The sequence below is a fragment of the Arthrobacter sp. W4I7 genome, assembly GCF_030816215.1.
Taxonomy (GTDB): domain Bacteria; phylum Actinomycetota; class Actinomycetes; order Actinomycetales; family Micrococcaceae; genus Arthrobacter; species Arthrobacter siccitolerans_A.
The window spans coordinates 228636-285031 of record NZ_JAUSXU010000001.1 but is presented as its reverse complement, the minus strand read 5'-3'; the positions used below and the strand labels follow the sequence as shown (position 1 = coordinate 285031).

Here is a 56396-nt window from a genome sequence, read left to right as displayed (position 1 = left end):
GGGGCGAGTCCCGCGAGCCTGGCCAACTCGGACAGGCTCAGCGCCCGGCGTCGCTCGGTGAACTGTTCCAGCAGACTCAGCGCCCGCACCACCACGGGCTGGCCGGGGCCTTCCCGGAGCCCCCTTGCCCCGCCTGCTCCCGCCACGGTCCCTCCAGAACTTGCCTTATGGTCTTTCAAGCGTCCGCCGTGTGGTCCGTGCCACAAAGTGCATTTTCACTCAGTGAAAAGTACAGTCACCGGAGGGGAGCCAGGGAGCCAAGCTGATGGACGTCCCGCCGGCAAGTTTGCCTGCCGCCCTTTGATCCGATTGGAATCAACGATGAACTCCAATGCCCCTCGAAAATCCCTTGTCGGAATTTTTGTGTTGTGCTGGCTTGGCCTGCTCGCCGACGGTTATGACCTCTACGTTTACGGGGCCACCCTTCCCGGCCTGATCGGCCAGCCGCCGTTCAACGTCACACCCGCGGCCGCCGGCGCAGTGGGTTCGCTGGCGCTGGTGGGCATGCTGCTCGGTTCCCTCATTGTGGGCACCTTGACCGACCGCCTCGGCCGGCGCAGGATCTTTGTCAGCGCCCTGGCCCTGTTTTCGGTGGCCATGCTCGCCTGTTCGCTGGCCCCCACGTGGGAGTTGTTCGCGGCGTTCCGCTTTATCGCCTGCTTCGGCGTGGGGGGTTTGCTTCCGACGGCGGTGGCCCTCACCAACGAGTTCGCCCCGCCGGGCAGGAAGTCCCTGGTCCTGGGGGCAGTCCTTACCGGGCCGGCCACGGGCACTGTGGTTGCCTCGCTGACCTCATTGGCCCTGCTGGAATCGAGCGGCTTCCGCCCGGTTTACGCGATCGGGGCTGCCGGTCTTTTGCTGGTGCCGTTCGCCTGGTTCCTCATGCCTGAGTCGCCGTCGTTCCTGCGGACACAGCGCCGCGATGCCGAAGCAGACCGCATTGAAGCCAGCTACGCGCTCCCCCGCACAGCAGAAGCACCGTCCTCCGCCGTCCGTATCTCGCCCACCCGTGCCCTTTTCGCCAACGGCACCGGCCGCACCACAGTACTGCTGTGGGCCATTACCGTGCTGAGCCTGCTGACCATATTCGGCGTCAGCACCTGGCTGCCCCAGATCATGCGGACCGCGGGGTTCGGCGTCGGATCATCCGTGTCCTTCCTGCTGGCCTACTCCGTGGGCGCTGTAGTGGGCACGGTCCTCGCGTCGGTCGGCAGCCAAAAGTTCGGGCCCCGGCCGCTGGTCATCGTGGGCTTCATCAGCGCCGGGGCCGCCCTCCTGCTGATGTCCACCAACCCGCCGGCCGCACTCATGATGGTGCTCGCCGCTGTCGCGGGCTTCGGTGGCCTGGGCACTCAGAACATGATCAACGACTACATCGCGCAGTTCTACCCGGCAGCCACCCGCGCCACCGGCCTGGGATGGGCGCTGGCAGTGGGGCGCATCGGAGCGATTGCCGGCCCCACTTACGGCGCCTTGCTGGTCAGCTTCGGCGGCGGCGTCCCCGTAGCTGCCATGGCATTCGCGGCGCCTGCCCTTGTGGGCGCCGCCCTGATGCTGGCCCTGCGGAGCCGGGTGACCAAACGGTCCGCACCCCAGGAAGCGGAGCTGGTCGCCTGACCCGCCCCCCAGCACTGCCCTGTGTGGAATAATCCGAAAGAGTGGTCCTCGCCGGACCGCTCTACGGATCGAAGGGCCGACGTGCCAGCCACAGCACCATCCAGGAGCAGCGCTCCGACGGCGAGCGCGACCATCAACAACACCCAGGTCATGGCGGCGGCTCTCTGGAGGGCGACCTGATGGGCAAGGATCTGATACTTCGGGGGCGCATCGTGTCCGCGAGCATGGACATCGATGACGGGCTTGTCGCCCTGGCCGGCGGCCTGATCACATATGCCGGGCCGGCGTCGGAATACCCGGGAGACCGGGGTGATGCCGGCGGCTCCGGACGATACGGCGGCTCCGGCCGCATTCTGTTGCCGGGCCTGGTGGACCTCCACTGCCACGGTGCCCACGGCGCGGACTTCGCGGAGGGTTCCGAGGAAGGTGCCCGGGCTGCTGCCCGCTACCTGCACAGCCGCGGCACCACCACACTGCTGGCCAGCCTGGTCACGGGAACGCCCGCGGACCTCGTCCGGAACCTCAAGGTGCTGCGGGCGGTAGCGGAGGAGGGGCTGGTTGCCGGGTCACACCTGGAAGGCCCCTTCCTCTCCGGCCAACAGTGCGGCGCGCACGACCCCGCGCTGCTGCTGGAACCCGACGCCGGCCTGGTGGCCCAACTTTTCGAAGCGGCGGGGCCCACCCTGGCGTCCATGACCCTGGCTGCCGAACTGCCGGGTGCATCCGAACTGGCGGATCTGCTCACTCGCCGCGGCGTGCTGCCTTCGCTCGGGCACACTGCAGCGGATCACTCCGGCGCGGCCGCCTTCCTGGAGCGGGCCGCCGTCGGGCTTGCGGAAACGCCGCCTGGTGCGGATTCGAGTAAGGGGCGGAGGCCCACCGTCACTCACCTCTTCAATGCCATGCCCACCATGCATCATCGCGCCCCTGGTCCCGTCTCCGCCTGCCTGAGTGCCGCGCGCGCCGGGAATGCCGTGGTGGAATTGATTGCCGACGGCGTCCATCTGGCCCCGGAAACGGTCAAGACAGTCTTCGAACTGGTGGGCGCGGACAACATCGCACTGGTCACGGACTCCATGGCCGCGACGGGCTTGGAGGATGGCCAGTACAGGCTCGGAACACTGGCGGTAACGGTTGACGGAGGAGTGGCCCGGGTGGATAGCTCCGGTGCCATCGCCGGCGGAACGGCGACGCTGCTGGACGTTGTCCGGTCCGCTGTTGCAGCCGGCGTCCCCGTGCAGGACGCCGTCACGTCGGCGACTGCAGTACCGGCGGCGGTCCTGGGACTGTCGGCGCAGGCAGGTGACGTGCGCGAAGGGATGCCGGCCGACGTCGTTGTCGTTGACCCTGGACTGAACCTGGCGGGAGTCCTGCGGCGGGGCGAGTGGGTGACTTCGCCTTAACAGTCCTCCGATCAAAATGTCAGTGCCTCCGGGGACGATGTTGGTATGGGAACGGATCCGGCAGGCGACGCGGTAAGTGCGGCATCGCTGTTTCCTGCCGCGCCGGCTGCGCCGGTTCGTCCATCAGCAGCATCTCCACAAAATGTCAGTGCCTCGATGGATGATGCTTCTATGGGAAACGGCGCGGGCAGAGTGGCGGTGATGGAGGGCATTCATGCTTCCGTCGCTGGCCTTGATGCGCTGTTTGTTGAGGATGCCCGCTTGAGCGCGGGCGGCCCGGGCCCTGCTAATACTGACGGCGTTGACGTCGTGACCGATGTGCTGCAGCGGCAGTATGAGATCCGTCTGGAGCGGATGGCGGTAACGAAGCAGTTGGAAGCCCAGATCGCCGCCGTGAAGGCCCTGGATGCCGCCGAGGCCATCGAAATCCAGCACGCGATGACCCCGCCCGAAGCACCCGCACACGAACGCACTTACGCGGAGATGTCCGCGATCGAGGAAATCGCAGGCGTCCTGACCATCAGCTCCCCCGCCGCCGGGGCGCTCGTCACCCAGTCCCGGCAAGTCTGCTCCCTGCCGCCGGTCATGGACGCCCTCTCCAGCGGGACCATCTCGTGGCAGCATGCGAAAATCATTGGCGACGAAACCGATGGCCTCGGCCCCGCCGGCGCGGCCGCCCTCGCCGCGCATTTCCTGGACCCCACCGCACCCAATCCGGCACGGGGAGCCGCCGCCGGGGACCTGGTCCCCGGACGCTTCCGGGCCAAGGTCCGCGGCTGGCGTGAACGTCACCACCCCGAATCCCTCGAAAAACGCCACGCAAAATGCGCCGCGGACCGGCGGATGGAATACACCCCGGACCGCGACGGCATGGCCTGGCTCTCCCTGTACCTGCCCGCCGACACCGCATCCGCCATCTGGAACCGCAGCACCGCCCTCGCCCGCGGCCTCCAGGGCCCCGAAGAGCCCCGGTCAATGACACAACTCCGGCCCGACATCGCCGCCCGTTTGCTCCTGGCCGCAGGACCAGCCCTTAGCCCCGCCCCGGAAAGCACCGCAGAAGAATTCAACACCGAAGAGAACACCGACGCCCCCATCGGCGTGGCCTCCGTGTCCGTCAATGACCGGCCCGCTGCCGACACCGGCACCGGTGCCACCGACGACGGCACCTCTACGGGTTCCACCGGACAGGAAACTACAAACACCGACGCCGCCGACCTCGCCTCCGCCGGGCATGAGGAAACCGGCCGCAGCGGTTACACGGACCTCGCCAGTGTCCCGGTCCCGAACGCCCAGGTCCTCGTCACCGTCCCGGTGTTCGCGCTCCTCGGCCTCACCGACGAACCCGCAACCCTGGACGGCTACGGTCCCATCCCTGCCTCCATGGCCCGCAAGCTCGTCACCGACGGGGCCAGCTCCTTCTACCGCGTCCTCGTCGACCCCCGCGACGGCGCACCATTGGAAATCGGCCGCACCAGCTACCGGCTCACCAAAGCCATGAAAAAAGCACTGCAGCTCAGGGACGGCAAATGCACCTTCCCCGGCTGCAACAACCACTCCCTCGACAACGACACCGACCACCTCACCGCCTGGCACCACGGCGGAACCACCGGAATCAGCAACCTGGCCCAACTCTGCCCGAAACACCACAGCCTCAAACACAACAGCCATTGGGAACCCACACCAGCCACCAGAAACGAACCACCCGGCTGGACCTCACCAACCGGACGCCACTACAAACCCGAACAACCCGACCCGGAACCACCACAATGGCCACCCGGACTCCTGCCCATGGGCGGAACCAAGTTCCTGAACGCTGAAACGCCCAAGTTGCAGTCGACCGAAACACCGAGGTTCCGGCCCGCTGACTTATCCAACTTCCAGCCTGCCGATAAGAGCCTCTTGGAAAACGCCCTCATGGACTTGTTAAGCGGCTGAGGTCTCTGCACCGTCTTAACCGGCTGAGGGAACAGCAAGCGAAACGCTCAGTCAGCGCCGGGAAGGTTCACTTCCACGAGCCCGTCGGTGACCCGGGTTTCGAACATTGGCTGCCTGGATGTGGCCGGCCCGGCCTGCACCTCGCCTGACCGCAGTGAGAAGGTGCTGCCATGCCAAGGGCACACGACGCAGGGTTCGCCGCCACCGGCAGCCGAGCTATCCGTCAGGCTGCCGCCTTTGCGCTTGCCCTCGTGCAGCGGTCCCGACAGGTGGCTGCAAACGTCGGACAACACGCTCACTGTTTCCGCCTCCCGGAACACCAGCAGTGGAATCCCGGCGACTACCCGCTGGTGGAGCTTCCCGTCGGGCAGGTCCTCCAAGGGTGCGAGCGGTTGCCATCCACTTGGGAAGCGGTGCGGAATATCCTCGCTGTGGTTGACACCGGCGGCCTGCCGGTAGCTGAGGTGGCCACCCAGGAAGCCGCCAAAGCTGACTACCCCCAGACCCAGATAGGCGAGCACTTTGCCTGCACCCTGCTGCCCCTGTGCACGCGCCACGAGCGAGGCGGTGTAGAGGCTTACGGCCGTGATGTTAGCAGTCGCGTGGACCAGCCCCACTCTCTGCTGCTGGCTGTGCAACTGCGACCAATCCATAAAACCGGCCACCGCGGCCGGCACAGCGGAGGCGCTTCCCACACCGATGAGGACACTGGCCGCCCTGTCGTTGCCGGGGAGCGCATCCAGGACTGCCGCCGAAAGCCAGGAACCCAGCGGAACCTGGACAGCCAACGGATGAACCGGATGCCCGATGGGAACGCCGTGCAGGATATCCCGGGCCCACTGGGGCCGGACAGTGCGTTTGACGATCTTTCGTACCTTCTTGGCCACAGGATCCAGCCAATCGGCATCTTCCAGGCGGGCAACAAGCTCAAGTGCCGGCAGCGGTTTCATGTGTCTCCCTTACCCCGTTTGTCCGTATGCATTTGGGTACAGCGCAGTCGATGGGTTCAGTCGAAACTGTCCACGCGGGTGTACAGCCGATACCGTCCTGTCGATGCCGGTCAGCCTAGCCGCTGGCGGGCGGAAGGCACAGGGGTGGACAAGACACTAACGGAGTGGAAGAAGCGCAGGTCAGCGCAGCGGGGACCCCAGAACTGAGAACTGGTTGCCGCCCATCTCACCGGAAAGCAGGGGCATCGCCTCGGCGATCGCCGCCCGGACGCTGTCCAGCTGGAGCGACCCCCGGTGCGCCTCCGGTGACTCCCACAGTTCGAACACAAACACCGTGTCCGGCGCCTCGTCGTTGACGCCCACCTCGTACAGCAGGCACCCGGCCTCCTTGAGCCCCGGCATGGGCCGAAGAAGGATGGACACGACGGCGTCCCGCTGGCCGGGCCTGGTTCCGAGACTTCCCACATTCGCAAAGGTCATGGGGACAGTGTGCAGCACGGGGACGACAGAACCGGGACGGCGGCACCACCGCCTCCCTCCCCGGCCCCACCGACCAAAATGACGTGAAGGCCACCTACCGGGACGGCGTGCTCGAGGTCCGCGCCCCACTGCCGGAGCAGGGCACGCCCGAAGGCTGCAGGATCCCCATCATCAGGAGCTAGGCAAGGCAAGGTACGACGGCGGCGGCGGTCCTGCATCGCCGTCGCACCCCTGTCATATCCTCCAGTAAGAACGGGCGCCACTGTGGTTCGATGGTGTTCTCTTCTTCGAAATGGAGGCGGACTTGGAAGTCTGGACGGGGAGCCCCTATCCGCTGGGTGCCACGTACGACGGGAGCGGTACCAACTTTGCCGTGTTCAGTGAAGCCGCGAGCGCGGTGTACCTGTGCCTGTTCGATGAGGACGGCGTCGAGCAGCGGATCCGCCTTGAGGCGGTGGACGCCTTCGTCTGGCACTGCTACCTGCCTCACGTTTTGCCCGGCCAACTGTACGGCTACCGGATGGAGGGCCCCTACGAGCCTGCCCGTGGCCTCCGCTTCAATCCCAACAAACTGCTGCTGGATCCCTATGCCAAGGCACTCAGCGGCGACATCAGTTGGGGCCAGCCGATGTTCTCCTACAACTTCGGCGACCCCGCATCCTTCAACAGCGAGGACTCCGCCCCGCACACCGTGCGGTCGGTGGTGATCAGCCCGTTCTTCGACTGGCAGCACGACCGGCCGCCGCGGATCCCCTACAGCGACAGCCTGATCTATGAGGCCCACGTGAAGGGTCTCACCATGACCCACCCGGAGGTACCTTCCCGGGAGCGCGGCACCTACGCCGGCATTGCACACCCCGCCGTCATCGAACACCTGCAGAAGCTTGGCGTCACGGCGGTAGAGCTGATGCCGGTGCACCAGTTCGTCCAGGACAGCACCCTCAAAGACAAGGGGCTCAGCAATTACTGGGGCTACAACACCATCGGATTCTTCGCCCCGCATGAGAGCTACAGTTCCAGCACTAAACCGGGCCAGCAGGTGCAGGAATTCAAGGCGATGGTCCGCTCCCTGCACGCCGCGGGCATCGAGGTGATTCTCGACGTCGTTTATAACCACACAGCCGAGGGGAACCATCTGGGCCCCACCTTGTCGTTCAAGGGCATCGACAACCAGGCGTACTACCGGCTGGTGGAGCATGAAAAGCAGCATTACCTGGATTACACGGGCACGGGGAACACGATCAACGTCCGCCATCCGCACACCCTGCAGCTGATGATGGATTCCCTCCGGTACTGGGTGCTGGAGATGCACGTGGACGGGTTCCGCTTTGACCTCGCCTCCGCCCTGGCACGCGAGTTCTACGAGGTGGACCGGCTGTCCAGCTTCTTCGACCTCGTCCAGCAGGATCCCGTGGTGTCCCAGGTGAAGCTCATCGCTGAACCATGGGATGTGGGTCCCGGCGGGTACCAGGTGGGGAACTTCCCGCCGCTCTGGACCGAATGGAACGGGAAATACCGCGACGCCGTCCGCGACTTCTGGCGCGGCGCCCCCGCCACCCTTGGTGAATTCGCCTCCCGGCTCGCAGGCTCGGCTGATCTTTACGAAAGCTCAGGCCGCCTGCCCGTGGCCTCGATCAACTTCGTCACCGCCCACGACGGGTTCACCCTGCGCGACGTGGTCTCCTACAACGCCAAGCACAACGAGGCCAATGGGGAAAACAACAACGACGGCGAGTCCCACAACCGCTCGTGGAACTGCGGCACAGAGGGGCCTACTTCAGACCGCGGCATCCTTGCCCTGCGGGCGCGCCAGCAACGCAATCTTCTCGCCACGCTCCTCCTTTCGCAGGGCGTCCCCATGGTCCTGCACGGTGACGAACTGGGGCGCAGCCAGGAGGGAAACAACAACGGCTACTGCCAGGACTCACCGCTCTCGTGGATCGACTGGGAGACTGCGGACCAGCCCCTCACGGAGTTCCTTGCCGCCGTCAGCCAGCTGCGCAGGGAACATCCCACGTTTCGGCGCAACAGATTTTTTCAAGGCCGTCCCGTCAGACGAGCGGTCGGCCAGCCCCTGCCCGATATTGTCTGGCTCGACAGAGATGCCACAGCCATGGTGCCGGAAGACTGGGACAACCCCCTCGCCCGCGCCATCGGGGTGTTCTACAACGGGACAGCGGTGGGCAAAGACCACCGGGGCCGGGTCATCAACGACCACAACTTCCTGCTGTATTGCAACTCGGGAGACGAACCCGTGGTGTTCACCCTGCCCAGCATCGAGTACTCGCCCAGCTGGGAACAGCTCATCGATACTGCCGGGAAACACGCGGACACCGGCCTCCTGCATGCTGGCGGAACCGTGGAGCTGGCCGGGAAATCCCTCCTGGTTCTTCGGGCCTACACCGCGCCGCCGGAGAAGCCCGACCACTCGGTATCTGCATCCCTCGCTCTGGTCTGGACTCCTGACGCGCCGCGTCCGCCAGATTCTTCAGTATCCGCCCCCGCTGAGAAGGCGGATTAAATCTATTCGGTGTAGTATCTTGGCTGTCCCGGACAAACCCCCACCGGTGCTGCCGTCCTTCGCGCACGCGCGCGGGAAAAGGAGCCTCCATGAGCCACCCCAGGTCGAACGAGCGCCAGTCGGCATGGGCCGTATCAGCAGCACCCACGCCTGATCACCGGGAGCGCAGCGTGAGCCCGTGGACTTCAGTGCTGATAGGAGTCCTGGCGGGGCTGCTGGGCCTGGCGCCGTGGCTGGTGACCGGCGCACGGCTGCCGCTGCAGAACTTGTGGGCAACGGAAGTTCTTCCGGCACAGATGCCGGTATCGCTGCTGCCCCTGAGCCAATACGAACTCACTACACTGGTGACCCTAATGACAGTGGGTGGAGCCCTTGCCGGTTTCACGGTTCGGCTGTGCCGGCCGGGACGACGTCGGGCGGCAACTTGGAGCGCGGCGGCGGGCGTCCTCGCGGTTCAGGCTGCAGCCACGATCCAGGCGTTCAGTGTTGTCCGTGCCGGCCTGGTGCCGGGATCCGCCTCGGGTCTTTACTTCGCGGGCCTGCTGGCGGGGGTGATGGCCGCCGTCGCTGCCAGCGTGGTGGCGCTGTTCCTCCTGGCGTCCAAGTCACCTGCCCTGGCCGCTTTGGGGCTGGGCGTTATGGCGGTCCCCTTTGCGTCCTGGGCGGTGGAATGGGTGGTGAACCTCGCCGGCGTTGGCAACGTACCTGCCGCGGTACCCACGATCGCCCGCTGGCTACCCGCAGTGCTGGTAGGCCTGGCGTTGGCTTGGTGCGGGTTCCGGCCCACCATCCGCATCCTGGTCTGGGCAGCGGACCTTGTACTGCTGTGGGTAGTGCCGGCGCTGTTCATATCAGTCAACTACGTCTTTGGCACCCGCATTTACCTGGGCGACTTCGAGGAGATGGCCTTGATGGGACGGCAAATCCTGGCAGCCACCCTGGGCCCGGCCGGCGGGGCAGGACCACTTATCCTGCTCGCGACCGCCATCGCCCTGGCGGGAACTGGCCTCCAGGAAGTACGCCGCAGGCGGCAGGCGCGGCCTGCGGCGTGAGGCCGTGCTTTTATCCGTGAGTCCGCTTAAGCGTGAGTCCGTGCTTGGCGGTGCTTTTAGCGCCGGAACAGCCAGCAGGAATAACTCAAATCAGCGCGTGCATCCCGAAGCTGCGCGGCCTGCCGAACGAGGCGGCACCGAGGAACTCGACGCCGACGAACGGCTCCTCCCCCACCACCCACTCATCATGTCCGGGAGGCAGCGCATAGGTGTCATTGGCGTGGATGGTTGACCGCCCGCCGTCGGCCGTTTCAACCTCAAGCTGCCCGGAGATGCAGTAGCCAAGGTGGTGGTGCTCGCAGAAGTCGGTCAGCTCGGCGGGCTTGGCGGAGAGGGACCAACGCCAGCCGGGCGCGAGGATCAGCCGCGCCACCGAATAGTCGTCCACCGTGACAAGATCGAACTCCGCCTTGTCCGGGCAACGCTTCCTATCGGGATCATCAAATGATTTGACTGCCAACGCTCTGATGAAATTTGCGGTCATGTGGACACAGCCTGTTGATCGGGATGAGGACGCCTGGCTGCGAACCAGACGGTGGGTTCGGATACCGACGAGCGGTGAAGTATAAGCGAGACCTTGAGCCGTACACGCCTTTGCCCCCGGCGCACACGCGTTCGCCAGGCGGTGCCAGCGTATCTCTAACCGTAGCCCTACCGCCCCTGAAGTCAATGGGGAAAACCTTTCAGCAAAAGCCAGCCCGCGCCGCCGCAAACAAGGGCCAGGGGACATCCCCTGCCCCTTCACGGCAAGGAGGCTGGTGAGAGCCGCCGCCTCAAGCCCCCTTGACTCACCCCGCCCTCCTTCCCTACACTTTTCATAAAGCAGAATCTAAATTCCACAAAGCGGAAACGGTAGGAACCGGAGAAGCAGAGAAGATAGATCAAAGCCCTCCCTGGAAGGACCTACGATGACGTACACAGTGAACTGCTCCATCCTCCTCACGGAGCTGCCCCTGCTCGAGCGCCCGGCCGCAGCCAAGGCAGCGGGCTTTGATGCTGTCGAGTTCTGGTGGCCCTTCGAAAGCTCAGTCCCCGGCGACGCCGAGGTCACCGGATTCGAGAACGCCGTCACGGACGCCGGCGTGCAGCTCACCGGCCTGAACTTCAACGCCGGCAACATGCCCGGCGGGGACCGCGGCCTGGTCTCCTGGGCCGGCCGCGAGTCTGAGTTCAAGGACAACATCGACGTCATTGCCGAGATCGGCGCGCGTCTGGGCTGCAAGGCGTTCAACGCCCTCTACGGCAACCGGCAGGACGACTTCACCCCTGAAGAGCAGGACGACCTCGCAGTCAGGAACCTTGCCGCGGCAGCAGAAGGCGTGGCCCGGATCGGCGGCACCGTCCTCCTCGAGCCCGTCAGCGGCGCACCCAGGTACCCGCTCCTCACGGCTGACGACGTACTCAGGGTCATCACCCGCGTGAAGGCGGAGGCCGGCGTCGACAACATCAAGTTCCTCGCCGACTTCTACCACCTGGCGGTCAACGGCGACGACGTCGAATCCGTCATCGAGAACCATGCCAAGGACTTCGGGCACATCCAGATCGCGGACAACCCCGGCCGAGGCGCCCCGGGCACGGGCACCCTCCCGCTCGGCGAGTGGACCGCCCGCAGCCGCGAACTCGGCTACGAGGGCTACATCGGCCTCGAATACAAGGAACCGCAGGAAACAGCCTTCAGCTGGGCCATCCGCCAGCACGCCTCGCAGTAACCGGTGATTGAGCTTGTCGAAATCCGGGTTTCGACAAGCTCAACCACCGATGGCCCACCACTCAGACTTTCAGTAAAGGAAAAAACAATGAGCAACGTTGCAGTTATCGGCCTCGGAATCATGGGCCTGCCCATGGCCATCAACCTGGTCAAGGCCGGCCACGCCGTCACCGGCTTCAACCGCAGCCAGGACAAGATCGACAAGCTCGTCTCCGAAGGCGGCAAGGGCGCCACCAGCATCGCGGACGCGGTCAAGGATGCCGACGTCGTCATCACCATGGTGCCGGACTCCCCTGACGTTGAGGGCGTGGTCAGCGGCAAGGACGGCGTCTTCGCCAACGCCAAGCAGGGCACCTTGTGGATCGACGCCTCCAGCATCCGCCCGGACGTCGCCAAACGCCTCTCCGACGACGCCCGCGAAGCCGGCATCCGCCCCCTCGACGCACCGGTCAGCGGCGGCGAGCAGGGCGCCATCGACGCCGCCCTCTCGATCATGGTGGGCGGCGACAAGGCAGACTTCGAGACAGCACAGGGCGTCCTGACCGCCGTCGGCAAGACCATCGTCCATGTGGGCCCCTCCGGCTCCGGCCAGACCGTCAAGGCAGCCAACCAGCTCATCGTCGCGGTCAACATCGAGGTCCTCGGCGAGGCCATAGCCTTCCTCGAGGCCTACGGCGTGGACACCGACGCCGCCCTCAAGGTCCTCGGCGGCGGCCTGGCCGGCTCCAAGGTCCTGGACCAGAAGGGCCAGAAGATGCTGGACCGCAACTTCGAGCCCGGCTTCCGCCTTGCCCTGCACCACAAGGACCTGGGCATCGTCACCTCAGCCGCCCGTGAAGCCAACGTCGCCATCCCGCTTGGCGCCGTCGTCGCCCAGCTCGTCGCCGCCACCGTCAACCAGGGTGACGGCGCACTGGACCACTCCGGACTCTTCAAGCAGGTCCTCCAGCTCAGCGGCCGCAAGTAGGTTTCAGCGGGCTCAATCACCGGTGATTGAGCCTGTCGAAATCCAGGTTTAGACCGGCTCACCCAACGAACTTTTAATGCCCTCACCAGCAGGGCTTCCTACAGCACACCCAAAAACAGGTTTCGACAGGCTCAACCACCGGGCCCAACCACAGCTTTCAAGGAGCACACCATGAGCAAGATGCGTACCGTTGATGCAGCGGTTGCCATCCTGGAAAAGGAAGGCGCCATCGAGGCGTTCGGCCTGCCAGGCGCGGCAATCAACCCCTTCTATTCCGCAATGCGCGCCCACGGCGGCATCCGCCACACCCTGGCCCGGCACGTAGAAGGCGCCAGCCACATGGCCGACGGCTTCAGCCGCGCCCAGGACGGCAACATCGGAATCTGCATCGGCACATCCGGCCCCGCCGGAACGGACATGATCACGGGCCTGTACGCCGCCTGGGCCGATTCCATCCCCATGCTCTGCATCACCGGCCAGGCGCCTGTTGCCAAGCTGCACAAGGAAGACTTCCAGGCCGTGGACATCGAGTCCATCGCCAAGCCCGTCACCAAGATGGCCATGACCGTCCTGGAGCCCGGCCAGGTCCCAGGTGCCTTCCAGAAGGCCTTTCAGCTGATGCGCTCCGGCCGCCCCGGCCCGGTACTGCTGGACCTGCCCATCGACGTCCAGCTTGCCGAGATCGAATTCGACATCGATACCTACGAGCCGCTGCCCGTCGAAAAGCCCAAGGCCAGCCGCAAGCAGCTGGAAAAGGCCCTGGACATGCTGACCGCAGCCCGGCACCCGCTGATCGTGGCTGGTGGCGGCATCATCAACGCCGGCGCCTCCGCCCAGCTGGTTGAGCTGGCCGAGGCCCTGAACATCCCCGTTATCCCCACCCTCATGGGCTGGGGCACCATCCCGGACGACCACCGCCTCATGGCCGGCATGGTGGGCCTGCAGACCTCCCACCGCTACGGCAATGAGAACTACCTGCAGAGCGACTTCGTGATCGGCATCGGCAACCGCTGGGCCAACCGCCACACCGGCGGACTGGACACCTACACGGCCGGCCGCAAGTTCGTGCACATCGACATCGAGCCCACGCAGATCGGCCGCGTGTTCTCGCCGGACCTGGGCATCGCGTCCGACGCCGGTGCGGCGCTGGCTGGGCTGGTTGAACTCGCCAGGGAGCGCAAGGCGGCCAGGTCCCTGCCGGACTACAGCGCCTGGGTTGCCGAATGCGCCGAGCGCAAGGCCTCCCTGCACCGCAAGACTCACTTCGAGAACATCCCCATCAAGCCGCAGCGCGTGTATGAAGAGATGAACAAGTCCTTCGGCCGTGACACCATCTACGTGTCCACCATCGGGCTGTCCCAGATCGCCGGCGCGCAGATGCTGCACGTGTTCGGCCCGCGCAAGTGGATCAACGCAGGCCAGGCAGGCCCGCTGGGCTGGACCGCTCCGGCAGCCCTCGGCGTCGTGCGCGGCAAGCCGGACGAGACGGTGGTGGCCCTCTCCGGCGACTACGACTTCCAGTTCATGATTGAGGAACTGGCCGTGGGCGCGCAGTTCAACCTGCCGTACATCCACGTGGTGGTGAACAACTCCTACCTGGGCCTGATCCGCCAGTCCCAGCGCGGCTTTAACATGGAGCAGAACGTGTCCCTGGCGTTTGACAACATCAACTCGCCCGAGACAAACGGCTACGGCGTGGACCACCTCAAGGTGGCCGAGGGCCTGGGCTGCAAGGCCGTCCGCGTGGAAGACCCCAACGACCTCGCCGCCGCCTTCGACAAGGCCAAGGCACTGATGGGCGAATTCCAGGTTCCCGTGGTGGTGGAAGTGATCCTGGAAAAGGTCACCAACATCTCCATGGGTGTGGAAATTAACGCGGTGAACGAGTTCGAGGAACTGGCCGAGACCGCCGCCGACGCCCCCACCGCAATCCTGGCGCTGCAGGCCTAAACCTGCACACCTGGAACCTGCACACCTAGAACAAGAAAGACAGCCATGCGGATCGTCATTGCCCCGGACAAGTTCAAAGGGTCCCTGTCCGCCCCCGAAGTGTGCAGCCACCTGGAAAAGGGGCTGCAGCGCGGAGCGGGCGGGAACCTTGAGGTCCTGCGGATCCCGGTAGCCGACGGCGGTGAGGGCACCCTGGACGCCGCCGTCGGCTCCGGCTTCACCCGCCGCAGCGCACTGGTGGCCGGGCCAATAGGCGAACCGGTCACGGCCGACTTCGCTGTCCGGGGCAATGAGGCAGTCATCGAAATGGCGGCTGCCTCGGGCCTGGCCCTGCTCCCCGCCGGAGCATTGGTTGGGGGACGGCCAGGCCCGGCGGCGGCGCGCACCGCCACCAGCCTGGGCACCGGCCAGCTGATCCGCGCCGCCCTCGACGCAGGCTGCAACCGCATCATCCTGGGCGTGGGCGGCAGCGCCAACACCGACGGCGGCGCCGGCGTCCTGCAGGGGCTCGGCGCCCGGTTCTTCGATGCAGCGGGCACCGAACTTCCGGCCGGCGGTGCCGCTTTGGCCCACCTGGACCGGATCGACTTCGGCGGGTTCGAACCCCGACTGAAGGACACACGCTTTGTGCTAGCGTCCGACGTCGACAATCCCCTAATGGGCGCCCAGGGCGCCGCGGCGATTTTCGGCCCGCAGAAAGGCGCCAAACAACAGGACGTCGGCTTGCTCGACGCCGCCCTGGCCAGGTTTGTCGAAGTCCTGGCCAGGGAAATCGGACACCGTGCCATCAAGGCGTCGGAAGCCCCGGGCGCCGGAGCGGCAGGAGGCGTGGGCTACGCAGCCATCGCCGTACTGGCCGCAACCCGCCGCCCAGGCATCGACGTCGTCCTCGAATTCACCGGACTGGAGCAGAGATTGGCCGGCGCCGACCTGGTGATTACGGGCGAAGGCAGCCTGGACGAGCAAAGCCTGCTGGGCAAAACGCCCATGGGCGTTGCCCGGGCCGCCGCCGGGCAGGGCGTTCCGGTGATCGCGGTCTGCGGCCGGACCACCCTTCACCGGAACCAGGCCAGCGCCGCGGGATTCGACGACGTTTACGCTTTGACCGAGCTGGAAAGCAATGTAGACAGGTGCATAGCAGAGGCTGCACAGCTTCTGGAGCAGCTGGGCACGCAGATCAGCGGAAGGCTGGCAGCAAACAGGCTGGCCCGCACCGCCACCACCAAGGAGGACCTCCATGTCTGAAGAACGTTTTGACCTGGTCATCCGCGGCCAGCGCATTCTCACCACCGCCGGCCTCGCACCCCGGGAGGTTGGTGTCCGCGGCGGAAAAATCGTCGCGCTCGAACCGCTGGGCAACGGCCTGGCCGGCACCGAGGTCATCGAACTGGCCGACGACGAAACCCTGATCCCCGGCCTGGTGGACACCCACGTCCACGTCAACGAGCCCGGCCGCACCGAGTGGGAGGGCTTCGCCTCCGCCACACGGGCCGCGGCAGCCGGCGGCGTCACCACCATCATCGACATGCCCTTGAACTCCGTCCCGCCCACCACCACAGTGGAAAACCTCAAGCTCAAGCGCGAGGTGGCCGAGGACCAGGCGTTCATCGACGTCGGGTTCTGGGGCGGCGCGATCCCCGGCAACAAGGGCGACCTGCGCGCCCTGCACGATGAAGGGGTGTTCGGCTTCAAGTGCTTCCTCCTGCACTCCGGTGTGGACGAGTTCCCGCACCTGGAGGCGGACGAAATGGAAGAGGACATGCGCGAGCTGAAGTCCTTCGACTCGCTCATGATCGTCCACGCCGAGGACTCCCACGCCATCGACCACGCGCCCCATCCCGGCGGCGCGCACTATTCCACCTTTCTCGCCTCCCGCCCGCGCGGCGCCGAGAACAAAGCCATCGCCGAGGTGATCGAACGGGCCCGCTGGACCGGTGCGCGTGCTCACATCCTGCACCTCTCGTCGTCGGACGCGCTGCCCATGATCGCCTCCGCAAAGCGCGACGGTGTGAAGCTCACCGTGGAAACGTGCCCGCACTACCTCACGCTGATGGCCGAGGAAATCCCGGACGGCGCCACCGCCTACAAGTGCTGCCCGCCCATCCGTGAGGCCTCCAACCGGGAACTACTCTGGCAGGGCCTGCTGGACGGCACCATCGACTGCATCGTCTCGGATCACTCCCCCTCCACGCTGGACCTGAAGGACCTGGAAAACGGTGACTTCGCCGTGGCGTGGGGCGGCGTTTCGTCGCTGCAGCTGGGCCTGTCCCTGATCTGGACCGAGGCCCGGCACCGCGGCATCCCGCTGGAGCAGGTGGTGTCCTGGATGGGCGAGAAGCCGGCAGCCCTCGCCCGGCTCTCCACCAAGGGCCAGCTGGCGCTGGGCTACGACGCCGACTTCGCCGTCTTCGCCCCGGACGAGGCCTTTGTGGTGGACGTGTCCAAGCTCAAGCACAAGAACCCCATCACTCCCTACGACGGCAAGGCCCTCTCCGGCGTGGTCCGGAAGACGTTCCTGCGCGGCGCCGTGGTGGACGGCCAGACCCCCACGGGCAAGCTGATCCGCCGCGGCGGAGTCTAAGGACGCCCCGTGGCCGTGGAAGCGCACTACCCAAGGGGGTTGTCCCGGCATCCGGTTCCTGCCAAACGGGCGGCGGCCCGCGGCCTTGCCGTGTGGGTGGTTCCCGAGGAGGGCACCAGCCCCGAACTGCTGGCCCGCGCCGCCCAGCTGGTCCTTGCCCGGGCCCTGCAAACTGCTCCGGAGGCGGAAGTCCATTGGCCTGCCGCCGGGGCCCCCACGTCCGGGGTCTCCGCCCCAGCGGAAGGAGCCGCAGACCACTCCTCCCGCACTCCTTCCGCGGCGGAGAACCCCGGCGCACGTGAAGAAGCACCTGAAGAGGCCCCTGAGGGGGCACCTGAGGGGGCACCTGACGTGGCACCCGCCGCGCTATCCAGCGAGGACGACGGCGGCACGCGGCTGCCGCCGTCCGCCGGCCCCGTGAGCCGGGTCGCCGTAGACCTGGCGGCCGACCAGGTCCTGCTGGACGGCACGCCGGTGGCGCTGACCGGCGTCGAGTTCAAGGTGCTCCGGTACCTGGTGACCCACCTGTCCCGTCCGGTGGACAGGGAGGAACTCCAGGAGTTCCTCGATTCGTTTGAAACCCCCGGCGCCTCGGCCCGGTCCATCGACGTGTACGTGGGCCGGATCCGCCGGAAACTCGGCAATGCCCGCCATGCCGTGGCCACCGTACGGGGCGGCGGATACCGGTTTATGCCGGGCACCTGCGCAACTGTCCGGGGTCCGGCGGAATACTGCATATGACGCCGGAGTTGTATGACTAAGCGGGAACCCGCTTCACTTGATGTTTTGCCATTGACTGACAAAGACTTCCAAAGGAACGCCATGAGCCAGACCCTGACCACCAAGCTTCAGCCCGGAACCCAGGCCCCTGATTTCACCCTTCAGGACGCCCAGGGCCGCGAGACCGCCTTGGCCGACTACCGGGGCAAGAACGTCATCGTGTACTTCTACCCCAAGGCCGCCACCCCCGGCTGCACCACCGAGGCCTGCGACTTCCGCGACAGCCTTGCCTCCCTGCAGGGCAAGGGCTACGAGGTCATCGGCATCTCCCCCGACGCCCCGGAGGCACTGGCCGGCTTCACCGGCGACTTCTCCCTCACGTTCCCGCTGCTCTCCGACGAGGACCACGCAGTTGCCCTGGCCTACGGCGCCTGGGGCGAGAAGCTGGTCGACGGCGAGATCGTTGAAGGGATCGTCCGTTCCACCGTGGTGGTGGACCCCGCAGGCTACGTCACGCTCGCCCAGTACCAGGTGAAGGCCCAGGGCCACGTGGCAGCGCTGAAGGAAGCCCTGGGAATCTAGCTTTCCCCGGACGTGCCATCACGTCCCGCAGCTTTTCCCCGGACGCGCCATCACGTCCCGCAGCTTTTCCCCGGACGCGCCATCACGTCCCGCAGCTTTTCCCCGGACGCGCCATCACGTCCCGCAGCTTTTCCCCGGACGCGCCATCACGTCCCGCAGCTTTTCCCCGGACGCGCCATCACGTCCCGCAGCTTTTCCCCGGACGCGCCATCACGTCCCGCAGCTTTTCCCTGGATGCCCCCGCACTTCCTGCGGGGGCATCCAGCGTTTAACCCAGGCTTATTGCCTTGCTTCCACCGCCCATTCGAACCGGTACGCTGGTGCTGGTTACCGCGTGGAGGCTCTGGCGGTGCACGTTGAAACGGGGAGTCCTATGGCACGTCCGCTCATCGCGACGAAGCTGTTCGTCCCGAAGGTGCGATCCCAGGTTGTGACCCGCGCACGGCTTCTGGAGCGCCTTCGCCGAGGAGCCGATGTGCGGCTGACCCTGGTGTCTGCCCCGGCCGGATTCGGCAAAACCACCCTCCTGGCCCAGTGGTTGGGCACCGGGCCGGACAACAGGGCGCACGAACGGCCGGACGAACGGCGGGTCGCCTGGGTCTCGCTAGACGCAACCGACAAGGAATCTTCCAGTTTCTGGACCTACGTGGTGTCGGCGCTGCAAGGAGCAGTGCCAGGCGTCGGATCATCAGCCCTGGAGTCCCTCGCTTCCCCCGCTGCGCCGGTCGAGGGCGCGCTCACCACTCTGGTCAACGACCTGGCCGCGGCCCCGAGCGAGGTGTGGCTGGTTCTCGACGATTACCACCTCGTCGATAACCCGGAAGTGGGCAAAGGGCTGGCCTTCCTGCTGGAGCACCTTCCGCCCAACATCCACGTGATCATCAGTACCCGGGCAGACCCGGGGCTCCCGCTGTCGCGCTGGCGGGCACGGGGCGAGCTAGTGGAAGTGCGGGCAGCGGAACTCCGTTTTACGTCCCAGGAGGCAGCCGCCTACTTCAACGAGGCAGCCGGGCTGGGTCTTTCCGAGGCGGAGGTAGCGGCCTTGGAGCAACGCACAGAGGGGTGGGTTGCCGCCCTGCAGCTGGCAGCACTCTCCCTTCAGGGGCGCGCGGATATTGCCGGTTTCGTTGCCGGGTTCGCCGGGAACGACCGGTACATCGTGGACTACCTGGTCGAGGAGGTACTGGAGCATCAATCCCAGGAGGTCCGGAACTTCCTGCTGAACACGTCGGTTTTGGACCGCCTCAGCGGGCCCCTCTGCGACGCGGTAACGGGCGGCGGGGACGGGAGCTGGATGCTCACCGCCCTTGAGCGCGCCAACCTTTTTCTCGTTCCGTTGGACGACCGGCGGGAGTGTTTCCGCTACCACCACCTTTTCGCCGACGTCCTGCGGGCGCGCCTGCTCAGCCAGCAGCCCGGGCTTGTGCCACTGCTGCATGAGCGCGCCAGCCTCTGGTACGAACACAATGCCTTGACGGATGAAGCAGTCAGGCACGCGCTAGCGGGCCAGGACTTCGGCCGTGCCGCCCACTTGATGGAACTGGCGGTCCCCGTGATCCGGCGCGAGCGGCAGGAGAGCCTGCTGTTCGGCTGGCTTAAGGCACTGCCAGACGACGTGGTCAGGCGCAGCCCCGTTCTCAGCGTCTTTTACGGGTTTATGCTGATGGCCACCGGTGACCTGCAGGATGTGGAGGCCCGGTTCGAGGACGCCGACGTTGCGCTGGCCGCCGTGCCGCCCGGCCACCCTCTGCCCTGGGCCGACACCGAGGAGCTGCGCGCGCTCCCCGCCACCATCGCCGTATACCGCGCTTCGCTGGCCCAGGCACGAGGTGATGTGGCCGGGACGGCGGAGCATGCCCGGCGGGCTCTTGAACTGGCCGGTCCGAACGACCATCTTTCGCGCGGTGCAGCCGCCGGGTTCCTGGGCCTCGCCGCCTGGGTGGGAGGGGACGTGGAGTCCGCGCTCGAGACTTTCACGCAGGCTGTGGAAAGCCTGCATGCGTCCGGCAACCTCGTCGATGCCCTGAGCAGCACCGTGATCCTGGCTGACATGTGGCTCGCCGCGGGCCGTCCCGGCCAGGCGCGGCGTCTCTACCTGGATGGGCTGCGGCTGGCCGAGTCGCTGGGGGACCGCGTGGCCCGGGCAACGGCGGAACTGCATGTAGGGCTCAGCGAAATTGAGTGTGAAGCCGGGGATCCCGCCGGCGCGGAAGGACACCTCCGGGAAGCAGCCGCGTTCTTTGACCGGTCCCCCATGACAGAGAGCCGGTACCGGTGGTTTGTCGCCAGGGCACTGACTGCCTGGGCCGGCGGAAGTCCGGACGACGCCGTCGGCCTCCTCGACCAGGCGGAGCAGCTCTACCGGCGGGGGTTCTTTCCGGAGGTACGCCCCATCGCTGCCATGAAGGCCAGGATCCGGATCGCCCAGGGCGAACTCGCTGAGGCCGGCGACTGGGCGAGGGCAAGGCGTTTGTCCGTCACCGACGACGTCAATTACCTGAGCGAGTTTGACCACCTGACGCTCGTGCGGCTTCTCATCGCGCAGCTCAGAGGACAGCCCGACGACGGCGGCGCCAACGACGAGGCAGCCCGCCTTCTGGAGCGGCTGCTTGAATCCGCTGCGGCAAACGGCCGGGCCGGAAGCATCGTGGAGATCCGCATGCTGCAGGCACTGCTCGAAGACGTCCATGGACACCGGCAGCGGGCCCGCGACATGCTGGGCCGCGCCTTCACAGAGGTACCGGAACCCGGCGGCTATGCACGGCTCTTCCTCGCGGAAGGGGCGCCGATGCTGGGACTGCTGCGCGACGCCGTCGAGCACGGAACCGGCGGCGACCACCCCCGCCGCCTTCTCAGCATGGTTCCGCCGGCAGATGCTGAAGCCCCTGACCAGGGCCACGAGCCGCCCGGCCCGGACAGGCAGGCCTCGACGGGCGCGGTGTCAGCCGCCGAAAAGCTGAGCGGGCGGGAACTGCAGGTACTCAGGCTCCTCGACAGCGAGCTGAGCGGGCCGGAGATTGCACGGGCACTGTTCATCTCGCACAACACCCTGCGGACCCACACCAAGCACATCTTCGCGAAGCTCGGCGTCAGCAACCGGCAGGGCGCGGTCCGGCGGGCACGCGAACGGCGCCTGATGTAAACACAGCAGACTGTAACTGCGGCCCCATTTAATTGCACCACCGCCCTAACGGTGACACCGGAATCACCCTGTCACTCACATCAATGGGTGACGCCTGCTCACCCTGTCCGTCCCTAGGTTTGAATCAGCCCGCAGCGCCCGCCGCGGAAACCCGGAACCAGGGAGTCCACAATGTCCATCACCGCCACCCACCTCACCCGGGCGTCAGGCCTGGCCGCCGTCGCCGCCGGCGTGCTGTTCCTTGGCGTTCAGATCAACCACCCGCAGCTCGACGCGGAGTTCGTCACCACCACGGAATGGTCGGTCCGCCAAAGCCTGAAGATCCTGATGGCCGGCCTGTCACTGGCCGGAATCACGGGGATGTACCTGCGCCAGGTGAAGCAGAGCGGTGCACCCGGCCTCATCGGATACCTCATTTTCGCCGCCGGTTACCTCATCATGATGAGCGTCGAGGTGGTGGGGCTGGTGGTCCTCCCGGCGGTGGCCCACACTTCAACGGGTTACGTGAATGACGTCCTCGCCGCAGCCACCGGCGGGCACCCGAACGGCGACATTGGCCTGATGCAGCCGCTCACCCTGGTTGCCGGGCTCACGTACATGCTGGGCGGCCTGGTCTTCGGGATCGCGCTCTTCCGCGCCAACGTCCTGGCCCGGTGGGCTGCCGCAGTCCTCGCCGCCGGCACCATCTCAAGCATCCTGATCCCCTTCCTGCCGCAGATCAACGAGCGGCTGTTCGCCGTGCCTACCGGCGTCGCCCTGATTGGCCTTGGTTATTCGCTGTGGCGCAGCCAGCGCACCGTGGCGGTGGGGATCCTGTCCCAGGCTGCGGGTTCACCGCTCGATCCCGCCGGCACACGGTGAGCACCCGCCTGGCCAGTCCCACCTGGGCAAGCACCACCTGGTCGACATGGTCGGCCAGCTGGGTGCTGTTCAACCGCGGGGGCGGACCTCATGACTGAACTCTCCAGATCCCTGGTTCCCGACGGCTACCGGCTCCGGGTCCACGGCCACCTCCAGGACCGCTGGGAAGCCTGGTTCGAGGGCCTCACCCTGACCCGTGAAGACGACGGCACCACAAGCCTCTGCGGTGCAGTTCCGGACCAGGCCGCGCTTCACGGGCTGCTCACCAAAATCCGCGACCTCGGCGTGCTCCTCATTTCCGTCGAAGCCCTGTACCCGGATGTTCACGGCCCGAAACCGGTTCCTGCTCCGTCCGGAAACTAAGCTCAGAGGGGAGGGCATTCAGGTGGAGGAACTGCGGAAGGAACAGCCATGGCGCACGACCCGGCAGGAGAAGCAATCTCGAAAGTCGGCGCAGAGCACGACGATAAATACAGTGCGAACCGGGAACGCTTCGAGGCTCAATCCTGGTACGAGATTGACCGCCGCCTGATGCTGCTGCTGGCCCCTCTCTTCCGGGCAGGCGACGACGCAACACACGAGGCAACAATAGAGCTCACCGTAGTGGTTGACGGCACCATCATTTCCGGCTCTGTGGTTTCTGAGAATGCCTGGATCCAGCGGCAGAATGACCAGATCCGGATCGGCAGCCCGGCAATTGCGGACGCCCTCGCCGCCGTCGAGTCGAAAAGGAACGAACACAGCCTCGAGCCAGCCGAAGATGCCGAAGATGCCGAAGCAAACGTCCTCCAGAGGCAGAACAGGTACATTCATTTCCTTGCTCCGGTGCTGCTTTCCGGCGGAGTCCATGTACGCCTGCCGGCCACCAGGGTTGACCTCCGCAAAGTGGCCACCTGGAGCATCGGACGCATATCCCTTGATTAAGGGAGCAGCCGCGTGGGTGTGTGACAGGATGGCCGCATGGGGATCGAGGTCCGTCCGGCTGCGGGGTTTGAGGACGTCCGGGCGTTGGTGGGGCCCAAGCGCCCCGACGCCAACGTCTGCTGGTGCCTGAGCTACCGCATCCCCTCAAAGCAGAACCAGGCGTTGCGCGGCACGGAGCGCGGAGACCTGGTGAAGGAGTTGCTGGCCCAGGATCCCCCGCCGGGGGTCTTGGCGTACGACGGCGGCGAGCCAGTGGGGTGGGCAGCGGTTCACCCCCGTGCGGACACCAGTTTCGCCGGCAACCGGAAGATCCCGCACGTGGACGATCTGGACGTCTGGTCAGTATGGTGCATCCGGGTGCGGCCCGGCCACAGGGGACAGGGCATCTCACACCAGCTGTTGAAGGGCGCCGTGGACATGGCCCGGAGCTACGGGGCGCCTGCCATCGAGGGCTATCCCCTGGACAACCACGGGCAAAAGGTTGACCTCACCATGGCCTACGCCGGCACCCGGAAACTTTTCGAGGACGCCGGCTTCACCAAGGCGGCGGACACGGAGTCAATACTGAATGGCTTCCCGCGGGTGCTGATGCGGCTGAACCTGCAAAGCTAGCCGGCCCGGAAGACGAACAGGGTCAGGGTTTCTTCCGCCAACTGCCCGGCCAGCCTTCGTCGATAGCCCACAAAGCCAGGAGCAGGGCATCCACTGTCATAAGCCCCGCGATGAGGTAAGCCCACCCGGTGTACCACGCCATTGCAATCTCCTGACTGTATCCCCCAGCCACTCGATTGCACCTAAGTGTGGCACCTAAACCGCCGCAGCGGAACGCCCCAACTCCACACTTCTGAAAAGTGCCTCCAACCTGTTGTGCGCCTCGGTCTCCAGGCTCAGGCGGCGCGTCAGCTTCTCCACCTGCGCAGACATCTCCTCACCCACCGGAAGCCGGTCACCGGGCCAGCTGGATGACTCCCGCGACTCGGCCAGCGCGTGAGCCAGGGCATTGGCTGCGGCCCGCACCTTCCGCGAGTGGAAGTAGACACGCAGCAGCGCCCTGCTTTTGGCCAAGGCCGCGCGCATCAGGTCCCGTGGCCGCGCCGACGTTGCGGCGGGCTGCCCGCCGTCGTCCTGCTTCACGGAGGCTGCCTGATCCGCGGAGCCCTGGTTCACACAGGCTGGTTCCGCGCAGACCGCGGCAGCCGCCGTCGTCCGGCTTGTTATGTTGATGTGTCTCATTGGCTGTGCCTCCCTGCAGGCCGGGCCAGCCTCCGGACGGCGTCCTTGACCCTCGTTCCCACGAAGCTGGTCCCTACCCACGAGTGTCCCGGGCCTTCCTCAACGTCCGGGCAAGCAGGTCGAAAGATTTCCGCAAGATCCGCACGGCGGCTCCCCTGCGCTTTCCGGGCGCCCCCCGTGACGCGCGAACCATATGGGAATCAGCCGGCAATCAGCAGGGGGAATTCAGCACCTGTGAAGCCTGCGACATGCCCTGTTGCGGTTAATACTGTAGAAGTAGACCTATGGTCTCTCCCCCCGAAATCCGTCGTGCCGTTGTCATCGAAGACGACCCGGACATCCGCGGGCTGCTGGTCCGGGTCCTGGTCAAGCAAGGCTTCGACGTAACGGAGGCCGGAGCCGGCCTGCCCGGGGTTGAGGAGGTCCGCCGCTGCCAGCCTGATTTGGTCACGCTGGACCTGAACCTGCCGGACGTTGACGGCCTCGAAGTCTGCAAGCTGCTCCGCGAATTCTCGGACGCCTTCATCGTGATGCTCACCGCGCGCGCCGATGAACTGGACAAGCTGACCGGCCTGGACAACGGGGCGGACGAGTACATCAGCAAGCCGTTCAGCCCCCGCGAGCTGCAATCGCGGATCAACGCCCTCTTCCGCCGCCGGCCCTCCGCTGCCGCGGATTCAGCAGCCCGAAGTGAGCTGGAACGCGCCACAGAAGTCCAGCAAAGCCTCCTCCCCAAGGAGGACATCCGTGTGGACGGCTACGACGTCGCCGGCGTGTTCCGCCCCTCCCGCAGCGTGGGCGGGGACTTCTACGACTGGTACCAGTCACCGGACGGGCTCCACCTCACCTTCGCCGACGCCATGGGCAAGGGCATGGGTGCGGCGCTCATCGCGGCCACGGTCCGCGCGGTGATGCGCTCCATGGGGCACCGGCAGGACCTGGACGGCGCTTTCGCCTCCGCCAGCCAGTCGATCGCCGCAGACCTGGACTCCTCCAACTCCTTCGTCACGTTGTTCCACGCGCGTTTGGACGCAGCCTCCGGAACCGTCAACTATGTCGACGCCGGGCACGGACTTGCGCTGCACGTCCGCTCCGGCGGGGCTGCTCACCGGTTGCCCTCCGGCGGACCGCCGGTAGGCGCCTGGGCAGGCTCGCAGTGGCCGCAGTCCAACCTGGAACTCGCCCCGGGAGATTCCCTGGTGGTGGTCAGCGACGGCGTGCTGGACGTCTTCGACTCGGTGGAGGACTTCACCGAAGCCGTTCGAAGCGCCATCCAAAACCAGGATTCAACGCACGCAGCCAGCGGCGCCATCCTGGCCCTCGCTCCTGCCGAGACAGCGGAGGACGACGTCACCGTGGTTGTTGTCCGCCGGCTGCCGGAGCAGGCAGCGGCGTGACCCGCTTCTGGACCCGCCTGGTAGTGGTGCTGACCGTTGTCACCGGGCTCAACTACGTCGCCTGGCGCTGGGCCGCCTCGTTGAACTGGGACGCCTGGTGGATCGCGTTGCCGCTGGTGGTCGCCGAGACCTACAGCCTGATCGACGTGATGCTGTTCGGTATGACTGTCTGGAGGCTGAAGATCCGCAAGGGCGCCCCGCCGCCACCCCACGATGCCACCGTAGACGTCTTCATCACCACGTACAACGAAGACCTGGACATGGTGATGACCACGGCACTCGCTGCCCAGAAGATCCGGCATCCCCACAGCACCTGGATCCTGGACGACGGCGCCCGGGCCGAACTCAAGGCCCTCGCGGAACAGCACGGCCTGGGCTACGTCACCCGCAGCGAGGACTGGACCTCCAACCTCCCCCGGCACGCCAAAGCCGGCAACCTGAACAACGCCCTGATGCAGACCCACGGCGAGTTCCTCCTGATCCTGGACGCGGACCAGATCCCCGAGCCGGACATCCTCGAAAAGACCCTCGGCTACTTCAACAACCGCCGCGTCGCGCTGGTGCAGACCCCGCAGTACTTCAGCAACGTTCCGGTGAGCGATCCGCTCGGCAGCCAGGCACCCCTCTTCTACGGCCCCATCCAGCAGGGCAAGGACGGCTGGAACGCCGCCTTCTTCTGCGGCTCCAACGCCATCCTGCGCCGCGAGGCCCTGATGCAGCTGGGCCTGGTGGGCTACGTCAAGGAGACCGAGAAGAGCATCCGGCGCGCGCTGGCAGCTTCACGCTCGGCCATCAGGCAAGCCCGGCGGTCCGCGGACCGGGAGGCTCCACTCGTCGCCCAGGTGCTCGACGAGGTGGAGTCAGCCACCCGGGAAGCCCAGCAGGACCTCGAAGCAGGCGGAGCGCTGAGCGAGATCACGTACCGGGTGCGCCGCCGCGTGGATGCTGCCGTACAGACCCTGGTGATGGCCGACGTCGAAGCCCTCCAGGCCGACCTCGAAGAGATCGCCGCCATGGAACTGGCCCATGTGGGCGAGTCCGGTGTTCCCGTAGTGGCGGACGATGCCGTCCAGCGCATGTCCGCCCGCGACTGGTCGCCGCTGGGCGCCCTGGAATCGGTGCAGGCCGTCCTGGACGCGCTGTCCGTGGAACGCAACGACGAAGCCCAGCCGGTCATGCCGCTGGCCACCATCTCCGTCACGGAGGACATGGCCACCGCGATGCGCATGCATGCCATGGGCTGGGAGAGCGTCTACCACCACGAGATCCTGGCCTATGGCCTCGCGCCCGAGGACATCGCCACCATGCTCACGCAGCGCCTGCGCTGGGCCCAGGGCACCATCCAGGTGCTGCTGCGTGAGAACCCGCTGGTCCAGAAGGGCCTCAAGCTTGGCCAGCGCCTCATGTACTTCGCCACCATGTGGACCTACCTCAGCGGCTACGCGGCAGTTATCTACTTCGCCGCCCCCATCATCTACCTGCTGCTGGGCATCCTTCCGGTGACGAGCCTGAGCTGGGACTTCTTCATCCGGTTCATCCCGTTTATGGTGGTCAACCAGCTGCTGTTCGCCGTTGCCGGCCGGGGCATCCCCACCTGGCGCGGCCAGCAGTACAGCCTGGCCCTGTTCCCCACCTGGATCAAAGCGTGTTCGACGGCGGCCCGCAACGTCTGGTTCGGCCGTCCCCTCGGCTTTGCCGTCACGCCTAAGGCCCGCCAGAGCGGCGGACCCAGCTGGAGCCTGATCCAGCCACAGATCGTGGTGTCGGTGCTGCTGGCGGTGGCCGCCGTCGTCGGTCTTATCCGCCTGGCCACCGGCCTGGCCGAACCGCTCGGCACCCTGGTGAACGTCGCCTGGGTCATCTTCGACCTGGTGGTCATGAGCATTTTGGTGCGCGCAGTGCTTTACAAGGGTTACGAACCGGCAGCGGATCCCGTTGTCCCGGGGAACACAGAGAGGAATCCAGATGGAATTTAGCTATGAGGTCAAGGACTCGTATGCGGAGGTCAAGGCGGACGGGCGGCTGAACATGGTCTCCGCGCCCAAACTGCGGGAGTTTGTCACCGATGTGATCGCCGGCGGATCCAACCGGATCGTGGTGAACCTGGAAAACACGGCGTTTATGGACTCCTCCGGCCTGGGTGCGCTGATCGGCTGCCTCAAGGCGGCCCGGCAGGCGGGCGGGGACCTCCGGATCGCGGCCGTGCAGCCGCAGGTGAAGATGGTCCTGCAGCTCACCAGCATGGACAAGGTCCTGACGGCGTACGGTACTGCCGAAGAGGCGTTCGGCAATGACTGAGGTCCTGGCGTCACGCAGCTTCCGGGGGCTGGCAGCAGAGGATGCCATCGAGTCGGTGCACAACGACCTCGACAGCCTGTGGCGCGACGTCCCCTTTGTGCAGGACATGGACCAGATGACGTTTACGACGGCGGTCATCGAGTCGGCGTCGAACATCGTCCAGCATGCGGAGCCGGCCGGGCAGAATGCGGTGGAGCTCGGCGTGGACATCACCGTCCAGCCCACGCTGCTCCAGGCCCGGGTCAGCGCCTACAACGCCAAGCCGCCGTTCGGGCTGATGGAGCCGGCAACACCCGGCGAGGACGCCGAGTCCGGCCGGGGCCTGGCGCTGATCCAGGCCCTCGTCACCACCGTCACGTTCGAGCGGCAGGACGGCACCAACACGTGGGTCCTGTCCCGGACGTCGCAGCGCTAGACCCGTCTGAGGATCAGGGCTAGTCCAGGAATACCACCGACACCGTAGCCCCGCCGCCCGGGGTATCGCCGATGAAGAGCTCGCCGCCGTGCGCCTGGGCGATCCGGCGGCAGGTGGCCAGGCCCAGCCCTGTCCCCGGGCCGTCGCCGGGCCGGTTCAGCCGCATCAGGGGTTCCACGGCCTTCCTGCGCTCTGATGGCAGGATGCCCCTGCCGTTATCGGCCACGTGGATCGTAACCCCGCGGGAGCACCGGGTGGCCGTTACTGTCACCTTGGGCTCCCGCTTCCGGTCCCGGTAATTCAGGGAGTTCGCGAGCAGGTTCTGCACCAGCGTGCGCAGCTGGGCCCGGTCGGCGTACAGCTCCGCGTCCTCGCACAGGATTCCGCTGCTCAGCCCGAGGTCCAGTCCAAGGTCCCGGGCCGCCTCTGCCGTGACACCCAGCAGGGAAACACGCTCACGGTTCAGCTGCCCGTCCGCCCGGGAATAGTCCAGCACGTCCTCCAAACTGCTCAACATGCGCTGCCCGCCGCTGCCGATATGTTCCAGGTACTCCTTGGCCGGGTGGTTAGGGGGAATCCCGGGATCGTCTTCGGCCAACTCCACGTAACCAAGGATGGTAGTGAGGGGAGCGCGAAGGTCGTGGCTGACCCGGCCGGCAAACTCGGACAGCATCGCGTTGCTGCGCTGGAGTTCCGCCAGGGCGTCGTTGAGCTGCAGGGTGCGGTGCTGGAGCTCGAGAAGCTCCACCACCTGGTGCGCCAGCACCTCCACCAGCTCGATCTGTCCGCGCGTGGGAAGTTCGGCGGTATCGGAGAACACGCAGAGTGAGCCCAGCACCAGGCCGCCGGAAGTCTTGAGCGGCACCGAGGCATAAAAGCGGACCTGTGCGATTTCCCCTGTGACAAACGGGTTGGCAGCAAAGCGCGGGTCCTGGGAGGCGTCCCGCACCACAGTTGTCCCGGGGTCTAGGAACACGCTCGCGCACATCGAGTCTTCCCGGGAACAGACGACCGGGTCGATGCCGGAGGCCGCAATCTGCAACTGCTGGTCCGCCGTGATGATGTTGACCACGCTGTAGGGCACCCCGCACAACGAGGCAGCCAGCCGCACCAGATTGTCCAGTGCGCCCCTTGCCCGGGCATCCCTTAGCGCAAGAGTCTCGCCGGCAGCAGGTATCAGCCCGTATTCCCGCAGCTCAAGCTCACGTGCGGCATCCTGATCGGTCAGCGTTTGCATAGCCGTCCCGTCCGTATTCATTTTGCGTCCCCCCCAGTAATAACTGGTCGAGCCTGCGGCTCTCCCGCGATAGTACCGCCTTGGCCTGGCGGCTGCTGTAGTCTCTTGACACCACCGCCATGCTCCACTTCAATATTACGTATGCTGAAATAACAGTTCCATGATGCGGAAGCCTGCGCCGGTAAACCCCCGAGGGGCTTTAGCGGCGATCGGGTGCCGGAAGTCCGGCCTCCGCATAGCCGTCACCATGGATGCCAGCGTTTGTTACTGAGGAAGCAGCCAGCATGAAGCTTGCCGAATTCAACACCGCGGAGCCTGCGCGCGCCGCGGAAACCCTCAAGCCCTGTATTGACGTCCGGCGCTGGGTGGACACCGTAACCGCAGCGCGGCCTTTCCCCTCAAAGGATGCGCTCCTGGCTTTTGCCGCAGAAGCCGCCAATCCGTTCACGTCCGCCGAAGTTGAGTCCGCCATGGCGCACCACCCCCGGATCGGGGAACGCCCGACGGCGGCCACTACCGAAGCGTCCATGTCCCGTTCGGAGCAGGCGGGCGTAGACCCCGCGGACGCTGACGTTGCGCAGGCTTTGGCGCAGGGCAACAGGGACTACGAGGAGAAGTTCGGCCGGGTCTTCCTGATCCGGGCCGCCGGACGCACCGCGCCCGAAATCCTGCAAGCCTTGAAGGACCGGATTGCCAACTCCCCCGCCAAGGAAGACACCATCGTGGCCCAGCAGCTGCGTGAGATTGCCGTTCTGCGGCTCGAAGGACTGATCACAGAATGAGCGTCTCCCACGTCACCACCCACATCCTCGACACAGGGGCCGGACGCCCGGCGGCGGGGGTCGCCGTCGTGCTGTACCAAAACGACGGCGGCACCTGGCAGAAGCTGGCCAGCTCCACCACGGACGCTGACGGGCGGGCCAAGGACCTGGGTCCGGAGCAGCTCGAGCCGGGGCACTACAAGCTCAATTTCGCCACCGGCAGCTACTACGCGGGCCAGCAGACCGCCACGTTTTTCCCGGAGGTGGACCTGGTGTTCGAAGTCACCGGCACTGAGCACTACCACGTCCCGCTCCTGCTCAGCCCGTTCGCCTACTCCACGTACCGCGGCAGCTGACCTCCCCCGTTGCCCTGTCACTTACGGTCCCCAAACCTGGGTTTTGGCAGCCGTAAATGATAGGGCAACGGCGGAAATGTAGGCTTGATGCATGCCTCCTGAAGAACCTGCCGCCGAGCGCCGCGAAGTAACCGTCCGGCGCGCACCCAAGTACGTTCCGTTCCTGATCCTGGGCGCACTGGTGGGCGTGGCGGTCGCTGCCGCAGTCGCTTACGGCCTCCCCGCAACGCCAGACTTCGACCCCGCCTCCGTGTTCGGATTCTTCCTGGTCCTGTTCGCCGGAGCAGGCGCGATCCTGGGCGCCGCGCTGGCGCTGGTCCTGGACCGCCGGAGCGTAAAACGGCAGCAGCGGGCGGTTGTGGAAGCGGTTCCCGACTCCGAGCCCGATCCGGACACCCAGCAGTAGCGCCAGTCACAAAGGGCCGGCCGGAAAAGTCCTACCGCATCTCGTGAGATAATCGACCAGTGGCACGCGGCGATGGAAAACTTTCTCATGATCTTCTCCCTGGCGAAAAAGGCCCCCAGGACGCCTGTGGCGTTTTTGGGGTCTGGGCACCAGGTGAAGAAGTAGCAAAACTCACCTACTACGGGCTGTATGCACTGCAGCACCGCGGCCAGGAGTCGGCTGGTATAGCCACCAGCGACGGCAAGCGGATCAACGTCTACAAGGACATGGGACTCGTCTCCCAGGTCTTCGACGAGACCACCCTGAACACCCTCACCGGCCACCTGGCCGTGGGGCACTGCCGCTACTCCACCACCGGAGCCAGCCACTGGGCCAACGCCCAGCCCACCCTCGGCGCCACCAGCACCGGCACCGTGGCCCTGGCGCACAACGGCAACCTCACCAACACCGCCGAGCTCAACGCCATGATCCAGGAACGCAATGGCGGCCAGCTCACCGGTGAAATGAAGCAGGGCAACACCTCGGACACTGCCCTGGTCACGGCCCTGCTGGAGGGCGAGCCGGGCAAGACCCTCGAAGAGACCGCCATCGAGCTCCTGCCCAAGATCAAGGGCGGCTTCTGCTTCGTCTTTATGGACGAGGGCACCCTCTACGCCGCACGCGACACCTACGGCATCCGTCCGCTGGTCCTGGGCCGGCTGGAACGCGGCTGGGTTGTGGCCTCCGAACAGTCCGCCCTCGCCACCGTCGGCGCCAGCTTCATCCGCGAAATCGAACCCGGCGAGTTCATCGCGATCGACGAGCAGGGCGTGCGTTCCCAGCGCTTTGCCGAGCCGACGCCGGCGGGCTGCGTTTTCGAGTACGTCTATCTTGCCCGTCCGGACGCCGCCATTGCCGGCCGCTCCGTCTACGAGTCCCGTGTGGAGATGGGCCGCCAGCTGGCCCGCGAAAACACGCAGGTGGCGGACATCGTCATCCCGGTTCCGGAATCCGGCACGCCGGCAGCCGTGGGCTACGCCGAAGAGTCCGGTATCCCGTTTGCCCACGGCTTCGTCAAAAACTCCTATGTGGGCCGCACCTTCATCCAGCCCTCACAGACGCTGCGCCAGCTGGGTATCCGGCTCAAGCTCAACGCCCTCGAATCCGTGATCCGCGGCAAGCGCGTGGTGGTGGTGGATGACTCGATCGTCCGCGGCAACACCCAGCGTGCCATCGTGCGGATGCTCCGCGAAGCCGGTGCAGCGTCCGTGCACGTGAAGATTTCCTCCCCGCCGGTGCAGTGGCCCTGCTTCTACGGCATCGATTTTGCCTCCCGTGCAGAACTCATCGCCAACGGCGCCACCATCGAGGAGATCTCCCAGGCCATCGGCGCCGATTCCCTCGCCTACATTTCCGAAGACGGCATGATCGACGCCACCCGGCAGCCGCGGGAGCGCCTTTGCACCGCCTGCTTCACGGGCAAATACCCCATCGAACTTCCGGACGCCAACAAACTGGGCAAGAACCTCCTCGAGCGCACGGACCTGGGCGGCCTCAAGCCCTCGCCGTCGGCCCTTCCGGGTCAGACAGCCGCCCTTGCCGTGGATCCGCAGGAGGACCCGTCGGAGAAGGCCGGCGCCACCGGTTGCGATCCCGGACCGGACTCCGAGTTTGAGAACCTGCTGACCGAAGCCGACCTCGTGCCAGACGTACACGCCGCCACCACCGGCGCTGACAAGAAAGAGTCCGTATGACTTCCGCTGCCCCCGCCGGCAACACATCCGCTGCAAACGCAGCCGGCATCACCTACGCCTCCGCAGGCGTCGATGTTGAAGCCGGCGACCGCGCCGTCGAGCTGATGAAGGGTGCCGTCAAGGCAACCCACAACTCCTCGGTGATCGGCGGGGTAGGCGGCTTCGCCGGCCTCTACGACGTCTCCCGGCTCCTGACCTTCAAGAAGCCGCTGTTGGCCACCTCCACCGACGGCGTAGGCACCAAGGTTGCCATCGCCCAGGCCATGGACATCCACGACACCATCGGGTTCGACCTCGTGGGTATGGTGGTGGACGACATCGTGGTGGTTGGTGCAGAGCCGCTTTACATGACTGACTACATCGCCTGCGGCAAGGTGGTGCCTGAGCGCATCGCCGATATTGTCCGCGGCATCGCCGCCGCCTGCTCCGTGGCCGGCACCGCGCTGGTGGGCGGCGAAACCGCCGAGCACCCCGGCCTGCTGGGTGAGCACGAGTACGACGTCGCAGGCGCAGCCACGGGCGTGGTTGAAGCTGACCAGCTGCTGGGACCGGACCGGGTCCGCGCGGGAGATGTGGTCATTGGCATGGCCTCCTCCGGCCTGCACTCCAACGGCTACTCCCTGGTCCGCCGCGTGATCAACCACGCCGGATGGGCCCTGGACCGCCAGGTATCCGAACTCGGCCGCACCCTGGGCGAGGAACTCCTCGAGCCCACCCGCGTCTACGCTGCAGACTGCCTGGACCTGGCCCGCGCGTTCCCCGTCGCAGGAGCTTCCGCCGTCCACGGCTTCAGCCACGTCACCGGCGGCGGCCTCGCGGCCAACCTGGCCCGCGTACTTCCCCAGGGCCTCGTTGCCACCGTGGACCGCTCCACCTGGGAACTGCCGGCCATCTTCAAGCTGGTGTCGGAGCTGGGCAATGTGCCGCTGGCAGACCTCGAGCGCACGCTGAACCTGGGCGTGGGCATGGTGGCAATCGTCTCCGCCGAGGCCGCCGACGCCGCCGTATCCCGTCTTAACGACCGGGGCCTGCCGTCCTGGGTGATGGGAACCGTTACCGAGGATTCCGATTCGATCCTCAAGTCGGGACCGGACTACGTGCAGGGCGCCAAGGGTGTGGACGGCGGCGCCGTCCGCTTGGTCAACGCCTACGCCTAGATACTCCATCGAGTGCTCCACAACCGCCCTTTTCAAGCTCAAAAGGGCGGTTGTGGAGCACTCGATCGCTTTAGCAGATGTCGCGGACATCGGTTCGGTCGCAGTTCTCGGCGAAGCGGTGGATGCCACCGGATCCGAGCAAACCATCTGCGATACCGCGACCGGCCCAGTTCGCATCATCAATAACTAGTAGAGCAGCGGACTCGATGAGGAACAATCGACAAAGCGTTTAGTCGGCCTCCCCTTCCGGGTTCCACGTGAAAAGCCTCAGCCACCGGCTGGGGCTTTTTCGCATAAAAACACCAAACCACCAAAAAGCCCGCTGCCTGCACCGGTAACGGTGCGGGCAGCGGGCTTCATAACTGAGGTCAGCACCCGCGATCCGCCCGGATCCGGGTGCCAAAAAGAAGCGCTGCACCGGTCCAAATCAGGAGACCCGGACCTCAAACTGGATCCGTTGGTGCCACGGCGTCACAGGGCTGCCAAGTACGGCAACAGCACCTTGCGACAACTAGCCGATGCGACGGGTGTCTACCTCGTCGTCGTCTTCTTCCAAATCATCCGCGTACTTATCCACATAAGCCGAATAATCCGGTTCAACCGGCTCATTCGCATAATGGCTCGTGGCACGACTGCTCGGGCCCGTCAGCTCACGCTGAAGTGCCGAATAGTCAGTGTTCGGGGAGTAGTACTTGATATCCCGCAGCCTGCTTGGTAGCTTTTGCCTTTTGACGGCCGCGCCCCATGGCGTGACCCCCTTTTGTACTTGGACCGGAGGTGGTCACCTTGGCGTAGGTGAGGCCCCGGAATGTTTGGTCAATTTGTCGTACACCTAGATTACATGCTTTCGACTGGCCCCGCTTGCCAGTTGCGGCTCGCGACGGTGACATGCAGTACTATTCCCGCCCAATCAAGGCCGGAAACGGGCTTTTTTCTTCGGTAGAGTCACTTAAGCAACTGCTGGTACCGGCCGGCAACCCGGCTGCCCGAGTGGACAAATACGCAGGAGGATGCACCCCGTGAACCACCAGGATGTCCCGCCCAAACCGAGCTCGCCACCCACCGCCGGCCTCCCGCGGGTCCCCGCCGCTGAGTACGGCGTACCGGCGGCCGAGCCGCCGGCACGGAACCAGGGCCAGGTTCACCACCCCCAGGGGCCGGGCGATGGCCGGAGACAGGGAAACCGGCGGATCCTCTGGAAGGCATTCTTCGCCGTCGTCCTGCTCGTGGTCATCGGGTCGCTGGTGTGGCTCGTCCTGTGGCTGAACTCCAGTGGGGATCCCGAAGCCTCAGCAGGTGCCGGCCGGGGAGTGCTGGAAATAACCGTCACGCCCCCGGCGACGCCACTGCCCCTGCCGCGGGAGGTGGAGCCTGCCGCCTATGCCCTGGGCGACTGCTTCACGGACTTTGACCCCGAAGCGCTGAAATCCACGGTGGTGCCCTGCGACACCGGCCACTCCGCCCAGCTGGTTGCGGTGTTCCGCTACCCGGAAGAGGTCGAATATCCCGGCGCGGAAGCGCTCAAAGCCAAAGCCCTGGAAGCGTGCCAGGCGGCAAAACTCGGGCCGGCCGCGGAGCAATTCACCTTGAACTACGAGCGGAGCTTTCCCAGCTCCACCAGCTGGGGGTCAGGAGATCGACGACTGGACTGCTACGTGACGTCCCCCGGCGGGAACAACGTTAACGCGAGCGTGCTGCCCTAGTACTTTTGCAGCATCCGGGCAGCACGCCCCGCTTTCGAGCCCCGCTTCGGCGGACCTGATCTTTCCCGCGGACCTGGTCTTCCGGCCGAGCCCCTAATCTTGCTGGGTGACCTGGTCCTTCCGGCGCACCACGAGCCCGGTTCCCGGGACGGGACCGCCGCCGGGACCGGACAGTGCCTCCAGCCCCTCAATGGTGAGTTCGTCCACGTCCGTGGCCGTGTCCACCAGCACAGTGTCCCCGTCAGCAATATCGCCGGACAGGATGGCCTTGGCCAGGCGGTCGCCAATCTCCCGCTGCACCAGCCGGCGCAGCGGACGGGCGCCGTAGGCGGAGTCGAAGCCGGACATGGCCAGCCAGGCGCGGGCGCCTTCCGAAACGTCGAGGGTGAGCCGCCGCTCGTGCAGCCTCCGGCCCAGCTCAGCCACCTGGAGCTCCACAATGCGGGCCAGTTCTTCGACGGACAGCGGATCGAACAGCACCACTTCGTCCAGCCGGTTCAGGAACTCCGGCTTGAAGGAGGCGTTCACGGTGGCCAGTACGGCGTTCCGTTTGGCCTCCGCATCAAGCGACGGGTCCACCAGGAACTGGCTGCCCAGGTTGGAGGTCAACACCAGGATGGCGTTGCGGAAATCCACGGTGCGTCCCTGGCCATCGGTGAGGCGGCCGTCGTCGAGGACCTGCAGGAGGATGTCGAAGACCTCGGGGTGGGCCTTCTCCACCTCGTCCAGCAGAATGACCGAGTAGGGCCGCCGGCGGACGGCTTCGGTGAGCTGGCCGCCTTCCTCGTAACCCACATATCCCGGAGGCGCGCCGACCAGCCGGGCCACCGAGTGCTTCTCGCCGTACTCGGACATGTCGATCCGCACCATGGCGCGTTCGTCGTCGAACAGGAAGTCCGCCAGGGCCTTGGCCAGCTCGGTCTTACCCACGCCCGTGGGGCCCAGGAACAGGAACGAGCCGGTAGGCCGGTTGGGGTCGCTGATGCCTGCGCGGGCGCGACGGACGGCGTCGGACACGGCCGTGACGGCCTTCTTCTGGCCGATGAGCCGCTTCCCGAGTTCCTCCTCCATATGGAGCAGCTTCTGGCTTTCACCCTGCAGCATGCGGCCGGCGGGGATGCCGGTCCAGGCGGAGATGACCTCGGCGATGTCGTCCGCGGTCACCTGTTCGGCCACCATCTGCGAGGACTTGTCCGTGACAGCGGCTTCGGCCTCCGCGGCAGCGTTGAGCTCACGCTCCAGCCCAGGGATCTCGCCATAGAGAATCCGCGACGCCGTCTCCAGGTCGCCTTCACGGGCAGCCTTGTCGTAAGTGGAGCGGAGCTCATCCAGCTTCGCCTTGAGGTCACCCACGCGGTTGAGGCCGGCCTTCTCAGCCTCCCAGCGGGCGTTCAAGGCGGCGAGTTCCTCTTCCCGGTCCGCCTTGTCCGCACGAAGCGCAGCGAGGCGCTCCACCGACGCTGCATCCGTCTCGCCTTCCAGGGCCAGCTCCTCCATGGTGAGCCGGTCGACGGCGCGGCGGAGCTGGTCGATCTCCTCGGGGGCCGAGTCGATCTCCATCCGGAGCCGGGACGCGGCCTCATCCACGAGGTCGATGGCCTTGTCCGGCAGTTGCCGGCCGGAGATGTAGCGGTTGGAGAGCGTTGCGGCAGCAACCAGGGCGGAGTCGGCAATGGCCACCTTGTGGTGCGCCTCGTAGCGCTCCTTCAGGCCGCGAAGAATGCCGATGGTGTCCTCAACGCTGGGCTCCCCCACATACACCTGCTGGAAGCGGCGTTCCAGGGCCGGGTCCTTTTCGATGTTCTCGCGATACTCATCAAGGGTGGTGGCGCCGATGAGCCGCAGCTCGCCGCGCGCCAGCATGGGCTTGAGCATGTTGCCGGCGTCCATGGAGGAATCGCCGGTTGCCCCGGCGCCCACCACTGTGTGGATCTCGTCGATGAAGGTGACGATCTGGCCTTCGGAGTTCTTGATCTCCTCCAGGACAGCCTTGAGGCGCTCCTCGAACTCCCCGCGGTACTTGGCACCGGCCACCATGGACGCCAGGTCCAGGGCGATCAGGGTTTTGCCGCGCAGGCTTTCGGGAACGTCACCGGCCACAATGCGCTGGGCCAGGCCCTCGACGACGGCTGTCTTGCCCACGCCGGGCTCGCCGATGATCACCGGGTTGTTCTTGGTCCGCCGGCTCAGGACCTGGACAATCCGGCGGATTTCCGTGTCGCGGCCGATGACGGGGTCCAGCTTGCCGGCCCGGGCCATCGCGGTAAGGTCAGTGCCGAACTTTTCCAGCGATTGGAACGTGTTCTCCGGGTCGGGGCTGGTGACCTTCCGGTCGCCGCGAACACCCGGCAGGGCGGCGAGCAGCGCCTCATGGGAGGCACCGGCGTCGCGCAGGACCCGGGCCGCGGCGTCATTCCCGCCGGAGAGGCCGAGGAGGAGGACCTCGGTGGAAACGAAGGTATCGCCCAGCCGGTCTGCTTCTTCCTTGGCGTTCTGGATCGCCTGCAGCGCGGGACGCGACAACTGGGCCTGCTGGCTGGAGCCGCCGGAAGTGGCCGGCAGGGCCTTGATGGCGCTGCTCGCCTGGACACTGACGGCGTCCGGGTCGGCGCCGGTAGCGCGGAGAAGCGCCACAGCAACGCCCTCGCGCTGATCCATCAGCGCTTTGAGCAGGTGGGCCGGCTCCACCTGCGGGTTGCCTGCCGTGGAGGCGTTCATGGCAGCAGCCGAGAGAGCCTCCTGGCTCTTGGTGGTGAATTTGACGTCCAAAGAGAGCTCCTTTCGGGGGTTATTCGATCTTAGGGTTGAGTCTACTACGCTCAACTTTGGATGGGGTGCTATTTATTTCCTGTTTGCCCAGAGCGAACCAGGGACAAAACCTGCCCGAAGAAATCCGTTTCCAACCCGACCGGTTCACTCTAGGATCGCCTTGTGACCGGGGCAATGGTGCCGCCGGCATTGGGAGACGGGACTGGCAATGAAGAAGTTTGTTGTTCTCTATAACGCACCGCAATCGGCCCAGGCGCAGATGGCCGAGAGCACCCCCGAAGCCGCCCAGGAGGGAATGAAGGCCTGGACGGCATGGGCCGAACGGGCCGGCGAAGGAATCGTGGATATGGGCACGCCACTCGGGGAAGGGAAGGAAATTACAGCCAACGGCACGTCGGGTACCAACACGGGATTGGGCGGCTACACGATCCTCCAGGCCGACGATCTGGCCGGGGCCGAGGCGCTCCTCGACGGGCACCCCCACCTCATGATGCCGGGCGCCAGCATCCAGGTGTACGAATCACTCGATATCCCGGGCATGTAAGCCGGCAACCAGCCACAGCACCGCAGTCAAGGCCCAAAAGAAACCGGCGGGCGGCTCCCCCCAGAAGCCGCCCGCCGGGTCCTTATCCGCCCATTGGGGACTTTACCGCTATTCGTGATGCTTGTCAGCAGATGTGACTACTTTTGTAATGTCCGTCGGCGCCTTAGGCCGGGTAGACCGACACGGAGGTTGCTTTCACCACGAAGTGCACTGTGAGGCCGGGGACCAACCCCAGGTCTGCGGAGGCGGCGGGCGTGATGTCTGCCGCGAGGCTTCCTGCCCTGACCCGGATGAAGTCACCGTGCGGTTCAAGATCGGTGATGGTCACCTCGAACGAATTGCGCGGACTGCCGTGGGCGTCATCGAGGAACACGGACACGGCCGACGGCGGGAACACTGCCACCGCCGCCCCCTCACCTTCGTCTGTCCGCGGGCCGTCCTCCAAGCGCCGGTCCTCCATAGGCCGGCCCTCAGGTTGCTGGTCCTCCAGGTGCCGGTCCTCCCTAAGGCCGGCAACCGCCCAGCCCTCGGCGGTCCTGATCCCGTCGCCTTCGAACGTCCCGGCCATCAGGTTCAACCCCGCCAGCCCTGCCGCGAACGTGCTGCGCGGCCGCTGGAGCACTTCCCGCGTAGGGCCCTCCTCTGAAATCCTGCCGTTCTCGAGGATGACAACGCGGTCCGCCAGCATCAGGGCGTCCAGGACGTCGTGCGTGATGATGATGGCCTGCCGGCCCGTGAGGACCCGCTTGAGCAGCCGGCGGAGAAGCGGCGCCGAGTGGATATCCAGCGCCGCCATGGGTTCGTCCAGGAGAAGCAACGCGGGGTCCGCGGCGAGGGCCCGGGCAATGGCAACACGCTGGGCCTGGCCGCCGGAGAGCTTACCGGGGCGCCTGGCCTGAAGGTCAAGGGCGTCCACCTCGGCGAGCCAGCCCAAGGCCTCTGCCTTGGCTTGCTTCCTCGGCACACCCGCACTGCGCGGCCCGAAAGCCACGTTGTCCACTGCGCTAAGATGCGGGAACAGCAGGGGCTCCTGGGCGAGCAGCGCGGTGCCCCGGTGGTGCGGCGGCGTCCACGCGCCCCGGCCGGCCGAAAGCTCGAAGAGGGTCCGCCCGTTGAGCTCGCCCCGGCCGCTGTCCGGCCGAAGCAGGCCTGAGATCACGGACAGCAGTGTGGACTTACCGGCGCCGTTAGGACCCATCACGGCCACCGTCTCGGTGGATCCCAGCGTCAGGGCCACATCGAATCCCCGCCCGGCCACAGCTGCCTCAAGTGCGAACGTCACGGGACGTCCCCGCCAGCTCCGGCAGCCGTCGTCGTCCGCTGGATCCCGAAAGCCATGCCTCCGCCGGCGGGCCGCCGGTAGGCGAGTGCCACCACGCCCACTGCCACGGCCATCAACACCAGGGAAAGGGCGACGGCGGCGTCAGGGTCGGTTTCCCGCTGGAGGTAGATCTCCAGCGGCAGGGTCCGGGTCACCCCTTGGAGGCTGCCCGCGAAAGTCAGCGTGGCACCGAACTCGCCGAGGCTTCGGGCGAAGGCAAGTACCGCTCCGGAGGCCAGCCCGGGGAGCACCAGCGGGAGCGTGACGCGGCGGAAAACGCGGCCGGGCGAGGCCCCCAGGGTTGCCGCCACCGCTTCATACCGTTCGCCCCCTGTCCTGAGCGCCCCCTCCAGGCTGACCACGAGGAAGGGCAACGCCACAAACGTCTGGGCCAGGACCACGGCGGTGGTGGAAAAGGCGATCTGCAGGCCCAGAACCTCGAGGGTCCGGCCCAGGAGGCCCTGACGGCCAAAGGTGTACAGGAGTGCGATGCCGCCCACCACCGGCGGCAGCACCAGCGGGAGCAGCACGAGGGAGCGCAGGAGGCCCTGCAGCCGGAACCTGCCCCGGGCCAGGACCAGGGCCAACGGCACCCCGAGGACGATGCACAAAACTGTGCTGGCCGTGGATGTGCGCAGGCTCAGGCCCAGGGCAGACAAGGCCGGGTCCGAGGTGACCAGGGGAAGGAAGTCCGCCCACTTCACCCTGGCAACCATCGCGAACAGGGGCAGGACCACCAGCAGGGCGGCCAGGACGGCCACCATGTAGGTCCAGCGCGGAATGCTGCGGTAGGCATGGCTCATGGTGTGCCGCCTCAAGGCCTGCTGCTGCCAAAGCCGGCTGCTGCCAGCACGTGTTGGCCCTGGGGGCCGGTCACGAGGTCAAGGAAGGCTTGCACATTGGTGCTGTTCCTGCTGTTGGCCAGCGCGGCGATCGGGTAGCTGTTCACAGCTGCTGCGGCTTCAGGGAAGGGAACGGCTTCCACCTTTCCTGCGGCAGACTTGACGTCGGTGACGTAGACCAGCCCGGCGTCCGCTTCTCCGGAGATGACCTTTCCGAGCACGTCCGTCACGGAGTTTTCCTCGCTGACCGGGTTCAGGTCCGTTCCCGCTTGCTGTTCGACGGCCGCCGCGGCGGCCCCGCAGGGGACCTGCCGGGCACACTGGACCAGCCGCGTTCCCGGCTTGGCGAGGTCAGAGAAGGAACGGATGCCTGCCGGGTTGCCAGGCGGGACCGCAAGGGCGAGGGTGTTCGTGGCGAAAATGCGCGGCTCACCGTCCACCAGTCCAGCCTGCTGCAGCTTGTCCATGTTCCCCCTGTCCGCTGACGCGAAGACGTCCGCCGGGGCACCCTGGCTGATCTGGGTTGCCAGATCAGCCGAGCCGGCGAAGCTGAGGGTGACGGTGGTGCCAGGGTGGCCGGCTTCGTACGTCTTTGCCAGCTCGGTGAAGCTGGCTTTGAGGGAGGCTGCGGCGAACACGGTCAGGGTATCCCCGGCGCCGCTGCTTCCGGCGGCCGAACCACTGGCAGTGGAGCATCCCGGCAGCCCCGCCAGCAATGCAAGGGCGGCCAACAGCCCGCGGAGTTTTTGGCTCTTCGACAACGCCACCTTGTTCACAGCGCCTTGCCCTGCGGCGTTTCGATGATCACGGTGGTGGCCTTCACCACGGCGGTGGCCACGGAGCCGAGTTCCAGCCCCAGATCCCGCACGGCCTCGCTGCTCATCAGGGATACCACCCGGAAGGGCCCGCACTGGAGCTCCACCTGTGCCATGACCTTGTCCATGGTGATACCGGTAACCAGGCCTACGAACCGGTTCCGCGCCGAACTGCCGTTACGGTGCGGATCGTCCGGCAACTGTGCGAGCTTCTGTGCATGCCGTGCCAGCTCCAGGCCATCCACGGCGAGGCGGCCCCCGTCGTCCTTCACCGGCGTCAGCGCGCCGTTGTCCATCCAGCGGCGCACGGTATCGTCGCTGACCCCGAGGAACCGGGCGGCCTCCGAGACGCGGATGATAGTCATAGGTCCAGTGTAAGGCGCAGATACGGCAGGAAAAGCAAAAGTATGCCGCATCTCCGGGGAGCGTCACATCATGGATCCCCGCTGGAAGGACACCACCAGACTTCCTCCACGGCTGTCTACGTCGATCCGCCGCAATCCACTGGCCAAGGTGCGGCCCTGCGTTCCTTCGCCGGAATGAAGTTCTTAAGATCTCCGTGTCCGTGCGCAGGAAAGGCGGGTAGATTCACCGCATGGGGATACAGACAGTCTGGGCCGGGATTGTTGAGTGGCTGAGCGCTAACGCACCAGTAACAGCCCGGACCATACGGGCCCCCGCACCCGAAGCACATATTCGTTCGTTTGAAGAGGCAGCCCCGAACGGGTGGCCCAAAGACGTGTCGACCCTCTACCGCCTCTTCGATGGCGCAGAACCATCAACCGCAGGGTATATCTTCCCCAACTACCGGCCGCTCCCATTGAAAGAAGCCGGGAAAACGCGACAAATGATGCTCGACATCTGGGTGCGGGTCGTAGATGAAGCAAATGCCGTGGATGAACGTGAGAAGAGGTCGCCTCTTTACTTGAATCTGCGTGCCGCCCACGAAGCTCAAGGCGGTGCTCCTGCGCCCACACACCATAAACCTTACGACCCGGCACATGCTGAAGCTGCAGAGGCGGGCACCCGGGCCTCTATGTTTATCTCATCCTTCCTCCCGGTGGCGGACGACGGTTCCGGCGACTTTCTGTTCGTCGACCTCAGGAAAGGACGCCAGCACGGCTGCGTCAGCGAATATTTCAAGGAGGAGGCCGATTGGCGCCCGGCCATCTGGCCATCTCTTGAAAGTCTTTTGGCCGACACTCTGTTGAGCCTGCGGACCGGCCAACCTGCACTGTCCTTCATACCGACAGTTACAGAGGGCAGGCTCAATTGGGGAACATTTCCGGGACGTTGAGGTCCTCCCGGCCATGTGTTGCCGTTGGAAGGCCCGGAATGCCGGACTGATCGGACACGCCCGAGCCGCGCTAGGATCTTTTCAGCAAGCGTCCGCAGGCTCCGAAGCTCGGGAAGGATCACTTGATATACATCGACCCGCCGCTCTGGCCTGCCCACGGAACACACTTTTCGCACCTGGTCTCGGACTCGTCATTGGAAGAACTGCACGATTTCGCTGCGGGCGCCGGTATCCCGGAGCGGGCATTCGACGGCGACCACTACGACGTGGCGGAGCGGCGCTACAACGATCTGGTGGCGGCCGGAGCGGCCCCCGTCGAGGCCCGGATCCTGGTTCGGAAACTGATCGCCAGCGGCCTGCGCATCCCGGCCCGCCAGCGGAACAAGTCGCTCAAGGTGCCGCTGTTCAACCGGTGGGAGGCCATCATGCCCGGCCACGATTCGCTCTTCCTGGACCTCCTGGACCGCTGGAGCGAGCCCCACCGCAGGTACCACGGCTGCACCCACCTGCTCTCGGTCCTGGAAGCCCTCGATCTGCTGACCGATCCCGCCGACCCGCCCCGCACCGTGCTGCTGGCGGCCTGGTTCCACGACGCCGTCTACCGCGGAGTTGCGGGCCAGGATGAGGAGGAGTCGGCCCGCCTCGCGGAGGAGCGACTGGAGGCTGCGGGTGTTCCCGACGCGGAGGTTGCCGAGGTGGCACGGCTGGTGCGGCTGACGTCCGACCACCGCCCGGAGCAAGGCGACGACGACGGCGCCCTCCTCTGCGACGCGGACCTTTCCGTCCTCGGCGGGGAACCTGGCGAATACGCCCGGTACGTGGCGGACGTCCGCCAGGATTATGCGCACATCGGCGACGCTGACTTCGCTGCCGGGCGCGCCGCCGTCGTACGCCAACTCCTGGAACTTGACCCCCTGTTCCATACAGGACGAGCCAAAGAGCTGTGGCAGGATGCGGCACACCGGAACCTGCTGGGGGAACTGGCGTGAACGCGCCCTACTCCAACCCCCGCCACTCGGTCACCCCGAGCGCCGCCCACCGTCAACTGGACTACACCGTCCGGCTGGAATGGGGGCTCGACGGCGCCCGGACCGTGGCGTCCGGGGCCGACCTCGCCGTTGTGGTGGACGTCCTGTCCTTCAGCACGTGCGTCAGCGTCGCCCTCGACCGGGGCGCCGAGGTTTTTCCCTTTCCGTGGAAGGACACCCGGGCGGAGGATTTCGCCGCGCATCACCACGCCCAGCTGGCTGGTCCCCGCAACGGCGGCGGGCTCAGCCTCTCCCCCGCCAGCTTCCGGGCCGCGGAATCCCTGGGGCGCGTGGTGCTGCCCTCGCCCAACGGCTCCGCGCTCTGCCACGAACTGGCAGGCGAAGTCCCGCTGGTGGCCGCCGTGTGCCTCCGCAACGCGGGGGCAACAGCGGATTGGGTGGCAGCGAACCTCCCGCCCGATGCCGTGATCGCCGTTATTGCCGCCGGCGAGCGGTGGCCGGACGGCACCCTCCGCCCGGCTGTGGAGGACCAAATCGGGGCTGGAGCGTTCATCGCCGGCCTCGCCGCTGCAGGCAAGGGCGGTTACGAGGCCGAGGTGGGCAGGCACGGCTACTCACCGGAGGCCATCACAGCGGCGGCGGTGTTCGAGGCCGCAGAGCCCCGGCTCCGGGAGATGCTGCACGGATGTTCAAGTGGCCTTGAGTTGTCCGGCGCGGGCTATGCCGGCGACGTCGATATCGCTGCAGAGCTGGACGACAGCGACGCCGTGGCTATTCTGGCGGACGGGATGTTCAGTCCGCGCTGAGCGTCCTTCTGTTTGCGGCTCCCAGCCGGCGGATTGGCGTGGAGGGCTGAACTGCTGCCCCCGCTGTCAGCCCTTTACGGCTCCGCTGCCTGGATGCAACACTGCTCGGATGACCCTGCGCATCCAAGCCATCAGCATTGATTCCATCGATCCGAAAGTGCCCGCGGACTTCTGGGAAAAGGCGCTGGGGTGGCGCCGCACCTACGAGGCAGACGACGAGATTGCGCTCGAGCCGCCGGCGGGCAGCCCCGAAGACGGCGTGTCCCCTGACCTGCTGTTCCTCAAAGTGCCCGAGCGCAAGGAGGTCAAGAACAGGCTTCACCTGGACCTGCGGCCTGAAGACCAGGACGCGGAAGTGGCGCGGCTGGAAACGCTTGGCGCCCGGCGCGTTTCAGTCGGCCAGGGGCCGGACGTCACCTGGGTGGTGATGGCGGATCCGGACGGGAACGAATTCTGCATCCTGCGGGCGCTGCGGCCGGAAGAATTGGCGGGCTAAACCCGTCGGTTGAACCCGGCAGCAGCTGCCTATCCCCCGGCAGCAGCCCTGCGTATCCGCGGCGTCACGGCCCGCGGCACCATCCCTACCGGTACGTCGCCACAAACGGCGCGCTCGTAGGCACGATCTGCTTGCCCAGCGGCATCAAGGACACCGGGATGAGCTTCAGGTTGGCGATGGCCAGCGGGATGCCGATGATGGTGACGGCCATGGCGAACGCGGTGACCACGTGGCCGATCGCGATCCAGATGCCGGCCACCAGCAGCCAGATCACGTTGCCCAGCAGCGAGAACACGCCGGTGCCGCCGGGCTTGTCCACCACCATGCGCCCGAACGGCCACAATGTGTAGGCCGCAATCCTGAACGAGGCGATGCCCCACGGGATGGTGACGACCAGCAGGCAGCAGATCACACCCGCCGCGAAATAGCCCAGCGCAAGCCAGAAGCCGCCGAAAACCAGCCAGATGATGTTGAGCAGTGTCTTCATCCACCCATTGTGCACCGGAGGCTCTGACAAAAGGATGGGGGCCTGCCCTGACCGGCCCCTGAACTCTGATGGATTTGAACTGTGACGAATTTGAACCGCGGCTAGACCGGCGCGTCAGCACCTTTTGCCGAATGCACAAAGGCGCGGATTTTAGCCAGGTCCTTCACGCCGCGCGATGCTTCAACACCCGAGGAAACGTCAACACCCCAGGCATGGGCTGCCCTTGAGGCCCCGCCAACGTTCACCGGGTCCAGTCCCCCGGCCAGGAGCCAGTGCCGCCCTTGGAGTGCAGGCAGCGCGGCAACGGAGGCGTAGTCCCAGGCTTCACCCGAGCCGGGCACCGCGGCATCGATCAGCAGAAGGTCCTCGCCCCAGTCCTCAAACTCCTCCGGAGCGGCACCCATGGTGACAGCCCTGATCAGCTTCATGCCGGCGTCGTGCACCATGGCCACGTCCTGGCGGGACCGCGGGCCGTGCAATTGGATCCATTCCAGCCCTGCCGCCCTGGCGATAGCGACGGCGTCGGCCACCAGTTCGTGCCGGAATACCCCGATCGGCGAAACCCCCGCGGGGACAGCTCCCAGCAAGGAGGACGCCTGCGACGGCGACACCGCGCGGGGACTGGCGGTGAGGACGAAACCGACGGCGTCAGCGCCGGCCTCTACTGCCTCGCGGACTGATTCAGCCGTGCTGAGACCACACACTTTGACGAACATTCCCGGCTCCTTCAGGCTGTTTTCGTGTTGTCCCCCCGGAGGAGAGTAGCAGGGAAGGGCCCAAGCCGCGACGCTGTGAAGTCCGGCCGGGAACTAGGCTGGGCGCATGGAGATTATCCGCTTTGCAGACATCAAGCCCGAGCCGTGGCGCAATGGTGGAGGCGTTACGCGCCAACTGGCCAGCCAGTCAGGGGACGGATCGGCGAAGGACGGGAGCTGGGACTGGCGGGTCAGCATCGCGGACGTCAGCAAGGCCGGTGACTTCTCCCCTTTCCCCGGGATGGAACGGGTGCTGACCGTGGTGGAGGGCGAGCTCCTGCTGTTGACCGTGGACGGCGCGGAACAACCGCTGGAAAAGTACCGCCCCTTCCGCTTTCCGGGCGGTGCGGCCACGACGGCATCCCTGCCCACGGGTGATATCCGGGACTTGAACGTCATCACGCGCACCGGAAGTTTCAAGGGCTTTACGTCCATCATCGAACTCTCCAAGAAGCGCGCCCAGCCCATCTTCGAAGGCTCCTTCGGGATCCTTCTGCAGGGGCAGGCAACGGTTGGCGACGCCGTGAATGAACCCGAACCACTGGCGCGGTACGACGCCGTGGTGGGTTCCGACGTCGACACCCCTGAGATCCTTGGCCGCGGCTTCCTGGCGGTGGTCTCGATCGACCCCGTCGAGGTTTAGCCCCGGCACGGGGTAGGCCAGCCTCGCCTTGCAGTAGCCGAGCCTGTCCACACTGGTCACTGCCTACGGCCGTCCCTAGACTCGGGCTATGACCACATCATCCTTCAATGCGCTCCTGTCCACCCAGATCGGCAACGAATTCACGGCATCGCAGCAGTACATTGCGGTGGCCACCTGGTTCGCCAACCAGGATCTCCCCCAGCTGGCCCGCTACTTCTACCGGCAGTCCGTGGAGGAGCGGAACCACGCCATGATGATGGTGCAGTACATGCTGGACCGGGACATCGCGTTCACCATTCCGGGTGTTCCTGCCGTCCGCAACGACTTCGCTTCCGTCACCGAACCGCTGGCCCTTGCCCTGCAGCAGGAAAAAGAGGTTACCCGGAACATCGAAGACCTGTTCCGGGCCGCACGCGGTGAAAACGACGCCCTGGGCGAGCAGTTCATGCTCTGGTTCCTGAAGGAGCAGGTGGAGGAGGTCGCCTCCATGACCACACTCCTGAACATCGCCGAGCGCGCCGACAACCTGTTCGACATCGAGAACTTCATCGCCCGGGAAACCGTTGGCGACGGCGGCCGGGACACTGCCGCCCCCTTAGCGGCCGGCGGCACCCTCTAGCCGCCGGCCAGCCCGGTTGAATGCTGTGGTGAGGTCGGGCACCATCGGTGGCCGCCCGGCGTCGGGCGTTGCTACGCTGGAAGCCAAGGTTCCGTGTGGGAGCCTCCGGACGACGGTTCAGTACCCGGCACGCGACAAGACTGGCCAAAGGATCTGTCATGTCGTGGTTAATCCTCCTTCTATCCGGCGCCCTTGAAGCCGTGTGGGCCGCCGCCCTGCACCGCACGTTCCAGGCTTCCGGCCGGCGCCGCATCGCCCCCGCCGTGCTGTTCCTGGTTTCTGTCGCGGCCAGCACCGGCGGCCTGGCCATCGCCATGCAGTCCATTCCTACTGGCACCGCTTACGCCGTCTGGGTGGGCGTGGGTGTGGTGCTGACTTCCGCATACGCCATCATCACCAAGGTGGAGCGTCCGACGGCGGCACGCCTCCTCCTGCTGTCCGGCATCGCTGCATGCGTGGTTGGCTTGAAGGTGGTGGCGTGATGCTGCGGCGTTCCATTCCCTGGCTGGTCCTCCTCGCCTCCGCCGTCCTGGAAGCAGTGTGGGCCACAGCCCTGGGCCTGTCCGACGGCTTCAGCAAGCCCCTGCCCACCCAGGTTTTCGCCGTCACGGCAACCCTGAGCATGCTGGGCCTGGGCGTGGCCATCCGGCATATCCCGCTGGGCACGGCCTACGCCGTGTGGGTCGGTGTTGGGGCTGCGCTGACCGTCGGCTGGGCCATGGCCACCGGCGTGGAGCCCTTCAGCGTGGTCAAGGTGGTTTTTATTGCCGGAATTGTGGGCTGCGCGGCCGGGCTGAAGGCACTGCCCTCAGGCACTGCCGCCCCGGAGCCCGAACCAGCTCACCTGTCCCGCCGCTGAATCTCCCCACCTTTAGGGCAGGACGACGGCGTGTCCCCACGAATCGCCGTCGTACCTCACGTTCTTGAAATGAAAGATGGGGAGATTCAGCGGGCGGTCTAGGCTTTTGCCATGGACTCTCCCGAGATTATTGAGGCGATGGACGCCCTCCGGACCAGGCTGGTCCCCGGAACGCGGACCATCCTTGGCATTGCGGGCGCGCCTGGTTCCGGGAAATCCACCTTCGCCGAATGGATCCGACAGCAGTTTGGGCCCGGCCTGGCCGTGGTGGTTCCCATGGACGGCTTCCATCTGGGCAACGCCATCATTGACGGCACGCCGTTGCGGCAGCGCAAGGGCGCAATCGACACGTTCGACGCCGGCGGGTACCTTTCGCTGCTGCGCCGCCTGGTGCGCCGGGACGAGCCAGTGGTCTACGCACCGGCGTTCCGGCGCACCCTGGACGAGCCGGTGGCCGCGTCCATCGCCGTCCCCGCCGAGGTTCCGCTGGTGATCACCGAGGGCAACTACCTGCTGGCGGAGCTGGACCCGTGGAAAGAGGTCCGGGCCCAGCTGGACGAGGTGTGGTTTGTGGACACTCCCCCGACCCTGCGGCTCGAGCGCCTCGTGGAACGGCATGTGTCGTTCGGGATGGACCGGGACGCAGCCAGCGCTTGGGCCACCGGGCCGGACGAGGCCAACGCAGTGCTGATCCAGGCGACGCGGCCGGCAGCTGACCGGGTCATCCCCTGGGACTGACCCAATGGCCCACACTCTGAAACCCGTGAAGGAACGAACAGGAGAACCCATGGCAGCAACAGTCCGGCTCGGCGACGGTTTCGACGTCAGTCCGCTTGGCTTCGGTGGAATGGCGCTCACCCCGGTCTATGGGGACGTGGATCCGGAGGACGCGCTCGGGACGCTGCATCACGCCGTCGACTCCGGTGTCAGCTTCATTGACACCGCGGACATCTATGGCGGGGGCAGCAACGAGGAGTTGATCGCCCGGCTGCTGAAGGAACGGCGGGGCGAGGTCCAGTTGGCCACCAAGTTCGGGCTGGTTGGCTCGCCGGCTGAGGGGTATTCGGACATCCGGGGCGATGCCACCTATATCCGGCAGGCCGTGGACCGCAGCCTGCAACGGCTGGGGACTGACGTGATCGACCTCTACTACATGCACCGCCGCGACCTCCGCGTTCCGATTGTGGAAACCGTGGAGGCCATGGCGGAGCTGGTGCAGCAAGGCAAGGTCAAGCACCTGGGGCTGTCGGAGGTGACGGCGCAGGAGCTTGAAGAAGCCTCTGCAGTCCATCCCATTGCGGCGGTCCAGAGTGAATGGTCCATCTGGAGCCGCGACGTGGAACGCAACGTTGTTCCTGCCGCGGCCGCCCTGGGGGTGGGCTTTGTGCCGTACTCGCCGCTGGGCAGGGGATTCCTGACCGGCACCGTTGACGCCGCGAACCTGGGCGAGAAGGACTTCCGACGCCGGATCCCCCGCTTCGCCCCGGATGTGGCCAGTGCCAACCAGGCAGTGGTGGCCACCGTCAGGGCTGTGGCGGACGAGCTGGATGCAACGCCGGCCCAGGTGGCCCTGGCCTGGCTGCTCGCCCAAGGCAAGCGGCTGGGCCTGCCGGTCGTCCCGATCCCTGGCACGCGCAAAACGCACCGGATCGACGAAAACCTTGGCGCACTGGCTTTGGAGCTGACCCCGGCGCAACTGGACGCACTGGCCGAAGCTTCGGACGCCGTCGTCGGCTCCCGCTCGGCGGATCCCAACTGGGTGTCCGAAGGGCGCGAGTAACCGGGGCCGGGAACAGTCGTCCCTAGACTGAAGCCTATGGACTCACTTCTTTACGACCTGCCGGCGCTGACGATCCGCCGGATTTCCGTCAGCGAGATGGACAACAACGTGTACCTGCTGACGGCCAAAGCCAGCGGCGCGCAGGTGCTGATCGACGCCGCGGACGAACTTCCGGCCATCCAACAGCTGCTGCAGGACGGCGCCGCCGATACGTCGGCCGAACCCAGGCTCGCCCTGATTGCCACTACCCACCAGCACTGGGACCACGTCCGGGCACTGAAGGGGCTGGTTGACGCTACTGGTGCCAGGACCGCAGCGGGGACCGAGGACGCACCGCACCTGCCCGTCAACGTTGACCTGCTGCTGGACCACGCTGCCGTGAGCAACTTCGACGGTTTCGACCTGAAAGCCATCCACTTGCGCGGGCACACGCAGGGCTCGATCGCGTTTGTGTACCAGGACCCCGAGGGCCCGGCGCACATCTTCTCCGGCGACTCGCTGTTCCCCGGCGGCGTGGGCAACACGCAGAAGGATCCGGAACGGTTCAACCAGCTTCTCACCGACGTCACCCAGCGGTTGTTCGGGCCCTACCCGGACTCCACCATCGTGCACCCGGGCCATGGCAAGCCCACCACTCTTGGTGCCGAGCGGCCGCACCTGAAGGAGTGGCGCGCCCGCGGCTGGTAGACAGCGGTGGTTGAGGGTTTCGCTGGTTGAGCCTGCCAAAACCCGACAGGCTCAACCACCGAAGCTACTTCTAGCGGCTGCGGCGTTCGTTCGAAGCCGGAGCGGAAGCACGGCGCGGGCCGCTGCGGGCGGGACGGCCGGAGCCGCCGCCGTTGCCGGCGCTGTAGGACCCGCCGGACGTTCCACCGGTGTTGGAGGACCAGACGGCCTTGCTGCCGCCGGTTGCGCCTGCGCCTGCGGAGCGCTGGCCACCGGTACGGGTGCCTGCACCGGCGCCGGCTGCGGCACGCTGGCCTGTTGCCGGACGTCCGTTGCGCTGTCCGCCTGAGGAAGCCGGGCGGCCGGAGGATGCCGGACGTCCGGTGCCGCCGCGGGGAGCGTCGCTGCGGGTTACGCGTGAATCGGTGCGTCCGTCGGAACCGCGGCCGGCCGCTGCACGGCCACCTGCCGCGGGGACGTCATTGCGGTGGGTGGAAGCAGCGGTGCCGCGGCCACGGGCGTTGCGGCGGGCAGCCGCTGCCGCAATGGCGCGGTCCTCGTTCTGCTCGGCAACCCGGTCGAACGCTGCACGGGCTTCCGTGCGGCCTTCAAAAGCAACTGCCCGGCGCTCGGCACGCGGAACGTCGGTGCGGACGGCTTCGGCCCCGACCTTGCCACGTCCACCACGGCCGCCGCGTCCACCGGCGGTGGGTGCAGCCTGGCGACGGGCGCGCTTGCGCTCGGCGTTGGCACCCGTGGAGGTGCCGCCGCCCTGCTTGGAAGCCTTGGCAGCCAGCAGCGCGGCGCGGGTCCGGGGATCGACCTTGTCCGCGATGTCGCCGGTCAGTTCGCCAACAATCGGCGAGTTGGCGGTGACGCGCTCGAAGTTGACGTCCACTCCGGCGGCCTTCATCAGCTTCTTCACGTCGGTCTGCTGCTCGGGCAGGGTGATGGTCACAACGGTGCCATCGGAACCGGCGCGGGCGGTACGGCCTGAACGGTGCAGGTACGCCTTGTGCTCGGTGGGCGGATCAACGTGGATGACCAGTTCGACGTCGTCCACGTGCACACCGCGGGCGGCGACGTCGGTTGCCACCAGGACGCGGACGTCGCCGGAGGAGAACTCGGCGAGGTTGCGGTCACGGGCATTCTGCGAGAGGTTGCCATGCAGGTCCACGGCGGGGATCCCGGCGTCGGTGAGGGTCTTGGCCAGCTTGCGGGCGTGATGCTTGGTCCGCATGAAGAGGACGCGGCGGCCGGCGCCGGAGGCGAGCTCCACGATCAGCTGCTTCTTGACGGTCTGGTCGTTGACCACCAGGACGTGGTGCTCCATGGTGGTCACCGCGGCCTGCGGATCATCCACGGAATGGGTGAGCGGGTTGGACAGGTAGCGCTGGACGATCTTGTCCACACCGTTGTCCAGGGTGGCGGAGAAGAGCAGGCGCTGGCCCTGGCCGGGCGTCATGTCCATGAGCTTCTTGACCACGGGCAGGAAGCCGAGGTCGGCCATGTGGTCGGCCTCGTCCAGGACGGTGATTTCCACGGCCTCAAGGGTGAGGATGCGCTGGCGGATCAGGTCCTCCAGGCGGCCGGGGCAGGCGATGACAATGTCGACGCCGGCGCGCAGGGCCTTTTCCTGGCGGGCCTGGGAGATGCCGCCGTAAATCACGGTGGTGTTCAGGCCGGCAGCCTTGGCCAGCGGCTCGATGGTGGCGTTGATCTGGGTGGCCAGTTCGCGGGTGGGTGCCAGCACCAGGCCCATGGGGCGGCCGGGCTTGCGGAAGTGCTTGGCTTCCCGCTCAGCGAGTCGTGCTACAAGCGGGATGGCGAACGCGATGGTCTTGCCGGAGCCGGTGCGGCCGCGGCCCAGGACGTCGCGTCCTGCCAGCGTGTCAGGGAGGGTCTTCACCTGGATGGGGAACGGCTCGGTGATTCCCTGTGCGGTGAGGGTGTCGGCAAGGGCTTTGGGCGTGCCGAGGGCAGCAAAAGTAGTCAAAGTCAAAGGTCTTTCAGGCGGTATCCGTACGGATATCGGCCCCCGACGCCGGTTGGCCAAGGGGGTTCGCCGAAGAAAATTCAGGTGATCAACCAGCCTGCTGCCGCTTATACAAAGCGGCGGCCGGGACCAAATGGAACGCGTTCATCGACGCAGGATGTGCCTCTCACATGAAAAAAGCCCTGTCCCCAAAGTTCGGGGTACATGGGCATCACTGCACATCAAGTTCCACCAGTCTACCATCCCGCGCGCACTTCCCTTCCCGCCCTGCTTCTCCCCCTCCCGGACGGGGCCGGGCACTAGCTGGTTTGGGCGTTGCCAACACCGCCGCAGCGGGGCAGGGTTGAGGCATGACGGAACACGCTGCCCACCAGCAGGAACACCAGACAACTCACGACGGCGGCCCCGGCCTCGCGGGGCACGCCGGCTCCGCGCGCGGTGAGGGAATAGGCGGTCAGGGCATAAGGGACGCGGCGGCGCTGTGGGACGAGCGGTACCGCAGCAAGCCCCAGGTCTGGAGTGGCAAGCCGAACCCCCAACTGGTGCGGGAAGCCAGCGGACTCCGGCCGGGACATGCGCTGGACCTGGGCTGCGGCGAAGGGGCGGACGCCATTTGGCTGGCCCAGCACGGCTGGACCGTCACCGCCGTCGACGTTTCCGCCGTTGCACTGGAACGGGCGCACGGCCACGAGAAGGCGGCGCTCGCGCGGGAAAGCGTGCACGCGGCCGAGGGCGCCATCGCCAGCCGGATCCACTGGCAGCAGGCCGATCTCGAGCAGTGGCAGCCGGAGGACTCGTTCGACCTTGTGACCTCGCAGTTCCTCCACTCGCAGGAGCTGGCCTGGCAGGGACCGCTCCGCGCCGCCGCCGCCGCCGTCAGGCCAGGCGGAACCCTGCTGGTGGTGGGCCACCACCCGGACCGGTTGCCGCCTTGGGGAGGGGCGCACACCCACCACAACATGTTCTACACTGCTGACGAGCTGGTCCGGGAGCTGGAACTGGACAGCCCTGAGTGGCAGCTGGAAGTACAGACCAGCCGGGAGCGGCCGGTGACCGGACCGGAGGGCCAGCAGGCCACCATTGCCGATGTGGTGGTCCGGGCCAGCCGGATCCCCTGAGTCCTGCCGCCGGCTACTGCCCAACCGCCCGCCTGGTGACCCGGGGCGCCACCGCCACCGCGGCTGCGGCGAGCACGGCGGTAAGGCCGAAGACCCCGGCGAAGGATTCGATCGTCGTCGTGAACGCGGCGAAAACGATGCCCGTGGTGGCCAGTGCCAGCGCGCCGCCCAGCGAGTCTGAGATGGACATGGCCGAGCTGTTGAAGCCCTCGTTCTCCTTGCTCGACAGCGCCAGGGTCATCACGCTCAGCCGCGGATAAAGCAGGCCCATGCCGCCGCCCGCGAGGATCCACCCGGCGATGACGACGACGGGTGGCCAGTGCAGCGCGGTGGTCGCCAACGCGAGGAGTACAGCCGCGAGGACCATCATTGAGCCGGTCCGGACGGCGCCGCGATGGGATAACCGGGTACCGAGGCGTCCTTGGACGGCCGCTGCCCCCGCCCAAGCAAGCGCTCCGCCGGTGAGGGTAAGGCCCGCAAAGGTGGGCGCGAACTCGTACTGCTCGATCAGCAGGTACGGCAGGTAGACCTCCGCGCCGAAGAACCCGGCGGACGCGAGCCCGCGGACCAGGATCACGCTGGCCAAGCCGCGGCGGGCGGCGAGCGTACCCTGCGGCACCAGCGGCCGCACGGCCACCAGCGCAATCACGACGGCGGCCACAGCCAGGAATGCCGGCGCGGCGGCGAATCCGGGGAGGCGGACTTCCCGCGAGAGGTTCAGACCGAGCACGGCGAGCGCGGCCAGGCTGGCCCAAGCGAGGCGGCCTAAGGCCCACGGCGCTGGCGGCAGCGCTGGCGGCTGGGCCGCGACATCGTCCTGTCCCCGGCCCGGCCCCATGTTCCGCAACACCGGAACGATCATCATCAGGGCTGGAATGACCAGCCCCACCACGCCCAGGAACACCCAGTGCCAGCTGAACACCTGCGCCACCAGGCCAGCGGCAAACGGCCCAACGAGGGACGGGATCACCCAGGCCGCGGAGAAGGCGGCGAAGATCTTGGGGTGCAGCAGCCCCGGGTAAATCCGGGCTACCAATACATACAGCGCCACTGTCAGGGCGCCGCCGCCCAGCCCTTGCACCAGCCTGCCCGCCACGAGCAGCGGCATGGACACAGCGGTGCCCGCGATCAGCAGTCCCGCGACGAACAGCGCCACGGACCCATAGAGGGGGACCGTGGGGCCGCGGCGGTCGGACCAGTTCCCGGCTGCAACCATCCCGATCACCCCGGTTGCGAGCGGGCCCGCGAAGGCCAAGGCGTAGAGGTCCGCGCCGTGCAGTTCGCGGCTCACCACGGGCATGATGGTGGTCACGGCAAGGGATTCGAACGCGGCCAGAAACACCAGCGCGCAGGTGCCGATGGTCACCCACAGGTACGGCCGCTGCAGGATGCCGGATTGGGTGTCTGCCGGGGGAAGGGTTGTGTCGCGCACGCTCTGGCCCGATCGGTTGCTTATCTTTCCTGCCAGCATAGCCGCCGGGTACGACGCACCTACGCTGCGC

Annotated in this window: 57 protein-coding genes, 2 pseudogenes and 1 riboswitch (2 of these 60 cut by a window edge); of the genes and pseudogenes, 42 read left to right on the top strand and 17 right to left on the bottom strand. The window is 66.4% G+C overall.

Annotation, left to right across the window (positions count from 1 at the left end; genetic code table 11):
• Positions 1-146, bottom strand: the 5' end (the start) of a protein-coding gene (locus tag QF047_RS01305) for an IclR family transcriptional regulator (protein ID WP_307273084.1). It extends 724 nt beyond the left edge of the window; only the first 146 of its 870 coding nucleotides appear in the window; the start codon lies at positions 144-146; its stop codon lies beyond the left edge, outside the window.
• A gap of 175 nt (positions 147-321) precedes the next feature.
• Here QF047_RS01305 and QF047_RS01300 point away from each other — a divergent pair, with 175 nt between their 5' ends.
• The 3 genes from QF047_RS01300 to QF047_RS01290 all read left to right on the top strand — a co-directional run bounded on the left by QF047_RS01300 (position 322) and on the right by QF047_RS01290 (position 4958).
• Complete coding sequence (locus QF047_RS01300; RefSeq protein ID WP_307273081.1) at positions 322-1617, top strand: MFS transporter; 1296 nt, start codon at positions 322-324, stop codon at positions 1615-1617.
• A gap of 179 nt (positions 1618-1796) precedes the next feature.
• Positions 1797-3020 carry an N-acetylglucosamine-6-phosphate deacetylase gene (locus QF047_RS01295; RefSeq protein ID WP_307281700.1) on the top strand — a complete coding sequence of 408 codons (1224 nt, stop codon included), beginning with the start codon at positions 1797-1799 and terminating at the stop codon, positions 3018-3020.
• Between the two features lie 201 nt (positions 3021-3221).
• Positions 3222-4958, top strand: a complete 1737-nt coding sequence (locus QF047_RS01290; RefSeq protein WP_307273079.1) for an HNH endonuclease signature motif containing protein — start codon at positions 3222-3224, stop codon at positions 4956-4958.
• A gap of 47 nt (positions 4959-5005) precedes the next feature.
• Here QF047_RS01290 and QF047_RS01285 read toward each other — a convergent pair whose 3' ends face one another.
• Both QF047_RS01285 and QF047_RS01280 read right to left on the bottom strand, forming a co-directional pair.
• A complete protein-coding gene (locus tag QF047_RS01285) occupies positions 5006-5908 on the bottom strand; it encodes a Rieske 2Fe-2S domain-containing protein (protein WP_307273076.1) in 903 nt (300 codons plus the stop codon).
• Between the two features lie 180 nt (positions 5909-6088).
• Positions 6089-6388, bottom strand: a complete 300-nt coding sequence (locus QF047_RS01280; protein ID WP_307273073.1) for a putative quinol monooxygenase — start codon at positions 6386-6388, stop codon at positions 6089-6091.
• A gap of 68 nt (positions 6389-6456) precedes the next feature.
• Here QF047_RS01280 and QF047_RS01275 point away from each other — a divergent pair.
• The 3 genes and pseudogenes from QF047_RS01275 to QF047_RS01265 all read left to right on the top strand — a co-directional run.
• A pseudogene (locus tag QF047_RS01275) lies at positions 6457-6570 on the top strand (Hsp20 family protein); the annotation flags it as partial.
• Between the two features lie 122 nt (positions 6571-6692).
• Positions 6693-8909, top strand: coding sequence for a glycogen debranching protein GlgX (glgX, locus tag QF047_RS01270; RefSeq protein ID WP_307273070.1), 2217 nt, complete (start codon positions 6693-6695; stop codon positions 8907-8909).
• A gap of 89 nt (positions 8910-8998) precedes the next feature.
• Positions 8999-9961: a hypothetical protein gene (locus QF047_RS01265; protein WP_307273068.1), complete on the top strand. Its 963-nt coding sequence runs from the start codon at positions 8999-9001 to the stop codon at positions 9959-9961.
• A gap of 85 nt (positions 9962-10046) precedes the next feature.
• Here QF047_RS01265 and QF047_RS01260 read toward each other — a convergent pair whose 3' ends face one another.
• On the bottom strand, positions 10047-10445 hold the full coding sequence (locus tag QF047_RS01260) for a cupin domain-containing protein (protein WP_307273066.1): 399 nt from the start codon (positions 10443-10445) through the stop codon (positions 10047-10049).
• Between the two features lie 424 nt (positions 10446-10869).
• On the opposite strand from QF047_RS01260, the gene QF047_RS01255 reads away from it, so the two are divergent.
• The 12 genes from QF047_RS01255 (at position 10870) to QF047_RS01200 (ending at position 24008) form a co-directional block, all read left to right on the top strand.
• Entirely contained in the window at positions 10870-11670 is an 801-nt protein-coding gene (locus QF047_RS01255) for a hydroxypyruvate isomerase family protein (RefSeq protein WP_307273063.1), read from the top strand.
• Positions 11671-11673: 3 nt separating this feature from the next.
• The gene (locus QF047_RS01250; protein ID WP_307273061.1) at positions 11674-12636 is read left to right on the top strand and encodes a 2-hydroxy-3-oxopropionate reductase; all 963 of its coding nucleotides are present in this window, start codon (positions 11674-11676) and stop codon (positions 12634-12636) included.
• A gap of 171 nt (positions 12637-12807) precedes the next feature.
• Positions 12808-14586: a glyoxylate carboligase gene (gene gcl / locus QF047_RS01245; RefSeq protein ID WP_307273058.1), complete on the top strand. Its 1779-nt coding sequence runs from the start codon at positions 12808-12810 to the stop codon at positions 14584-14586.
• Positions 14587-14631: 45 nt separating this feature from the next.
• Positions 14632-15831 carry a glycerate kinase gene (locus tag QF047_RS01240; RefSeq protein WP_307273055.1) on the top strand — a complete coding sequence of 400 codons (1200 nt, stop codon included), beginning with the start codon at positions 14632-14634 and terminating at the stop codon, positions 15829-15831.
• Complete coding sequence (gene allB / locus QF047_RS01235; RefSeq protein ID WP_306636121.1) at positions 15824-17167, top strand: allantoinase AllB; 1344 nt, start codon at positions 15824-15826, stop codon at positions 17165-17167. The genes QF047_RS01240 and allB overlap by 8 nt, the downstream gene beginning before the upstream one ends.
• 9 nt (positions 17168-17176) lie before the next feature.
• Positions 17177-17908, top strand: coding sequence for a winged helix-turn-helix domain-containing protein (locus tag QF047_RS01230; RefSeq protein WP_307273051.1), 732 nt, complete (start codon positions 17177-17179; stop codon positions 17906-17908).
• Between the two features lie 81 nt (positions 17909-17989).
• Positions 17990-18469: a thioredoxin-dependent thiol peroxidase gene (gene bcp / locus QF047_RS01225; RefSeq protein ID WP_306636125.1), complete on the top strand. Its 480-nt coding sequence runs from the start codon at positions 17990-17992 to the stop codon at positions 18467-18469.
• A gap of 373 nt (positions 18470-18842) precedes the next feature.
• Positions 18843-21611: a LuxR C-terminal-related transcriptional regulator gene (locus tag QF047_RS01220; protein ID WP_307273049.1), complete on the top strand. Its 2769-nt coding sequence runs from the start codon at positions 18843-18845 to the stop codon at positions 21609-21611.
• A gap of 171 nt (positions 21612-21782) precedes the next feature.
• Positions 21783-22472 (top strand): hypothetical protein, encoded by a 690-nt coding sequence (locus QF047_RS01215; RefSeq protein ID WP_307273046.1) that lies wholly within the window; start codon positions 21783-21785, stop codon positions 22470-22472.
• A 90-nt stretch (positions 22473-22562) separates the two neighbouring features.
• Positions 22563-22835, top strand: a complete 273-nt coding sequence (locus QF047_RS01210; RefSeq protein ID WP_307273043.1) for a hypothetical protein — start codon at positions 22563-22565, stop codon at positions 22833-22835.
• A gap of 48 nt (positions 22836-22883) precedes the next feature.
• Positions 22884-23396 (top strand): hypothetical protein, encoded by a 513-nt coding sequence (locus tag QF047_RS01205; RefSeq protein ID WP_307273040.1) that lies wholly within the window; start codon positions 22884-22886, stop codon positions 23394-23396.
• Between the two features lie 36 nt (positions 23397-23432).
• A complete protein-coding gene (locus QF047_RS01200; RefSeq protein WP_307273038.1) occupies positions 23433-24008 on the top strand; it encodes a GNAT family N-acetyltransferase in 576 nt (191 codons plus the stop codon).
• Between the two features lie 195 nt (positions 24009-24203).
• Here QF047_RS01200 and QF047_RS01195 read toward each other — a convergent pair whose 3' ends face one another.
• On the bottom strand, positions 24204-24629 hold the full coding sequence (locus tag QF047_RS01195) for a hypothetical protein (protein ID WP_307273035.1): 426 nt from the start codon (positions 24627-24629) through the stop codon (positions 24204-24206).
• A gap of 284 nt (positions 24630-24913) precedes the next feature.
• On the opposite strand from QF047_RS01195, the gene QF047_RS01190 reads away from it, so the two are divergent.
• The 4 genes from QF047_RS01190 to QF047_RS01175 are packed head-to-tail and all read left to right on the top strand — an operon-like array spanning position 24914 to position 28739.
• Positions 24914-26026, top strand: a complete 1113-nt coding sequence (locus tag QF047_RS01190) for a PP2C family protein-serine/threonine phosphatase (RefSeq protein ID WP_307273033.1) — start codon at positions 24914-24916, stop codon at positions 26024-26026.
• The gene (locus QF047_RS01185) at positions 26023-28002 is read left to right on the top strand and encodes a glycosyltransferase family 2 protein (RefSeq protein ID WP_307273030.1); all 1980 of its coding nucleotides are present in this window, start codon (positions 26023-26025) and stop codon (positions 28000-28002) included. Before QF047_RS01190 ends, QF047_RS01185 begins: the two co-directional genes overlap by 4 nt.
• Positions 27992-28324 (top strand): STAS domain-containing protein, encoded by a 333-nt coding sequence (locus QF047_RS01180; protein WP_307273028.1) that lies wholly within the window; start codon positions 27992-27994, stop codon positions 28322-28324. Before QF047_RS01185 ends, QF047_RS01180 begins: the two co-directional genes overlap by 11 nt.
• Positions 28317-28739 carry an ATP-binding protein gene (locus QF047_RS01175; RefSeq protein WP_306636143.1) on the top strand — a complete coding sequence of 141 codons (423 nt, stop codon included), beginning with the start codon at positions 28317-28319 and terminating at the stop codon, positions 28737-28739. The genes QF047_RS01180 and QF047_RS01175 overlap by 8 nt, the downstream gene beginning before the upstream one ends.
• A gap of 19 nt (positions 28740-28758) precedes the next feature.
• Here QF047_RS01175 and QF047_RS01170 read toward each other — a convergent pair whose 3' ends face one another.
• Complete coding sequence (locus tag QF047_RS01170) at positions 28759-29976, bottom strand: GAF domain-containing sensor histidine kinase (protein ID WP_307273024.1); 1218 nt, start codon at positions 29974-29976, stop codon at positions 28759-28761.
• Positions 29977-30260: 284 nt separating this feature from the next.
• On the opposite strand from QF047_RS01170, the gene uraD reads away from it, so the two are divergent.
• The 6 genes from uraD to QF047_RS01140 all read left to right on the top strand — a co-directional run bounded on the left by uraD (position 30261) and on the right by QF047_RS01140 (position 34579).
• Positions 30261-30758, top strand: coding sequence for a 2-oxo-4-hydroxy-4-carboxy-5-ureidoimidazoline decarboxylase (gene uraD, locus QF047_RS01165; RefSeq protein ID WP_307273021.1), 498 nt, complete (start codon positions 30261-30263; stop codon positions 30756-30758).
• Positions 30755-31093, top strand: coding sequence for a hydroxyisourate hydrolase (uraH, locus tag QF047_RS01160; protein ID WP_307273019.1), 339 nt, complete (start codon positions 30755-30757; stop codon positions 31091-31093). The genes uraD and uraH overlap by 4 nt, the downstream gene beginning before the upstream one ends.
• A gap of 91 nt (positions 31094-31184) precedes the next feature.
• Positions 31185-31499, top strand: a complete 315-nt coding sequence (locus QF047_RS01155; RefSeq protein WP_306636151.1) for a hypothetical protein — start codon at positions 31185-31187, stop codon at positions 31497-31499.
• Between the two features lie 59 nt (positions 31500-31558).
• Positions 31559-33232, top strand: a complete 1674-nt coding sequence (gene purF, locus QF047_RS01150) for an amidophosphoribosyltransferase (RefSeq protein WP_307273013.1) — start codon at positions 31559-31561, stop codon at positions 33230-33232.
• A complete protein-coding gene (purM, locus tag QF047_RS01145; protein WP_307273010.1) occupies positions 33229-34389 on the top strand; it encodes a phosphoribosylformylglycinamidine cyclo-ligase in 1161 nt (386 codons plus the stop codon). Before purF ends, purM begins: the two co-directional genes overlap by 4 nt.
• Before the next feature lie 52 nt (positions 34390-34441).
• Positions 34442-34579: a hypothetical protein gene (locus QF047_RS01140; RefSeq protein ID WP_307273007.1), complete on the top strand. Its 138-nt coding sequence runs from the start codon at positions 34442-34444 to the stop codon at positions 34577-34579.
• Positions 34580-34900: 321 nt separating this feature from the next.
• Here QF047_RS01140 and QF047_RS01135 read toward each other — a convergent pair.
• Positions 34901-35135: pseudogene (locus tag QF047_RS01135) on the bottom strand (DUF3073 domain-containing protein).
• 264 nt (positions 35136-35399) lie between these two features.
• On the opposite strand from QF047_RS01135, the gene QF047_RS01130 reads away from it, so the two are divergent.
• Positions 35400-36092, top strand: coding sequence for a septum formation family protein (locus tag QF047_RS01130; protein WP_307273005.1), 693 nt, complete (start codon positions 35400-35402; stop codon positions 36090-36092).
• Positions 36093-36185: 93 nt separating this feature from the next.
• Here QF047_RS01130 and clpB read toward each other — a convergent pair whose 3' ends face one another.
• A complete protein-coding gene (clpB, locus tag QF047_RS01125) occupies positions 36186-38861 on the bottom strand; it encodes an ATP-dependent chaperone ClpB (protein ID WP_307273002.1) in 2676 nt (891 codons plus the stop codon).
• 208 nt (positions 38862-39069) lie between these two features.
• Here clpB and QF047_RS01120 point away from each other — a divergent pair, with 208 nt between their 5' ends.
• On the top strand, positions 39070-39405 hold the full coding sequence (locus tag QF047_RS01120; protein ID WP_306636163.1) for a YciI family protein: 336 nt from the start codon (positions 39070-39072) through the stop codon (positions 39403-39405).
• A gap of 163 nt (positions 39406-39568) precedes the next feature.
• Here the strand turns inward: QF047_RS01120 and QF047_RS01115 are convergent, their stop codons facing one another.
• The 4 genes from QF047_RS01115 to QF047_RS01100 are packed head-to-tail and all read right to left on the bottom strand — an operon-like array spanning position 39569 to position 42748.
• The gene (locus QF047_RS01115) at positions 39569-40687 is read right to left on the bottom strand and encodes a sulfate/molybdate ABC transporter ATP-binding protein (protein WP_307272996.1); all 1119 of its coding nucleotides are present in this window, start codon (positions 40685-40687) and stop codon (positions 39569-39571) included.
• A complete protein-coding gene (locus QF047_RS01110) occupies positions 40684-41529 on the bottom strand; it encodes an ABC transporter permease (protein ID WP_307272993.1) in 846 nt (281 codons plus the stop codon). The genes QF047_RS01115 and QF047_RS01110 overlap by 4 nt, the downstream gene beginning before the upstream one ends.
• An 11-nt stretch (positions 41530-41540) precedes the next feature.
• Positions 41541-42329 (bottom strand): molybdate ABC transporter substrate-binding protein, encoded by a 789-nt coding sequence (modA, locus tag QF047_RS01105; RefSeq protein ID WP_373427733.1) that lies wholly within the window; start codon positions 42327-42329, stop codon positions 41541-41543.
• An 11-nt stretch (positions 42330-42340) separates the two neighbouring features.
• Positions 42341-42748, bottom strand: coding sequence for a molybdopterin-binding protein (locus QF047_RS01100; protein WP_306636171.1), 408 nt, complete (start codon positions 42746-42748; stop codon positions 42341-42343).
• Between the two features lie 230 nt (positions 42749-42978).
• Here QF047_RS01100 and QF047_RS01095 point away from each other — a divergent pair, with 230 nt between their 5' ends.
• The 4 genes from QF047_RS01095 to QF047_RS01080 all read left to right on the top strand — a co-directional run bounded on the left by QF047_RS01095 (position 42979) and on the right by QF047_RS01080 (position 45971).
• A complete protein-coding gene (locus tag QF047_RS01095; protein ID WP_307272990.1) occupies positions 42979-43680 on the top strand; it encodes an SMI1/KNR4 family protein in 702 nt (233 codons plus the stop codon).
• 122 nt (positions 43681-43802) lie between these two features.
• Complete coding sequence (locus QF047_RS01090; RefSeq protein ID WP_307272988.1) at positions 43803-44669, top strand: DUF4031 domain-containing protein; 867 nt, start codon at positions 43803-43805, stop codon at positions 44667-44669.
• A complete protein-coding gene (locus QF047_RS01085; RefSeq protein ID WP_307272985.1) occupies positions 44666-45475 on the top strand; it encodes a 2-phosphosulfolactate phosphatase in 810 nt (269 codons plus the stop codon). The genes QF047_RS01090 and QF047_RS01085 overlap by 4 nt, the downstream gene beginning before the upstream one ends.
• A gap of 109 nt (positions 45476-45584) precedes the next feature.
• Positions 45585-45971, top strand: a complete 387-nt coding sequence (locus QF047_RS01080) for a VOC family protein (protein ID WP_307272982.1) — start codon at positions 45585-45587, stop codon at positions 45969-45971.
• A gap of 85 nt (positions 45972-46056) precedes the next feature.
• Here QF047_RS01080 and QF047_RS01075 read toward each other — a convergent pair whose 3' ends face one another.
• Positions 46057-46458, bottom strand: coding sequence for a YccF domain-containing protein (locus tag QF047_RS01075; protein ID WP_307272979.1), 402 nt, complete (start codon positions 46456-46458; stop codon positions 46057-46059).
• Between the two features lie 101 nt (positions 46459-46559).
• On the bottom strand, positions 46560-47174 hold the full coding sequence (locus tag QF047_RS01070; protein WP_307272975.1) for a phosphoribosylanthranilate isomerase: 615 nt from the start codon (positions 47172-47174) through the stop codon (positions 46560-46562).
• Between the two features lie 106 nt (positions 47175-47280).
• On the opposite strand from QF047_RS01070, the gene QF047_RS01065 reads away from it, so the two are divergent.
• From QF047_RS01065 to QF047_RS01035, 7 genes are all read left to right on the top strand, one after another.
• Positions 47281-47856 carry a HutD family protein gene (locus QF047_RS01065; protein ID WP_307272973.1) on the top strand — a complete coding sequence of 192 codons (576 nt, stop codon included), beginning with the start codon at positions 47281-47283 and terminating at the stop codon, positions 47854-47856.
• A gap of 88 nt (positions 47857-47944) precedes the next feature.
• On the top strand, positions 47945-48475 hold the full coding sequence (locus tag QF047_RS01060; protein WP_306636186.1) for a ferritin: 531 nt from the start codon (positions 47945-47947) through the stop codon (positions 48473-48475).
• A gap of 83 nt (positions 48476-48558) precedes the next feature.
• A riboswitch (guanidine-III (ykkC-III) riboswitch) is annotated at positions 48559-48624 on the top strand.
• A 9-nt stretch (positions 48625-48633) separates the two neighbouring features.
• Positions 48634-48957 carry a multidrug efflux SMR transporter gene (locus tag QF047_RS01055; RefSeq protein ID WP_306636187.1) on the top strand — a complete coding sequence of 108 codons (324 nt, stop codon included), beginning with the start codon at positions 48634-48636 and terminating at the stop codon, positions 48955-48957.
• Complete coding sequence (locus QF047_RS01050; RefSeq protein WP_307281695.1) at positions 48957-49334, top strand: multidrug efflux SMR transporter; 378 nt, start codon at positions 48957-48959, stop codon at positions 49332-49334. Before QF047_RS01055 ends, QF047_RS01050 begins: the two co-directional genes overlap by 1 nt.
• Before the next feature lie 111 nt (positions 49335-49445).
• Complete coding sequence (locus QF047_RS01045) at positions 49446-50072, top strand: nucleoside/nucleotide kinase family protein (protein ID WP_307272967.1); 627 nt, start codon at positions 49446-49448, stop codon at positions 50070-50072.
• Between the two features lie 49 nt (positions 50073-50121).
• A complete protein-coding gene (locus QF047_RS01040) occupies positions 50122-51114 on the top strand; it encodes an aldo/keto reductase (RefSeq protein WP_307272965.1) in 993 nt (330 codons plus the stop codon).
• A gap of 36 nt (positions 51115-51150) precedes the next feature.
• Positions 51151-51801, top strand: coding sequence for an MBL fold metallo-hydrolase (locus QF047_RS01035; protein ID WP_307272962.1), 651 nt, complete (start codon positions 51151-51153; stop codon positions 51799-51801).
• Positions 51802-51871: 70 nt separating this feature from the next.
• Here QF047_RS01035 and QF047_RS01030 read toward each other — a convergent pair whose 3' ends face one another.
• On the bottom strand, positions 51872-53776 hold the full coding sequence (locus QF047_RS01030) for a DEAD/DEAH box helicase (RefSeq protein WP_307272960.1): 1905 nt from the start codon (positions 53774-53776) through the stop codon (positions 51872-51874).
• A gap of 350 nt (positions 53777-54126) precedes the next feature.
• Between QF047_RS01030 and QF047_RS01025 the strand changes: the two genes are divergently transcribed.
• Complete coding sequence (locus QF047_RS01025) at positions 54127-54894, top strand: bifunctional 2-polyprenyl-6-hydroxyphenol methylase/3-demethylubiquinol 3-O-methyltransferase UbiG (RefSeq protein ID WP_307272958.1); 768 nt, start codon at positions 54127-54129, stop codon at positions 54892-54894.
• Positions 54895-54907: 13 nt separating this feature from the next.
• Here QF047_RS01025 and QF047_RS01020 read toward each other — a convergent pair whose 3' ends face one another.
• Positions 54908-56326: an MFS transporter gene (locus QF047_RS01020; RefSeq protein ID WP_307272956.1), complete on the bottom strand. Its 1419-nt coding sequence runs from the start codon at positions 56324-56326 to the stop codon at positions 54908-54910.
• A gap of 59 nt (positions 56327-56385) precedes the next feature.
• A protein-coding gene (locus QF047_RS01015; RefSeq protein ID WP_307272954.1) for an Lrp/AsnC family transcriptional regulator crosses the window boundary here: on the bottom strand, positions 56386-56396 show its 3' portion. It continues 1021 nt past the right edge of the window; the window shows 11 of its 1032 coding nt (coding positions 1022-1032); its start codon lies off the right edge, out of view; it ends in the stop codon at positions 56386-56388.

Bases quoted from the DNA above. Each gene is read 5' to 3' on its own strand.
- QF047_RS01155 (WP_306636151.1), top strand. From the start codon at position 31,185: ATGCCTCCTGAAGAACCTGCCGCCGAGCGCCGCGAAGTAACCGTCCGG.
- QF047_RS01300 (WP_307273081.1), top strand. From the start codon at position 322: ATGAACTCCAATGCCCCTCGAAAATCCCTTGTCGGAATTTTTGTGTTG.
- QF047_RS01095 (WP_307272990.1), top strand. From the start codon at position 42,979: ATGGGGATACAGACAGTCTGGGCCGGGATTGTTGAGTGGCTGAGCGCT.
- QF047_RS01120 (WP_306636163.1), top strand. From the start codon at position 39,070: ATGAAGAAGTTTGTTGTTCTCTATAACGCACCGCAATCGGCCCAGGCG.
- QF047_RS01045 (WP_307272967.1), top strand. From the start codon at position 49,446: ATGGACTCTCCCGAGATTATTGAGGCGATGGACGCCCTCCGGACCAGG.
- QF047_RS01100 (WP_306636171.1), bottom strand. From the start codon at position 42,748: ATGACTATCATCCGCGTCTCGGAGGCCGCCCGGTTCCTCGGGGTCAGC.
- QF047_RS01035 (WP_307272962.1), top strand. From the start codon at position 51,151: ATGGACTCACTTCTTTACGACCTGCCGGCGCTGACGATCCGCCGGATT.
- uraH (WP_307273019.1), top strand. From the start codon at position 30,755: ATGAGCGTCTCCCACGTCACCACCCACATCCTCGACACAGGGGCCGGA.
- bcp (WP_306636125.1), top strand. From the start codon at position 17,990: ATGAGCCAGACCCTGACCACCAAGCTTCAGCCCGGAACCCAGGCCCCT.
- QF047_RS01130 (WP_307273005.1), top strand. From the start codon at position 35,400: ATGCACCCCGTGAACCACCAGGATGTCCCGCCCAAACCGAGCTCGCCA.
- uraD (WP_307273021.1), top strand. From the start codon at position 30,261: ATGAAGCTTGCCGAATTCAACACCGCGGAGCCTGCGCGCGCCGCGGAA.
- gcl (WP_307273058.1), top strand. From the start codon at position 12,808: ATGAGCAAGATGCGTACCGTTGATGCAGCGGTTGCCATCCTGGAAAAG.
- allB (WP_306636121.1), top strand. From the start codon at position 15,824: ATGTCTGAAGAACGTTTTGACCTGGTCATCCGCGGCCAGCGCATTCTC.
- QF047_RS01170 (WP_307273024.1), bottom strand. From the start codon at position 29,976: ATGCAAACGCTGACCGATCAGGATGCCGCACGTGAGCTTGAGCTGCGG.
- QF047_RS01055 (WP_306636187.1), top strand. From the start codon at position 48,634: ATGTCGTGGTTAATCCTCCTTCTATCCGGCGCCCTTGAAGCCGTGTGG.
- QF047_RS01295 (WP_307281700.1), top strand. From the start codon at position 1,797: ATGGGCAAGGATCTGATACTTCGGGGGCGCATCGTGTCCGCGAGCATG.
- QF047_RS01175 (WP_306636143.1), top strand. From the start codon at position 28,317: ATGACTGAGGTCCTGGCGTCACGCAGCTTCCGGGGGCTGGCAGCAGAG.
- QF047_RS01215 (WP_307273046.1), top strand. From the start codon at position 21,783: ATGTCCATCACCGCCACCCACCTCACCCGGGCGTCAGGCCTGGCCGCC.
- QF047_RS01075 (WP_307272979.1), bottom strand. From the start codon at position 46,458: ATGAAGACACTGCTCAACATCATCTGGCTGGTTTTCGGCGGCTTCTGG.
- QF047_RS01285 (WP_307273076.1), bottom strand. From the start codon at position 5,908: ATGAAACCGCTGCCGGCACTTGAGCTTGTTGCCCGCCTGGAAGATGCC.
- QF047_RS01065 (WP_307272973.1), top strand. From the start codon at position 47,281: ATGGAGATTATCCGCTTTGCAGACATCAAGCCCGAGCCGTGGCGCAAT.
- QF047_RS01200 (WP_307273038.1), top strand. From the start codon at position 23,433: ATGGGGATCGAGGTCCGTCCGGCTGCGGGGTTTGAGGACGTCCGGGCG.
- QF047_RS01110 (WP_307272993.1), bottom strand. From the start codon at position 41,529: ATGAGCCATGCCTACCGCAGCATTCCGCGCTGGACCTACATGGTGGCC.
- QF047_RS01255 (WP_307273063.1), top strand. From the start codon at position 10,870: ATGACGTACACAGTGAACTGCTCCATCCTCCTCACGGAGCTGCCCCTG.
- QF047_RS01220 (WP_307273049.1), top strand. From the start codon at position 18,843: ATGGCACGTCCGCTCATCGCGACGAAGCTGTTCGTCCCGAAGGTGCGA.
- QF047_RS01280 (WP_307273073.1), bottom strand. From the start codon at position 6,388: ATGACCTTTGCGAATGTGGGAAGTCTCGGAACCAGGCCCGGCCAGCGG.
- QF047_RS01025 (WP_307272958.1), top strand. From the start codon at position 54,127: ATGACGGAACACGCTGCCCACCAGCAGGAACACCAGACAACTCACGAC.
- QF047_RS01070 (WP_307272975.1), bottom strand. From the start codon at position 47,174: ATGTTCGTCAAAGTGTGTGGTCTCAGCACGGCTGAATCAGTCCGCGAG.
- QF047_RS01205 (WP_307273040.1), top strand. From the start codon at position 22,884: ATGGCGCACGACCCGGCAGGAGAAGCAATCTCGAAAGTCGGCGCAGAG.
- QF047_RS01190 (WP_307273033.1), top strand. From the start codon at position 24,914: ATGGTCTCTCCCCCCGAAATCCGTCGTGCCGTTGTCATCGAAGACGAC.
- QF047_RS01040 (WP_307272965.1), top strand. From the start codon at position 50,122: ATGGCAGCAACAGTCCGGCTCGGCGACGGTTTCGACGTCAGTCCGCTT.
- purM (WP_307273010.1), top strand. From the start codon at position 33,229: ATGACTTCCGCTGCCCCCGCCGGCAACACATCCGCTGCAAACGCAGCC.
- QF047_RS01260 (WP_307273066.1), bottom strand. From the start codon at position 10,445: ATGACCGCAAATTTCATCAGAGCGTTGGCAGTCAAATCATTTGATGAT.
- QF047_RS01290 (WP_307273079.1), top strand. From the start codon at position 3,222: ATGGAGGGCATTCATGCTTCCGTCGCTGGCCTTGATGCGCTGTTTGTT.
- QF047_RS01050 (WP_307281695.1), top strand. From the start codon at position 48,957: ATGCTGCGGCGTTCCATTCCCTGGCTGGTCCTCCTCGCCTCCGCCGTC.
- QF047_RS01080 (WP_307272982.1), top strand. From the start codon at position 45,585: ATGACCCTGCGCATCCAAGCCATCAGCATTGATTCCATCGATCCGAAA.
- QF047_RS01210 (WP_307273043.1), top strand. From the start codon at position 22,563: ATGACTGAACTCTCCAGATCCCTGGTTCCCGACGGCTACCGGCTCCGG.
- QF047_RS01195 (WP_307273035.1), bottom strand. From the start codon at position 24,629: ATGAGACACATCAACATAACAAGCCGGACGACGGCGGCTGCCGCGGTC.
- QF047_RS01060 (WP_306636186.1), top strand. From the start codon at position 47,945: ATGACCACATCATCCTTCAATGCGCTCCTGTCCACCCAGATCGGCAAC.
- QF047_RS01265 (WP_307273068.1), top strand. From the start codon at position 8,999: ATGAGCCACCCCAGGTCGAACGAGCGCCAGTCGGCATGGGCCGTATCA.
- QF047_RS01240 (WP_307273055.1), top strand. From the start codon at position 14,632: ATGCGGATCGTCATTGCCCCGGACAAGTTCAAAGGGTCCCTGTCCGCC.
- QF047_RS01180 (WP_307273028.1), top strand. From the start codon at position 27,992: ATGGAATTTAGCTATGAGGTCAAGGACTCGTATGCGGAGGTCAAGGCG.